49 protein-coding genes (2 of these 49 only partly in view) are annotated in these 57,671 nt (G+C 65.2%); 30 read left to right on the forward strand and 19 right to left on the reverse strand.

What is annotated here, in order from left to right; all coding sequences use genetic code 11:
• Positions 1 to 533, reverse strand: partial view of a gluconate 2-dehydrogenase subunit 3 family protein gene (locus BMX85_RS16605; protein ID WP_090320456.1) — the 5' portion only. The gene continues 181 nt to the left of window position 1, outside the view; only the first 533 of its 714 coding nucleotides appear in the window; it begins with the start codon at positions 531 to 533; its stop codon lies off the left edge, out of view.
• Positions 534 to 723: 190 nt separating this feature from the next.
• Between BMX85_RS16605 and BMX85_RS16610 the strand changes: the two genes are divergently transcribed.
• Entirely contained in the window at positions 724 to 1,860 is a 1,137-nt protein-coding gene (locus BMX85_RS16610) for a mechanosensitive ion channel family protein (RefSeq protein WP_090320459.1), read from the forward strand.
• A 23-nt stretch (positions 1,861 to 1,883) separates the two neighbouring features.
• Here BMX85_RS16610 and BMX85_RS30525 read toward each other — a convergent pair whose 3' ends face one another.
• Positions 1,884 to 2,606, reverse strand: a complete 723-nt coding sequence (locus BMX85_RS30525; protein ID WP_177196788.1) for a glycine-rich domain-containing protein — start codon at positions 2,604 to 2,606, stop codon at positions 1,884 to 1,886.
• A gap of 206 nt (positions 2,607 to 2,812) precedes the next feature.
• Here BMX85_RS30525 and modA point away from each other — a divergent pair, with 206 nt between their 5' ends.
• The 4 genes from modA to BMX85_RS16635 are packed head-to-tail and all read left to right on the forward strand — an operon-like array spanning position 2,813 to position 5,710.
• Entirely contained in the window at positions 2,813 to 3,526 is a 714-nt protein-coding gene (modA, locus tag BMX85_RS16620) for a molybdate ABC transporter substrate-binding protein (RefSeq protein ID WP_229210524.1), read from the forward strand.
• Positions 3,527 to 3,537: 11 nt separating this feature from the next.
• Positions 3,538 to 4,224, forward strand: coding sequence for a molybdate ABC transporter permease subunit (gene modB, locus BMX85_RS16625; RefSeq protein ID WP_090320468.1), 687 nt, complete (start codon positions 3,538 to 3,540; stop codon positions 4,222 to 4,224).
• Positions 4,225 to 4,226: 2 nt separating this feature from the next.
• Entirely contained in the window at positions 4,227 to 4,910 is a 684-nt protein-coding gene (locus BMX85_RS16630) for an ABC transporter ATP-binding protein (protein WP_090320471.1), read from the forward strand.
• Complete coding sequence (locus tag BMX85_RS16635; RefSeq protein ID WP_090320474.1) at positions 4,907 to 5,710, forward strand: TOBE domain-containing protein; 804 nt, start codon at positions 4,907 to 4,909, stop codon at positions 5,708 to 5,710. The genes BMX85_RS16630 and BMX85_RS16635 overlap by 4 nt, the downstream gene beginning before the upstream one ends.
• Positions 5,711 to 5,716: 6 nt before the next feature.
• Here the strand turns inward: BMX85_RS16635 and BMX85_RS16640 are convergent, their stop codons facing one another.
• Entirely contained in the window at positions 5,717 to 6,091 is a 375-nt protein-coding gene (locus tag BMX85_RS16640; RefSeq protein ID WP_090320477.1) for a KGG domain-containing protein, read from the reverse strand.
• Between the two features lie 328 nt (positions 6,092 to 6,419).
• Between BMX85_RS16640 and purU the strand changes: the two genes are divergently transcribed.
• Both purU and BMX85_RS16650 read left to right on the forward strand, forming a co-directional pair.
• Positions 6,420 to 7,298, forward strand: coding sequence for a formyltetrahydrofolate deformylase (gene purU / locus BMX85_RS16645; protein ID WP_090322064.1), 879 nt, complete (start codon positions 6,420 to 6,422; stop codon positions 7,296 to 7,298).
• 12 nt (positions 7,299 to 7,310) lie between these two features.
• Entirely contained in the window at positions 7,311 to 7,853 is a 543-nt protein-coding gene (locus BMX85_RS16650) for a YaeQ family protein (RefSeq protein WP_090320480.1), read from the forward strand.
• Positions 7,854 to 7,856: 3 nt separating this feature from the next.
• Here BMX85_RS16650 and BMX85_RS16655 read toward each other — a convergent pair whose 3' ends face one another.
• The gene (locus tag BMX85_RS16655) at positions 7,857 to 9,155 is read right to left on the reverse strand and encodes a Xaa-Pro dipeptidase (RefSeq protein ID WP_090320483.1); all 1,299 of its coding nucleotides are present in this window, start codon (positions 9,153 to 9,155) and stop codon (positions 7,857 to 7,859) included.
• A 29-nt stretch (positions 9,156 to 9,184) separates the two neighbouring features.
• Between BMX85_RS16655 and BMX85_RS16660 the strand changes: the two genes are divergently transcribed.
• Positions 9,185 to 10,204, forward strand: coding sequence for an Rpn family recombination-promoting nuclease/putative transposase (locus BMX85_RS16660; protein ID WP_229210525.1), 1,020 nt, complete (start codon positions 9,185 to 9,187; stop codon positions 10,202 to 10,204).
• Positions 10,205 to 10,219: 15 nt separating this feature from the next.
• On the opposite strand, the gene BMX85_RS16665 is transcribed toward BMX85_RS16660, so the two are convergent.
• Entirely contained in the window at positions 10,220 to 10,999 is a 780-nt protein-coding gene (locus BMX85_RS16665) for a head GIN domain-containing protein (RefSeq protein ID WP_090322075.1), read from the reverse strand.
• 239 nt (positions 11,000 to 11,238) lie between these two features.
• Between BMX85_RS16665 and BMX85_RS16670 the strand changes: the two genes are divergently transcribed.
• Both BMX85_RS16670 and BMX85_RS16675 read left to right on the forward strand, forming a co-directional pair.
• Positions 11,239 to 11,883 (forward strand): class I SAM-dependent rRNA methyltransferase, encoded by a 645-nt coding sequence (locus BMX85_RS16670; RefSeq protein ID WP_090320486.1) that lies wholly within the window; start codon positions 11,239 to 11,241, stop codon positions 11,881 to 11,883.
• A gap of 28 nt (positions 11,884 to 11,911) precedes the next feature.
• Entirely contained in the window at positions 11,912 to 13,033 is a 1,122-nt protein-coding gene (locus BMX85_RS16675) for a type IV pilus twitching motility protein PilT (protein WP_090320488.1), read from the forward strand.
• Here BMX85_RS16675 and BMX85_RS16680 read toward each other — a convergent pair.
• The 4 genes from BMX85_RS16680 to BMX85_RS16695 form a co-directional block, all read right to left on the reverse strand.
• Positions 13,030 to 14,325, reverse strand: a complete 1,296-nt coding sequence (locus tag BMX85_RS16680; protein WP_090320491.1) for a c-type cytochrome — start codon at positions 14,323 to 14,325, stop codon at positions 13,030 to 13,032. The genes BMX85_RS16675 and BMX85_RS16680 overlap by 4 nt on opposite strands.
• A gap of 17 nt (positions 14,326 to 14,342) precedes the next feature.
• On the reverse strand, positions 14,343 to 15,053 hold the full coding sequence (locus BMX85_RS16685) for a c-type cytochrome (RefSeq protein ID WP_090320494.1): 711 nt from the start codon (positions 15,051 to 15,053) through the stop codon (positions 14,343 to 14,345).
• Between the two features lie 71 nt (positions 15,054 to 15,124).
• Positions 15,125 to 15,814 carry a 3'-5' exonuclease gene (locus BMX85_RS16690; protein WP_373923766.1) on the reverse strand — a complete coding sequence of 230 codons (690 nt, stop codon included), beginning with the start codon at positions 15,812 to 15,814 and terminating at the stop codon, positions 15,125 to 15,127.
• Positions 15,815 to 15,816: 2 nt separating this feature from the next.
• Positions 15,817 to 16,281: a ProQ/FINO family protein gene (locus BMX85_RS16695; RefSeq protein WP_090320497.1), complete on the reverse strand. Its 465-nt coding sequence runs from the start codon at positions 16,279 to 16,281 to the stop codon at positions 15,817 to 15,819.
• Positions 16,282 to 16,754: 473 nt separating this feature from the next.
• On the opposite strand from BMX85_RS16695, the gene rpoD reads away from it, so the two are divergent.
• Positions 16,755 to 19,229 (forward strand): RNA polymerase sigma factor RpoD, encoded by a 2,475-nt coding sequence (gene rpoD, locus BMX85_RS16700; RefSeq protein WP_090320501.1) that lies wholly within the window; start codon positions 16,755 to 16,757, stop codon positions 19,227 to 19,229.
• A 97-nt stretch (positions 19,230 to 19,326) separates the two neighbouring features.
• Here rpoD and BMX85_RS16705 read toward each other — a convergent pair whose 3' ends face one another.
• The 3 genes from BMX85_RS16705 to ppc all read right to left on the reverse strand — a co-directional run bounded on the left by BMX85_RS16705 (position 19,327) and on the right by ppc (position 26,219).
• Positions 19,327 to 20,106 (reverse strand): 3-hydroxybutyrate dehydrogenase, encoded by a 780-nt coding sequence (locus BMX85_RS16705; RefSeq protein WP_090320505.1) that lies wholly within the window; start codon positions 20,104 to 20,106, stop codon positions 19,327 to 19,329.
• A 128-nt stretch (positions 20,107 to 20,234) separates the two neighbouring features.
• Positions 20,235 to 23,222 (reverse strand): sensor histidine kinase, encoded by a 2,988-nt coding sequence (locus BMX85_RS16710; RefSeq protein WP_090320509.1) that lies wholly within the window; start codon positions 23,220 to 23,222, stop codon positions 20,235 to 20,237.
• 114 nt (positions 23,223 to 23,336) lie between these two features.
• Positions 23,337 to 26,219 carry a phosphoenolpyruvate carboxylase gene (gene ppc, locus BMX85_RS16715; RefSeq protein WP_090320513.1) on the reverse strand — a complete coding sequence of 961 codons (2,883 nt, stop codon included), beginning with the start codon at positions 26,217 to 26,219 and terminating at the stop codon, positions 23,337 to 23,339.
• A 163-nt stretch (positions 26,220 to 26,382) separates the two neighbouring features.
• Here ppc and hemC point away from each other — a divergent pair, with 163 nt between their 5' ends.
• The 6 genes from hemC to ppa all read left to right on the forward strand — a co-directional run bounded on the left by hemC (position 26,383) and on the right by ppa (position 32,006).
• Positions 26,383 to 27,399: a hydroxymethylbilane synthase gene (gene hemC, locus BMX85_RS16720; protein WP_090320516.1), complete on the forward strand. Its 1,017-nt coding sequence runs from the start codon at positions 26,383 to 26,385 to the stop codon at positions 27,397 to 27,399.
• A 21-nt stretch (positions 27,400 to 27,420) separates the two neighbouring features.
• Positions 27,421 to 28,221, forward strand: a complete 801-nt coding sequence (locus BMX85_RS16725; RefSeq protein ID WP_090320519.1) for a uroporphyrinogen-III synthase — start codon at positions 27,421 to 27,423, stop codon at positions 28,219 to 28,221.
• Positions 28,218 to 29,387, forward strand: coding sequence for a uroporphyrinogen-III C-methyltransferase (locus tag BMX85_RS16730; protein WP_090320522.1), 1,170 nt, complete (start codon positions 28,218 to 28,220; stop codon positions 29,385 to 29,387). Before BMX85_RS16725 ends, BMX85_RS16730 begins: the two co-directional genes overlap by 4 nt.
• 2 nt (positions 29,388 to 29,389) lie before the next feature.
• The gene (locus tag BMX85_RS16735) at positions 29,390 to 30,586 is read left to right on the forward strand and encodes a heme biosynthesis protein HemY (RefSeq protein ID WP_090320526.1); all 1,197 of its coding nucleotides are present in this window, start codon (positions 29,390 to 29,392) and stop codon (positions 30,584 to 30,586) included.
• A 408-nt stretch (positions 30,587 to 30,994) separates the two neighbouring features.
• Positions 30,995 to 31,366 carry a translational machinery protein gene (locus tag BMX85_RS16740; RefSeq protein ID WP_090320529.1) on the forward strand — a complete coding sequence of 124 codons (372 nt, stop codon included), beginning with the start codon at positions 30,995 to 30,997 and terminating at the stop codon, positions 31,364 to 31,366.
• A 94-nt stretch (positions 31,367 to 31,460) separates the two neighbouring features.
• Positions 31,461 to 32,006 carry an inorganic diphosphatase gene (gene ppa, locus BMX85_RS16745; protein WP_090320532.1) on the forward strand — a complete coding sequence of 182 codons (546 nt, stop codon included), beginning with the start codon at positions 31,461 to 31,463 and terminating at the stop codon, positions 32,004 to 32,006.
• 108 nt (positions 32,007 to 32,114) lie between these two features.
• On the opposite strand, the gene BMX85_RS16750 is transcribed toward ppa, so the two are convergent.
• The gene (locus BMX85_RS16750; protein WP_090320535.1) at positions 32,115 to 32,714 is read right to left on the reverse strand and encodes a Crp/Fnr family transcriptional regulator; all 600 of its coding nucleotides are present in this window, start codon (positions 32,712 to 32,714) and stop codon (positions 32,115 to 32,117) included.
• Positions 32,715 to 33,075: 361 nt separating this feature from the next.
• Here BMX85_RS16750 and BMX85_RS16755 point away from each other — a divergent pair, with 361 nt between their 5' ends.
• A complete protein-coding gene (locus BMX85_RS16755; protein WP_090320538.1) occupies positions 33,076 to 33,561 on the forward strand; it encodes a Dps family protein in 486 nt (161 codons plus the stop codon).
• A gap of 60 nt (positions 33,562 to 33,621) precedes the next feature.
• Here BMX85_RS16755 and BMX85_RS16760 read toward each other — a convergent pair whose 3' ends face one another.
• Entirely contained in the window at positions 33,622 to 34,755 is a 1,134-nt protein-coding gene (locus BMX85_RS16760; protein ID WP_090320541.1) for a GNAT family N-acetyltransferase, read from the reverse strand.
• Between the two features lie 123 nt (positions 34,756 to 34,878).
• On the opposite strand from BMX85_RS16760, the gene BMX85_RS16765 reads away from it, so the two are divergent.
• The 7 genes from BMX85_RS16765 (at position 34,879) to BMX85_RS16795 (ending at position 48,086) form a co-directional block, all read left to right on the forward strand.
• Positions 34,879 to 36,933 (forward strand): NAD(+) synthase, encoded by a 2,055-nt coding sequence (locus tag BMX85_RS16765; RefSeq protein ID WP_090320544.1) that lies wholly within the window; start codon positions 34,879 to 34,881, stop codon positions 36,931 to 36,933.
• A gap of 154 nt (positions 36,934 to 37,087) precedes the next feature.
• On the forward strand, positions 37,088 to 37,426 hold the full coding sequence (locus tag BMX85_RS16770) for a P-II family nitrogen regulator (RefSeq protein ID WP_008447011.1): 339 nt from the start codon (positions 37,088 to 37,090) through the stop codon (positions 37,424 to 37,426).
• A 149-nt stretch (positions 37,427 to 37,575) separates the two neighbouring features.
• Positions 37,576 to 38,988, forward strand: coding sequence for an aryl-sulfate sulfotransferase (locus BMX85_RS16775; RefSeq protein ID WP_090320547.1), 1,413 nt, complete (start codon positions 37,576 to 37,578; stop codon positions 38,986 to 38,988).
• A gap of 127 nt (positions 38,989 to 39,115) precedes the next feature.
• The gene (locus BMX85_RS16780) at positions 39,116 to 41,503 is read left to right on the forward strand and encodes a TonB-dependent receptor (RefSeq protein WP_090320550.1); all 2,388 of its coding nucleotides are present in this window, start codon (positions 39,116 to 39,118) and stop codon (positions 41,501 to 41,503) included.
• A 12-nt stretch (positions 41,504 to 41,515) separates the two neighbouring features.
• Entirely contained in the window at positions 41,516 to 42,949 is a 1,434-nt protein-coding gene (locus BMX85_RS16785; RefSeq protein ID WP_090320553.1) for a sulfatase family protein, read from the forward strand.
• A gap of 372 nt (positions 42,950 to 43,321) precedes the next feature.
• Positions 43,322 to 44,875 carry a tryptophan halogenase family protein gene (locus tag BMX85_RS16790; RefSeq protein ID WP_090320555.1) on the forward strand — a complete coding sequence of 518 codons (1,554 nt, stop codon included), beginning with the start codon at positions 43,322 to 43,324 and terminating at the stop codon, positions 44,873 to 44,875.
• A gap of 151 nt (positions 44,876 to 45,026) precedes the next feature.
• Positions 45,027 to 48,086 (forward strand): TonB-dependent receptor, encoded by a 3,060-nt coding sequence (locus tag BMX85_RS16795; RefSeq protein ID WP_090320558.1) that lies wholly within the window; start codon positions 45,027 to 45,029, stop codon positions 48,084 to 48,086.
• Between the two features lie 175 nt (positions 48,087 to 48,261).
• On the opposite strand, the gene BMX85_RS16800 is transcribed toward BMX85_RS16795, so the two are convergent.
• The 3 genes from BMX85_RS16800 to trxB form a co-directional block, all read right to left on the reverse strand.
• Positions 48,262 to 48,891: a trimeric intracellular cation channel family protein gene (locus BMX85_RS16800; protein WP_090320561.1), complete on the reverse strand. Its 630-nt coding sequence runs from the start codon at positions 48,889 to 48,891 to the stop codon at positions 48,262 to 48,264.
• A gap of 84 nt (positions 48,892 to 48,975) precedes the next feature.
• Positions 48,976 to 49,647: a Smr/MutS family protein gene (locus BMX85_RS16805; RefSeq protein WP_090320564.1), complete on the reverse strand. Its 672-nt coding sequence runs from the start codon at positions 49,645 to 49,647 to the stop codon at positions 48,976 to 48,978.
• Positions 49,648 to 49,649: 2 nt separating this feature from the next.
• Positions 49,650 to 50,603, reverse strand: coding sequence for a thioredoxin-disulfide reductase (gene trxB, locus BMX85_RS16810; RefSeq protein ID WP_090320567.1), 954 nt, complete (start codon positions 50,601 to 50,603; stop codon positions 49,650 to 49,652).
• Between the two features lie 233 nt (positions 50,604 to 50,836).
• On the opposite strand from trxB, the gene BMX85_RS16815 reads away from it, so the two are divergent.
• The 4 genes from BMX85_RS16815 to BMX85_RS16830 all read left to right on the forward strand — a co-directional run bounded on the left by BMX85_RS16815 (position 50,837) and on the right by BMX85_RS16830 (position 56,089).
• Positions 50,837 to 53,218 (forward strand): DNA translocase FtsK, encoded by a 2,382-nt coding sequence (locus BMX85_RS16815; protein WP_090320570.1) that lies wholly within the window; start codon positions 50,837 to 50,839, stop codon positions 53,216 to 53,218.
• 18 nt (positions 53,219 to 53,236) lie between these two features.
• Entirely contained in the window at positions 53,237 to 53,869 is a 633-nt protein-coding gene (lolA, locus tag BMX85_RS16820; RefSeq protein ID WP_090320573.1) for an outer membrane lipoprotein chaperone LolA, read from the forward strand.
• A gap of 66 nt (positions 53,870 to 53,935) precedes the next feature.
• Positions 53,936 to 55,240: a replication-associated recombination protein A gene (locus tag BMX85_RS16825; RefSeq protein WP_090320576.1), complete on the forward strand. Its 1,305-nt coding sequence runs from the start codon at positions 53,936 to 53,938 to the stop codon at positions 55,238 to 55,240.
• Positions 55,241 to 55,249: 9 nt separating this feature from the next.
• On the forward strand, positions 55,250 to 56,089 hold the full coding sequence (locus tag BMX85_RS16830; protein ID WP_090320579.1) for an alpha/beta fold hydrolase: 840 nt from the start codon (positions 55,250 to 55,252) through the stop codon (positions 56,087 to 56,089).
• Positions 56,090 to 56,130: 41 nt separating this feature from the next.
• On the opposite strand, the gene BMX85_RS16835 is transcribed toward BMX85_RS16830, so the two are convergent.
• Together BMX85_RS16835 and BMX85_RS16840 are read right to left on the reverse strand one after the other, a co-directional pair.
• Complete coding sequence (locus BMX85_RS16835; RefSeq protein ID WP_090322081.1) at positions 56,131 to 56,547, reverse strand: hypothetical protein; 417 nt, start codon at positions 56,545 to 56,547, stop codon at positions 56,131 to 56,133.
• Between the two features lie 85 nt (positions 56,548 to 56,632).
• Positions 56,633 to 56,956 carry a DUF2917 domain-containing protein gene (locus tag BMX85_RS16840; RefSeq protein ID WP_090320582.1) on the reverse strand — a complete coding sequence of 108 codons (324 nt, stop codon included), beginning with the start codon at positions 56,954 to 56,956 and terminating at the stop codon, positions 56,633 to 56,635.
• 174 nt (positions 56,957 to 57,130) lie between these two features.
• Between BMX85_RS16840 and BMX85_RS16845 the strand changes: the two genes are divergently transcribed.
• Positions 57,131 to 57,671, forward strand: partial view of an aminotransferase-like domain-containing protein gene (locus tag BMX85_RS16845; RefSeq protein ID WP_090320585.1) — the start only. Its footprint extends 905 nt past the window's final position; the window shows 541 of its 1,446 coding nt (coding positions 1-541); it begins with the start codon at positions 57,131 to 57,133; its stop codon lies off the right edge, out of view.

Raw genomic sequence — 57,671 nt, forward strand, 5'->3', positions numbered from 1 at the left:
TGGCCGAAGAATTGCGAGGCCTTCAGCGACGGCTCGCCGAGGTCGGCGAAGCTGATGGTGTTCTTCTGCAGCCCGGTGAGCACGGCGTCGCGGTCGGCGGGCGCCAGTTGCTCGAACGGCTTGTGGTGCGTTTGCTGGCTGTATTGCTGGGCGAGCTTGATGCCGAGGCGGTACATCTGCTGCGGCGTGTGGTTGTGCTGGAAGCCCAGCGTGGGGGCGGCGTCGTCCTTGTGCGGACCGTCCATGTACACTTCGCCGCCGATGCCGGCGTGCAGCTGCTGGTCGATGAAGACCGGCACGTTGGTCTCGAGCGCGCCCGGACCCTTGCCGTCGGCGGGGATCAGGCGGTCGCAGGCGGCCATGACGAAGCGCCATTCGTCGGCGGTGAAGAACACCGGTAGGTACTGTTGCAACTCGATTTCCTCGAGGCCGGCGGCGCGCGCGCGGTAGACGGGGATGGAGGCGAGGGGGACGGCGGCGGCGCCGGCCAGCAGCAGCGTGCGGCGCGACAGGTTGATTTTTGTGGTGGGCATGGTTGGCTATCGGGGGATGGCTGGGATGAATACTTCACTAATGTACTACATTTTTGAATATTTCACATATGTAATTAGACGGAGGCTGTGCCTGTCCTCTTGGGTGGGAGGGGATGCTCCAGGGAAAAGTGCGCGCGTCGAGCGGCCGAAGCCGCTACCCTAGCGGCAAACCCTTCGTCAGGAGTCTGCTTTGGATATACGTCAATTCGGCATGCCGATCGCCGGCATCGGCCCGGAAAACTGGATCGTCGCGGCCATCGCCTGCGTGGTCACCTTCGCCGCCATCCACGGCGCGCTGATGCTGCTGCGCCGTCGCATGGCCAGGCTGGTCGACTCCGGCCAGGCGGACAAGCCGGCCGCCGAACTGCTCGGCGCCACCCTGGCGCGCACCAGCAACCTCGCCGTGGTGCTGATTTCGGTGCTGGTGGGCCTGTCGTTGCTGGACTTGCCGCCGCCGTGGCACCAGCGCGTGCAAATCCTCTGGTTCATCGTGCTCGGCCTGCAGGTGACCTTGTACATCGACCGCGCCGTCAGCATCGGCACGCGGCGCTACTTCCGCCAGCATTCGGCCGACGAGTCGGCGCCGGACACGGTGGCCAACACCCTGATCGGCTGGGCCGTCAAGACGGTGCTGTGGGCGATCTTCGCGCTGGCCGTGCTGTCCAACCTGGGCATCAACATCACCACCTTCGTCGCCAGTTTGGGCATCGGCGGTATCGCCGTGGCGCTGGCGGCGCAGAACATCCTCGGCGACCTGTTCGCGTCGCTGGCGATCGCCATCGACAAGCCGTTCGAGGTGGGCGACGCGATCGCCGTGGCCGGCGTGTCCGGCTCGGTCGAGCATGTCGGACTGAAAACCACGCGCATCCGCGCCGACAGCGGCGAGCAGATCGTCATCTCCAACGCCGACCTGCTCAAAAACGTCGTGCGCAATTACAAGCGCATGTCGACCCGCCGCGTGCAGCTGTCGTTCCGCATCAACCCGGCCACGCCGGCGGCGCTGGCCGCCGTGATTCCGGCCGCCATCCGCGAGATCGTCGAGGCGCAGGACGAGGTGCGCTTCGACCGCGTCCACCTGAAGGGATTGAGTCCGGAGGCGATCGAGTTCGAGCTGGTGTTCTTCATGCTGACGTCCGCCTACGGCACCTTCATGGATACGCAGCAGGCGGTGCTGTTGGCGGTGATGGAGAAGTTCGACCAGTTGGGCGTCGATACCGGCACCCCGGCGCACCATGTGATGCTCGAGCGCCAGCCGCGCGCCGTGGACGACGCGCCGCCGCGCAACGAGCTGGCCGAGTTCAAGGGACGCACGCACGGCAGCCGCTAGCCGGTCACGACACGCTTGCTTCGTCAGTCGCCGCCGCCGCCGCCGCACCCGCCGCCGCCGCACCCGCCACCACCGTCGCTTCCGCCATCGCCGCCGCCGCCACCGTCGCCATCGCCGGAACCCGAACCGCCGCCGTCACCGCCCCCCAGATCGGCGCCGCAGTAGACGGCGCCGCCGGCGCCGACGCCGCCCGCGTCGCCTTGGCGCCTGACGCCGCTGCAATCGGGGACGTAGTGGAACCCGCCGGGAATGCCGAGTTTGGTGTCCAGGGCGAACAGCAGAGGCAGCCGGGTGGGCTTGAGCGGGTTGATGTTTTCTTCATGGCAGGCGAAGTGCCAGGCGCGGCGGATGCCTTGGTTGCCCTGATTGCGTTCGCTCAGGACGACGGCCGGCGTGTGGTGCAGCATGTGGCCGAAGGCGCGGCGGCAGAATTGCTCATACTCCCGGGTGTACAGGATGAATTCGTGCCACATATCATCAACCACCTGCGACGGCATCGAGATGAATTTGCCGCCGCTCTTCAAATGCGCGAGGAAGAATTGGCGCAGGCCTTGCGCCACCAGTTGGCAGTCCTTCAGCGACAGTTCTGGATGGTGGGACCGCAGCGCTTCGAACAATCCGTTGGGTAGCAGGAAATCGCGGATGTGGGCTTCGCGCCGCGCACGCCGCGCGCCGATCCGGCGCGCCCAGAGGAAGCCGGAAAAACTGGCCAGCAATACGCAGGCGATGGAAACGACAAGATTCATGGCGCCGACCCGTTGAAAGAGACGGCCTATGATTGCATAAAAGACAAGTCCTTGCAATGCGTTCGGCGGCGCACCGGGCCGTTCCCTGCACAGCCCAAGCTGTCATCGGGCGCCTCGTTATATAATCAGGTATATTGCGGTGAATGAATAACATGATGATAAGGATATCCATGCGGGCTTTGAACATGACATTGGCGGCGGTCTTGATGAGCGCTTTCGCCACGGCGTCGGCCACCGACATCACGGTCTCGGCCGCCGCCAGCCTGACCAATGCCTTCAAGGAAATCGGCGCCGCCTACGAGAAGGAACACGCGGGCGACAAGGTGCACTTCAACTTCGCCGCCTCCGATCCGCTGGTCCAGCAGATCAGCAAGGGCGCGCCGGTCGACGTGTTCGCCTCGGCCGACCAGGAGGCGATGGACAAGGCCGAATCGCTGAAACTGCTGGCGCCCGGCACCCGCCGCGACTTCGCCACCAACAGCCTGGTGCTGATCGCGCCGGCGAACAGCAAGCTGGCGCTCAAAGGCATCGCCGACTTGCAGCAGGCCGCCGTCACCCGCGTGACGATGGGAAATCCGGCCAGCGTGCCGGTTGGGCGCTACGCCAGGCAAGCCTTGGAGCAGGCCAAACTGTGGGGGGCGGTCGAGCCGAAGGCCATTTTCGGCACCTCGGTGCGGCAAAGCCTCGATTACGTGGCCCGTGGCGAGGTCGACGCCGGGTTCGTCTACGCCACCGACGCGATCGTCCAGAAGGACAAGGTCCGCGTGATCGCCACCGTGCCGACCGCCACGCCGGTCAGCTATCCGATCGCCGCGATCGCCGCCGGGCCGCAACCGGCGGCCGGACGCCAGTTCGTCGATTACGTGCTGGCCCCGGCGGCGCAGGCCATCCTGGCGCGCCACGGCTTCGGCCGCCCATAGGGAACGCGCGGTTGGATAGTTTTTTTGCCGAACCGGCCTGGATCGCGCTGCGCCTGTCGCTGAAGGTGGCGCTGTGGGCCACGCTGATCGATCTGGTGTTGGGCATCGCGCTGGGCTACCTGCTGGCGCGCAAGCGCTTTCCCGGCCGCGAACTGCTGGACGCGCTGCTGACGTTGCCGATGGTGATGCCGCCGACGGTGCTCGGCTACTACCTGTTGGTGGTGATCGGACGCGAGGGCGTGCTGGGCGCGTGGTTGCAGCAAAGCTTCGGCATCAACCTGATCTTCACCTGGCAGGCGGCGGTGATGGCGGCGGCGGTGGTGGCGTTTCCGCTGGTGCTCAAGGGCGCGCGCGCGGCGTTCGAGGCGGTCGACGGCCAGCTGGAACAGGCCGCGCGGGTGCTGGGCGTCCCGCCGTTCGGCGTGTTTCTGCGCGTGACGTTGCCGCTGGCGTGGCGCGGCGTGCTGGGCGGCACGTTGCTGGCGTTCGCCCGCTCGATGGGCGAGTTCGGCGCGACCCTGATGGTCGCCGGCAGCATTCCCGGCAAGACGCAGACCTTGTCGATCGCCGTCTACGAAGCCGTGCAGGCGGGGCAGGACGACAGTGCGAATTTGCTGGTCATTATCACGTCGGTGGTGTGCGTCGCGGTGCTGATCGCGGCCAACAAACTGACGCCGAATCGCAATCTCCAGGGCTGACCATGCAAATCAAAGTCGACATCAACAAGACCCTGCGTTCCGGCGCGCGCGCCTTCGAACTGGACGCGCGCTTCGAATCGGCCAGCCGGCGCGTGGTGATCTACGGCCCGTCCGGCGCCGGCAAGAGCCAGCTGCTCAAAGCGCTGGCGGGCTTGATGACGCCCGATCGCGGCCAGATCGAACTGGCGGGGCGCCGGCTGTTCGACAGCGACGCCGGCATCGACCTGGCGCCGCAGCGGCGGCAAGTGGCGTATCTGTTCCAGGATTACGCCTTGTTCCCACACTTGAATGTGCGGCAGAATATCGGCTTCGGCCTGCAGCGCGGATGGCGCAATCCATTGTCGCGTGTCGATGGCGAGACCATCCGCTATTGGTTGCAGGCGTTTGAACTGGACCATGTCGCCCATCAGTTCCCGCACGAGTTGTCCGGCGGACAGCGCCAGCGCGTGGCGTTGGCGCGCGCGCTGGCGCCACGGCCGACGGCGCTATTGCTGGACGAGCCGTTCGCCGCGCTCGATCCGGGACTGCGCCAGCGCATGCGCGCCGAGCTCGACACCTTGCAGCGCAAGCTGGCGATTCCGATGATACTGATCACCCACGATCCCGAGGACGCGGCGGCTTTCGGCGACCACGTGCTGCGCATGGAACAGGGACGTGTCGCCGATGCGCAGGAACAACCAGCATGAAGCCGGCCATGGAATTGCAGGGCAACGTCTGGATGACCATCGGCGGCCAGAAGCTGGGCGGGCACGAACGCGTGGCGTTGCTGGCCGCGATAGCGTCGACCGGCTCGATCACCAGCGCGGCCAAGGCGGTGGGCATGAGCTACAAGGGCGCGTGGGACGCGATCGAGGCGATGAACAACCTGGCCGGCGAACCGCTGCTCGAGCGCGTCGCCGGCGGCAAGGGCGGGGGCGGCACGCGGTTGACGCCGCGTGGCGCGCAACTGGTGGAGAATTTCCGCAAGATCGACGACGAGCATCGCAAGTTCGTCGCGCATCTGAGCGGCCAGTCGCATGCGCTGGCCGATGATTTTTTGCTGATCCAAAGGATGAAAATGAAAACCAGCGCGCGCAACCAGTTCAGCGGCAAGGTGGTCGACTTGAAGGAGGGCGCCGTCAACGACGAGATCACGCTGGAGATCGTCGGCGGCCAGCGGATCGTCGCCACCATCACGCGCGACAGCAGCGACAGTTTAAGTCTGACCATCGGCGCCGAAGCGTTTGCGTTGATCAAGGCGTCGTCGGTGATCGTGGTGGCGGAGATGGGAACGGCGCGCTTGTCGGCCCGCAATCAACTGGCCGGCAAGGTCACGCGGCTGCAGGCCGGCGCCGTCAATACGGAAGTGAGCATCGAACTGCGCGGTGGCGGCGTGATCGCCGCCATCGTCACGCGCGAGAGTGGCGATGCGCTGGCGCTGGAAGTCGGCAGCGAGGTGAGCGCCGTCTTCAAGGCGTCGAGCGTCATCGTCGGCACGCCCGCTTAGTTCGCCTTAGGTGTCGCTCTTGCCGCCCTGGCGGCTACCCGTCTTGGCCGATTGCTCCGAACCCGCGCCGCTGCGCGCCGTCCCTGTCGCCGCATTCTTTTCCGCGTTGGCGCGGGCGGCGGACTGGCGGCTTTCGCCGCCCTTACGGCCGATCTGCGCCATATGCTCGCGATCCCGGCTGACCGTCTCGCCGCCTTTTTGGCCGGCGCGGCGCGCTTCCTCCGAATCGAATTCGTGTGCCGTGCCTTTTTGGTGGGCCGCCTGGCCGCCTTTGCTGGCGATGGCGCGCTGGGTGGCTTCGTCCATCGCCGCGAATCCCCGCTTTGCCGTGCCCTTCGGCTTCGGCTGGTCGTTTCCTGAGTTATTACTATTACTTGCCATAACTTCCTCCTGATATCCGGTGGTTCCGTCGGGTTGGTAGTAGGGGTGATAAGCAGCGACGCATTTCGCCGCTCTGTATGGTTAGAGTTGCAAGATTGGCGGAAGTTCCACTTGCCCCCCCGGGGACGGCATGGCGGCTTCGTCGTGTGCTTCGGTTAAAAGAACGCCGGGTTCGCGCCCGGCGGTTGTTCAGCACAGGGATAGACGCCACTCAGGTGGGAAGGTTCCAAAAATGCACGATCGTTCTAGTTTTACCGGATGGCGCCAGCCGTGCGACAATACCGGCCTTGTTATTGTTCCGTTGATATCGAAATCCACCGTGATGGCCATGACTAAACCCGCAAACCCCGAATACATCCTGAGTTTTTCCTGCCACGACCAGCGCGGCATCGTTCATCGCGTTTCGGGTTTTTTGGCCGATCACGGCTGTAACATCATCGATTCGGCGCAGTTCGGCGACAGCGAGTCGCGCCTGTTCTTCATGCGCGTGCATTTCGCGCTGGAAGACAGCGCCATCGGCGACGAGCTGCTGCGCGCCGATTTCGGCCTGCTGGCGGCCGAGATGCAACTGACCTTCGACATGCGCGACGCGCATTACAAGCCGCGCGTGATGCTGATGGTGTCGAAGATCGGCCATTGCCTGAACGACCTGCTGTTCCGCTACAAGAGCGGACTGCTGCCGGTGGAGATTCCGGCGATCGTCTCGAACCACATGGATTTCTACCAGTTGGCGGCGAGCTACAATATTCCGTTCCACCACCTGCCGCTGGCCACCGGCGCGCCGCCGGAAGCCAAGCTGGCGCAGGAAGCGAAGGTCATCGAGCTGATGGACACCCACAAGATCGACCTGGTGGTGCTGGCGCGCTATATGCAGATCCTGTCGCCGGGCCTGTGCACGGCGTTGAAGGGCAAGGCGATCAACATCCACCATTCCTTCCTGCCCAGCTTCAAGGGCGCCAAGCCGTACGCGCAGGCGCACCACCGCGGCGTCAAGCTGATCGGCGCGACCGCGCACTTCGTCACCGGCGACCTGGACGAAGGTCCGATCATCGAGCAGGATGTCGAGCGGGTCGACCATTCGATGGACGCCGAGACCTTGTCGGCGATCGGCCGCGACGTCGAGTGCGTGGTGCTGGCGCGCGCCGTGAAGTGGTTCGTCGAGCACCGCATTTTGCAAAACGGCGACAAGACTGTCGTCTTCAAATAAAGAGATTGACCGATGGCCCTCAAAGCAACAATTTACAAAGCCGACCTGCAGATCGCGGACATGGACCGCAATTTCTACGAGACCCAGTCGCTGACGCTGGCGCGCCACCCGTCCGAGACCGACGAGCGCATGATGGTGCGGCTGGTGGCGTTCGCGATCCACGCCAACGAGGCGCTGACCTTCACCAAGGGCTTGTTCGACGTCGAAGAGCCGGATATCTGGCAGAAGGACTTGACCGGGGCGATTCAGTTGTGGATCGAGGTCGGCCAGCCCGACGAGAAGGTGATCCTGAAGGCCAGCGGCCGCTCGGAGCACGTCTATGTGTACAGCTACGCGGCCACCAGCCATATCTGGTGGAAGTCGCTGGCGAACAAGGTCGAGCGCTGCAAGAACTTGACCGTGATTAATTTGAACGCCGACGCCACCGAGCAACTGGCCCGCATGGCGCAGCGCTCGATGCAGCTGCAATGCACGATCCAGGACGGCCAGATCTGGCTGACCGACGGCACCACCACGGTGGAAGTCGGCCGCGAGACCTTCAAGGGCGAGCGCTAGGCTTTAGCGCACCACCGCGCCGCCCTTCATCACCCACCGCACCCGCTCCAGCACCGTCACATCCTTGAGCGGTTCGCCGTCGACGGCGATCATGTCGGCAAACTTGCCCGCCTCGAGCGTTCCGATCCGGTCGCTCCAGCCCAGCAACTCGCTGGCGTTGACGGTGGCCGTGCGGAGCGCCTGCGCCGGCGTCATCCCCAGCTTGACCAGCACCGCGAATTCGCGCGCGTTCAAGCCGTGCGGATAGACCGCCGCGTCGGTGCCGAACGCCACCGGCACGCCGGCCTTGATCGCGCGGCCGATATTGATGCGCGCCTGCGGCAACACCACCCTGGCTTTTTCCAGCAGCGGCTTGGGCAGCTTGATCGCCTCGGCGTTCTCGATCAGCCAGTCGCCCAGGTACAGCGTGGGCACCAGCCAGGTCTTGTGTTCCTTCATCAGCTTGATGCCTTCGTCGTCGATGTACGAGCCGTGCTCGATCGAATCGACCCCCGCCAGCACCGCCAGCCGGATGCCTTCGCCGCCGTGCGCGTGGGCGGCCGCCTTGCGTCCGAGGCGGTGGGCGTCGCCGATGATGGCTTTCAGTTCTTCCAGCGTGTACTGCGAGGTGCGCGGATCGTCGCCGAACGAGAGCACGCCGCCGGTGGCGCAGATCTTGATGACGTCCGAGCCGTATTTGATGTTGCGGCGCGTGACCTTGAGCGCCTCCTCGACGCCGTCGGCCACGCCGAGGCCGGTGATGCCGTATTGCGGGGCGTGCACGGTGTCGTCGCAGTGGCCGCCGGTGATGCCCATCGCGGGGCCGGAGGCGGCGATGCGCGGGCCGGGCACGTCGCCGTCGTTGATGGCGTCGCGCAGGCCGATGTCGGTGTAGCCGTCGGCGCCGACGTCGCGCACGGTGGTGAAGCCGGCGTGGAGCGTGAGGCGGGCGTTCTTGGCGCCGGTCAAGGTCGAGCGCGGGATCGATTTGGCGACGATGGCGTAGCCGGCGTCCTGCGGGTCGGCGGTCAGGTGGGTGTGGCTGTCGATCAGGCCGGGCAGCAGGGTTTTGTCGCCCAGGTCGATGACCGTGGCGCCGGCCGGGATCGCCAGCTTGCTGCCGGCGGCGGTGATGCGCTCGCCGCTGACGAGGACCACGGCGTCGTCGATCACCGTGCCCTTGCGCACGTCGACCATGTGCGCGGCCTTGATCGCGGTGACGGCGGCCGGGGCCGCCGGGACGTCCGCCGCGGCGGCGGCGCTTAATAATACCGCGGGCAACGACGCCAGCGCGCGGCGGACGGATGAGGCGATGACGTTCAAGTATTTTCTCCCGGTGGTTGAGGTTTTGTTTGACGCGCGACAAAGCGGGCTCGCCGACAAGCGTACTCGTCAATGATGTCCAACGCTACACTTTGTCGATGAAAAGTCACAGCGATATGTTGTATAAACAGTTGTTCGCCCATCCCGAAGTCGTCCGGGATCTGCTGACGGGTTTTGTGTCGGCCGATTGGCGTGGAGCGCTGGATACCGGCGCGTTCGAGCGCGTCAACGCCAGCTATGCCAGCGAGAACGGCAAGGCCCGCCACGAGGACATTGTGTGGCGCGCGAAAATCGGTGGCGATTGGGTCTACGTCTACCTGCTGCTGGAGTTCCAGGCGCGCTCCGATCCATGGATGGCGTTGCGCATGCAGGCCTATGTCGGGCTGTTGTGCCAGGACCTGGTCGCGCAGCATCGGCTGACCCGCTATGGAAAGCTGCCGCCCGTGTTGCCCGTCGTGCTGTACCACGGCCGCAAGACTTGGAGCGCGAGTACCGATCTGGCCAAGCTGATGCTACCGCCACCGGCGGGACTGGAACGATTCCAGCCACGCCAGCATTACTTAGTGATCGATCAGCACCGGAACGTTGACGCCGACGGCCGGTCTAACGTGGTGGCGATTTTGTTCCGGCTTTTGCGTTCGAACAGCGACGGGCAACTGCGCGAAGCGCTGAATGTTTTCGCGGAGCGGATGAAATCGCCGGATATGTTGCGTGCCCGCGATAGCCTGGTGCGTTGGGTCCAGGCCGTATTGCGGGATGAGTTTTGCGAGACCGATATTCGTTTGGAGGAGGGCCCCGCCATGTTGTTCGACAAGCGATTCAAAAAGTACGAAGACCTGCTGGAGTTCGAGGCGATCCAACGTGGACGCGCCGATGGCCTGCGTCTGGCGTTGCAAGACGCGTTGGAAACCATGACGGCGGACTCCAAGGATGCCTTGCCCGCTGGCGTGGAGGAGAAAATTTCAGCGGCCGATGCGCAGCAATTGCGGAGGTGGTTGAAATTGCTGTGTGGCGGCGTCAAGCCGCAGCATCTGTTTGCCGGGCCTTGACGCTTTGTGCCGCCCTTACTGCGGCATAGCGCCCAGCCGTTTGATCGTGCCCGAGCCGCGAATGTTCTGGCTCACCTTCGGATCGCCGTAGTAGCCGATGTCGCCCGAGCCGGCCACGCTCAGGTTCAGCGTTTTGCTGGCCGACACCGTCGCCTCGCCCGAGCCGCCGATGCTCACCACCGCGTCGCGCGCCGCCAGTCGGCCCGCCCGTACCTCGCCCGAGCCGCCGATCGAAATCTGCAAGCGCTCCACGTTGCCGCCCACGTCCAGGCCGCCGCTGCCGCCCAGCGACACCGCCAGCGACTCGGCGCGCAGGTCGCGCACAGTGAGTTCGCCGGAGCCGCCGATGTCGAACTGCATGCGCTCGACGTGCAGCTGGTCGGCCGCCACCGCGCCGGAACCGGCCACCGACACCCGTTCCAGCGTGCGCGCCATGACCACGATCTTCATATTGCGCGTTTCCAGCGACAGGTTTTTCTTGGCCGGGCGAATCCGCAAGGTGCCGTTTTCCACCACCGTCTCGACCAGCGCCTGCAGGTTGTCGTCGGTTTCGACGATGACGCCCTCGATATTGCCCTGGCGGATCTCGACATTGCCGCTGACGCTGGTCGCGAAGGCGGTGAAGTGACCGACCTCGCGGTTCTGCTTGACGATCTTGCCGTTGCCCTGGACGCGGTCGCCCCCGACCCAGCTCAGGGGGCCGGCCAGCGCCGGGTTGCCAGGCGCGGCGACCGCCAGCATGCCGGCGGCGAGGATCAGGACGCGCAGTGTGCTGCGAACGGTGGTGGTGGTCATGCTGTTCTCCCGGTTGGTCATCTTGAGTAGCGATACTACGCAACCGGGACCGCCGGCGTAACCGCGCTGCGACAGAATGCATGCTGGGCGGGCTGGAATGCGATCCGCCGGGGCTTTGCGGGCGGCGGCACAAGGCCGTGGGCGGCGGCCAACGGCGGGTCCGGGTGGCGGCATGAGGTATCATTCGGCCTATCCCGCAAAACCCTCGCACCACCACCGCGACACCTATCTGGAATCACATGCTTATCATCACCATCAAACAGGGCAAGGAAAAGAGCTTGCTGGCCGGCGACCCCTGGATCTATCCCACCGCGATCGACAAGGTCGACGGCAAGCCGCAGGAAAAAATGAAGCCGGGCTCGACCGCGATCGTGCAAAGCTCCGCGCGCCAGTTCATCGGCCGCGCCGCCTATAACTCCAAGTCGCAGATCCGCGCCCGCATGTGGAGCTACAAGGAGGACGAGCCGGTCGACCACGCGATGATGAAGCGCCGCGTCAAGGCCGCCGTCGCCAAGCGCGCCGCCGCCATCCGCGCGGCCGGCCCCAACGCGCTGGTGCCGGTGATCCTGGGCGAGGACGACGGCCTGTCCGGCCTGCTGGTGCACGGCTGGGGCGGCGTCGACGGTTATTTGATCTGCCAGTTCCAGTCCGGCGGCGTCGACGCCTGGAAAGTGCCGATCGTCCAGGCGCTGCTGGCGGAGACCGGCTGTCCCAACGTCTACGAGCGTTGTGACGACCTGATCCGTAAGGGCGAGGGCTTGCCGTTGTTCTCCGGCGCGCTGGCAGGCGAGGAGCCGCCCGAACACGTACTGGTGCTTGAAGGCAATCAGCGTTACAGTATGGACTTATGCACCGGCTTCAAATATCCGAAGCTGAAGAGCTAGTTCCTATGCCCCGGAGAGCACTGTACAGATGGAAAATTACTTGTCGTCGCAAATACGCACGCTGACCTATATCGAGAACGAGGACCACCCGGTGTTCGGCACGCTGGTACAGCAGATCCTGCACCTGCTGAACTCCAAGCTCATTTTCAGCGACATCCTGATCCATCAAAACAGTCCGCTCCTGCTGCGCCAGCCCAAGGGGCTGGTGGCGGTGACCGATTCGCCGATCACCCGCGAGGAGCTGGAAGAATTCTTCGAGGTGGTCGAGCCGAACTGGTCCGAGCGTATCCAGGACCGCGCCTTCGACCGCGCGGTCGACCTGCACACGGCGCGCATCCGCGCCAACTGTTTCACCTTCCAGGGCAAGAAGCGGCTCGGCTGCGTGATCCGGCGCTTCCCCAAGGAGCCGATGCCGCTCAATCAGCTGGGACTGCGCCAGCACGAGCAGAACTTCGCCAAGCTGACCAGCGGTCTGGTGTTGATTATCGGCGACACCTGCCAGGGCAAGTCGACCACCATCGCCTCGATGCTCGACGAGATCAACAAGCACCGCTCCGGCCACATTATCACCATCGAAGACCCGGTCGAAACCCTGATCCCGCAGCGCCAGTGCGTCATCACGCAGCGCGAGGTGGGCTTCGACGGCGACGTCGAGAGTTTCTACCTGGGCGCGCTGGACGCGCTGCGCGAGCGGCCGGACGTCATCGTCATCGGCGAGATCCGCGACGCCCAGACGGCGCAGGAGGCGCTGGCGCTGGCCGAATCGGGGCCGCTGGTGCTGGCCTCGCTGCATGCGCGCTCGACGGAGTTGGGCTTGCAGAAGATGGTGCGCCTGCTGGGTAACTCCGAGGCGCAGTCGCAGGCGCTGGCGCACGCCTTGCGCGGCGTGCTGTGCCAGGCGTTGCTGCCGTCGCTGGAAGGGGAGCGCTACTATCTGGCCACCGAATGCCTGACGTCCAATCCGGAGGTGGTCGACATGATCGCCGGCGGCCAGCTGTCGGCGCTGCGCGGCTGGATGGCCGGCAAAACCAGCGAAGGCTGCCACACGATGAACGCTTCGCTGCGGGTGCTGCTGGCCGAAGGCAAGATCGGCGTCGACGACGCGCGCAACGCCACCACCGACCGCATCGGCTTCGCCGAGCACCATTAATCCAGCGGAATCGCCCGGTACCGGTTGACCTCGTTATTGTCGACCGGCGGCGCGTTGTTGCCCCACGCGCTGCGCAGGTAGGAGACCACCTGCGCCACCTCGGTGTCGTTCAACACATGGCCGAACGGCGGCATGCTGTACGGACGCGGATTGCCGGCCGTGCCGGGCGCGAAGCCGCCGTTGAGCACGATGCGGATCGGATTGACCGCCTGTTCCATCGTCAGCGCGCGGTTGCCCGCCAGCGGCGGATAGCCGGGCGGCATGCCGGCGCCGCCGGCGCCATGGCACTCGGCGCAGTGCTGCTCGTACAGCCTGGCGCCCGCCGTCAGGAAAGCCGTCGCCTGCGGCCCCTTGTCGCGTTCGAATTCCGACTTGACGCCTTGCGCCGGCAACGCCCGCAGATACACCGCCATCGCGTTGATATCGCCGTCGTCCAGATGCTGCAGGCTTTCCCGGACCACCTCCGCCATCGGCCCGAACACGGTCGCGCGCGGCGACACGCCGGTCTTCAGCAGGGCGGCGATGTGCTCTTGTTGCCAGTCGCCCAGGCCCGCTTCGGCATCGGCGTTCAGCGACGGCGCGTACCAGCCCAGCACCGGTATCAAACCGCCCGACAGGCTTTCGCCGCTTTTTCCGCTCACCGCGCCCAAGGCGTTGCGCGGGCTGTGGCAGGCGCTGCAGTGTCCCAGGCCCTGCACCAGATAGGCGCCCCGGTTCCAGTCCACCGACTGCCCGCTCTCGGGACGGAACACCGCCGGCTTGAAGTACAGCGCGCGCCATGCCGCCAGCATGAATTGCTGGTTGTACGGGAAGCGTAATTGATGCGGCCGGTTGGCTTGGCTCACCGCCGGCACCGACTGGAAGTAGGCGTGCAGCGCGTCCGAGTCGTCGCGCGTGATGCGGGTGTAATTGGTGTACGGGAAGGCGGGATACAACAGGCGGCCGTCCTTCGATTTGCCGTTATGCAGCGCGAGCCAGAAGTCGTCGGCGCTCCAGCCGCCGATGCCGGTGGCCTTGTCCGATGTGATGTTGGGCGAGATCACGCTGCCGAACGGCGTAGTGAGCGCGCGGCCGCCGGCGTATTGCTTGCCGCCGCGCGTGGTGTGGCAAGCCATGCAGTCGCCGGCCTTGGCCAGATAGGCGCCACGGGCGATTTTCCCGGCCGGCGACAGCTTGGCCGTGACGGTCGGCGGCGGGCCGGGATCGTCGCTGCCGGTACGGACCAGCATGAACAGCACGCCGGCCACGGCCAACCCGAGCAGGCCCGCCAGCGTATACAGGATTTTTTTCATCGTCGTCGTCCCCGCGCTCATTGGGCGCCCCCCGGCACGCTGCCGCACGGCTGCGGCAACGGCAGGGCGATGCTGGCGGCGGCGGCCGGCCGCGCGGCGGCGTCCGGCGGCTGCTTGCTGAGCCAGGCCGAGACGGCGGCGACGTCGGCCACGGTCAGCTTGCCGGCGATGTCGGCCATGCAGTCGGGCGCGGCGGCGCGGCGCACCTGGTTCTTCCACGCGCCGAACTGGGCGTTGACGTAGTCGCTGGGCAGGCCGACCAAGCCCGGGATGGCCGGCTCGACGCCGTACAGCGCCGCGCCGTGGCAACTGACGCAGGCGGGGATTTTTTTTGCCGGATCGCCATGCCGCACCAGCGCCTCGCCGCGCGCCAGGCTGGCGGCGCCGGCGTTGGCGCCGCTGCCGGCCTGGGCCGGAGGGTAGGGCGGATGCCGGGCGGCGAAGTAGTCGGCGATCTCGCGCAGGTAGGCGTCGGGCAGATGGTCGACCATATAGGTCATCATCGGATAATTGCGGCGCCCCTCGCGGAAATTGACCAGCTGGTTATACAGGTAGCCGGCCGGCTTGCCGGAGATGCGCGGGAAGAAGGCGTCGCCGCGCTCCTTGGCGGCGTGGCAGGCGATGCAGGCGGCCACGCGCTGCTCCAGCGTATCGGGTGGCGTCGCGGCGGCGGCGGGCAGGCTCAGCGCCAACAACGCGCCCAATCGCAAAGTGGAAAAAGTCGGCATACGGTTCCTGGTCCCTGATTATTTCAGACAGGATACCCGGGTGTTGCCAGAAATGACAGTGGACAGAAGGTCTAGGCGTCGGTCGGCGGCGGCTTGGGCGCGCGCGGCAGCTTCACCGGCCGCATCGGCGGCAGCTTGCCGCCGTTGGCGATCCAGTGCCGGTACACGCGCAGCGCCACCTGCGCGTCGTCGGCCGCGTACAGGATCTGCTTGTCGTTCAGGCGCGGCAGCGCCCAGTTGGTGGTCGAGATTTTCTTGGACTTTTGCAGCTTCTGGCCGAAGAACTTGGCCACCGCCGTCTTGGCGCCGAGGTCGTTGCGCTGGCCCGGCGTGCGCAGCGCCACCGACAGGTCGACCACGCCGGCGGCGCGGATCGCCAGCTTGGCGTGCAGCCGCTTGACGTCGTCGGACAGGCCGAAGCCGACCTTCAGCGGCGCCGGCTGCTCGAGGATCGCTTGCAGCAGCTCGAGCGTTGGCGCCGGCGTGTTGCCGCCGATCTGGAACAGATAGGCTTTGTCGTCGGTGGAAAATTGGATCAGATGGGGGCCGGTCGAGGTCTCGCCTTTGACGAAGGTCGGCTTCGACTCGGTGTCGAAGCCGATCGCGTCGGCCGCCAGCAGGGCGGCGCGCGCGGCGAGCGCATGGTCCGGCGTGGTCACCAGTTGCACATCGGCGATGCGCAGGCCGACATAGGGCGGCAGATCGGCCTCCGCCGCCGGTGCGTGCCGAGTGTTCGGCAACTGCGTGGGCAACTCAGCCAAGCTTAACCCTTGCGCGAGAATTTCGCGGTCAGCTGGTTCAGCTTGTCGGCGCGCACGCGGGCCGCTTCCTCGGCGGCGGCGGCGTCGCGCTCGGCCTTCTTGCGTTCGGCTTCTTTCTTGAAGCGCTCCTGCAGTACCTGGGTGGCGTGGGCGCGGTGGGTGTCGGTGACTTCGGCGCCGGGGGTGCCGTCGAGGTCATGGCGCACCTTGGCTTTTTCCATCACTTTCAGGTAACGCAAGGAGCCGGTGTGGATGCCGAGCGCCGAGCGCATGGTCTTGCGGTCCAGTTCGGGCATGACCGCCAGGATCTGCTTGTCGATACCGATCGACAACGGCAGAAAATCGCGGAACGCCGGGAATTGGGTTTGCAGCTGTTTCAACAGGGTGCGCGGGGTCAGGGCCGCGGTGGCCGGAGCGGATGCGGCTGGCTCGGTCGCCAAAGGCTGAGGGGTAAGGCTAGTGTTCATCGACTTCGTAGGTTAAGCAAGAGGCGCCAGCATATCATGCGCCCCCCGGGATTGCAGTGCCTTTTAGGCCAGCGTGCCGGTTTGCTCACACTCCGGCCAAAGGGAGATGGACGGCAGGTGCGGCGCCGGCCTAAAACGTGTATAATGCTTGACGCACCAATTGCAGGGCGGTGCGGTTCAGTTTGGTACAGGATGCGATAGGTCTGACAGGGGCGCGTGCCCTTGTTATATGGTTTCAGGATGTCGGATATGTGATTTATTCATTATCCTGATGTCTCGCTATACGGCATACTTTGCCCTCTCCTCATTCTTCACTGAAAAGAGAAACAAGCCCGTTGTTGGAAGCGGGCTTTTTTTATTCCGCAGATAGTCGTCAGCTAAATTACAACATTTCCATCCATGCGCACCGGTAACGGTCGGCGCGGGCTATGGTATTTTGTATTTTCTGGCGAATACGCATTGAGAGACTTTTAATGACAAAAACGCCGAAAACTTTAACGTTGTCCGTCAAGACCGCCCGCACCAGCTCCGCTCCGCTGGTGGTGCCAAAGACGACTCTATCCTATGTGATCGATAATGCGCAAGAGGCAGCGAGCAAAGTAACGGTAGTCAAGAAGAAAACGCGCCTGAGCGCCGCCGCCGAAGCGGCCCAGGCCGAGGCGCAGGTGGCAGTCGAGTCGCCGGTCAAGACCGTCAAGGTGGCGCGCAAGGGCGCGCCCGCCGGCGCCGACGAGCCGGTCGCCGACACGGTGGTGGTCAAGGCCGCGCCGAAGTCCAAGCTGGTCAAGGTCGCCAAGGCCGAGCCAGCGCCGGTGACCATCGTCACCGCCGGCCCGGCCGTCAGCCAGGTCACCGACGCCGCCACGCTGGCGTCGATCGACACCTCCGGCTATCTGCTGCCGAGCGTCAAGGTGCCGGGCCGCCGTGGCCGCAAGCCATCCGAATTCACGCCGGAAAACGACGAAGTGGCGGCGTTGAACGCCGTCGAGCGCGCCGAACTGAAGGCCGTGTCGAAGGCGCGCGAGCGCAAAGCCAAGGGCGGCGCCGCCGACATGCTGGGCATGGACCCGAAAAGCTCGGCCGAGGACCTGGAGCGCCGCCGCAACCAGATCAAGAATTTGATCAACATGGGCAAGGAGCGCGGCTTCCTGACCTACGCCGAGATCAACGACCAGTTGCCGGAAAACATCGTCGATCCGGAAGCGATCGAAGGCATCATCGCCACCTTCAACGACATGGGCATCGCCATCTACGAGCGCGCCCCGGACGCCGAATCGCTGCTGCTGACCGACAGCGTGGCCACCGTCACCTCCGACGACGAAGTGGAAGCGGCCGCCGCGACCGCGCTGTCGACGGTCGACTCCGACTTCGGCCGCACCACCGACCCGGTCCGCATGTACATGCGTGAAATGGGCGCCGTGGCGCTGCTGACGCGCGAAGGCGAGATCGAGATCGCCAAGCGTATCGAAGGCGGTTTGAAGGACATGATCCAGGCCATCTCCGCCTGCCCGACCACGATCGCCGAGATCGTCGCGCTGGCCCGCAAGATCGAAGCGGACGAGCTCAAGGTCGATGAAGTGGTGGACGGTTTCGTCGACCTGAACGAAGCGAACAACGCGCCGGCCGTGGCCGCCGCGCCGGCCGCGCCGTCGGACGACGACGAGGAAGAGGAAGAGGAAGTCGAGGAGGAAGACGGCGACGCCAATGGCGGCGCGGCCGGCTTCTCGACCGAGCAACTGGCGCAGTTGAAAAAAGCCGCGCTGGAAAAGTTCGACGTCATCTCGACCCAGTACGACAAGATGCGCAAGGCCGCCGGCGGTTACGGCTCGAAGGCCTACGTGTCGGCGCAGGAAGCGATTTCCGCCGAACTGCTGGGCATCCGCTTCACCGCCAAGGTCGTCGAAAAGCTGTGCGACACGCTGCGCGGCCAGATGGAAGAAGTGCGCCACATCGAGCGCGCGGTGCTGGAGCTGTGCGTGAACAAATGCGGCATGCCGCGCGCCCACTTCATCAAGGTGTTCCCGGGTAACGAGACGGACCTGGACTGGGTCGACGGCGAAGTCGATTCGGCCTATCCGTACAGCGCCATCCTCGGCCGCAACGTGCCGGCCGTCAAAGAGCTGCAAAAGAAGATGATCGACCTGCAAGCGCGCGTGGCGCTGCCGCTGGCCGACCTGCGCAAGATCAACAAGCAGATGGCCGCCGGTGAAAAACGCGCGCGCCAGGCTAAGCGTGAAATGACGGTCGCCAACTTGCGCCTGGTGATTTCGATCGCCAAGAAGTACATCAACCGTGGCCTGCAATTCCTCGATCTGATCCAGGAAGGCAACATCGGTCTGCTGAAGGCGGTCGACAAGTTCGAATACCGCCGCGGCTACAAGTTCTCGACGTATGCGACCTGGTGGATTCGCCAGGCCATCACCCGTTCGATCGCCGACATGGCCCGCACCATCCGCGTGCCGGTGCACATGATCGAAACGATCAACAAGATGAACCGCATCTCGCGCCAGATCATGCAGGAAACCGGCAGCGAGCCGGACCTGGCGACCCTGGCCGTCAAGATGGAAATGCCGGAAAACAAAGTGCGCGAAATCATGAAGATCGCCAAAGAGCCGATCTCGATGGAAACGCCGATGGGCGAGGACGGCGATTCGCAGCTGGGCGACTTCATCGAGGACAACACCACGTTGGCCCCGCTGGACGCCGCGCTGCACGCGTCGATGCGCAACGTCATCAAGGAAGTGCTGGACTCGCTGACCCCGCGCGAAGCGAAAGTGCTGCGCATGCGCTACGGCGTGGAAATGTCGAACGACCACACGCTGGAAGAAGTGGGCAAGCAGTTCGACGTGACGCGCGAGCGGATTCGCCAGATCGAGGCGAAGGCCATGAGCAAGCTGCGCCAGCCGTCGCGTTCGGACAAGCTGAAGACGTTCCTGACGCAGAACTAAGCGTCGAGCAAGCAAACAAAAGGGAGGCCGAGCGCCTCCCTTTTTTTTCGTCCGTCACCTGTCCCCGCATCGCGGCGGCCGCAGGCCAGTCCGAAGTTTATTGCATGAACCAGCCGTGGCTGACGACCAGCGATTGACCCGTGAGCGCGTTCGATGGGAAGCTGGCGAACAGCAGCGCGACTTCGGCCACGTCTTCGACCGTGGTGAATTTGCCGTCGACGGTGTCGGCCAGCATGACTTTTTTAATGACGTCGTCCTCGGAGATGCCCAGGCTCTTGGCTTGCTCGGGGATCTGCTTGTCCACCAGCGGGGTGCGCACGAAGCCGGGGCAGATGACGTTGGCGCGCACGCCGTGCTCGGCGCCTTCCTTCGAGACCGCCTTGGCCAGGCCGATCAGCCCGTGCTTGGCCGTGACGTAGGCGGACTTGAGCTTGGAGGCTTCCTTCGAGTGGACCGAACCCATGTAGATGACGCTGCCGCTGCCGGCCTTGTACATGTGCGGCAGGCAGGCCTTGGTGGTGAGGAAGGCGCCGTCGAGATGGATCGACAGCAGCTTTTTCCAGTCCTCGTAAGGGAAGTCCTCGACCGGGTGGATGATCTGGATGCCGGCGTTGCTGACCAGCACGTCGATCCCGCCCCAGGCGTCGACCACGGCGGCGATGCCGGCGTTCACTTGCGCCTCGTCGGTGACGTTCATGGCGACGGCCATCGCCTGGCCGCCGGCGGCCTTGAGCTCGTCGGCGGTGGCCTGGGCCGCTTCCAGGTTGAGGTCGGCGATGACGATCTTGCCGCCTTCGCGCGCGTAGATCAGGGCGATTTCCTTGCCGATGCCGCTGGCGGCGCCGGTGACGACGCAGACTTTGTCTTTCAGTTTCATGTGCTGGCTCCTTGGGTTGGGTTGGGTTGGCTGGGTTGGCTGGGTGGGTGGGTGCTGCGACATTACACGCCATGCGCGGCGCATGTCGCTGCTCCAACGTACAGTGCACCACCTGGCTGAAGGGAAGGTTAAGACTTCTCACTGGCCAGCGTCACCCGGACCTGCGCGCCGCCTTCGCTGCCGTTTGCGACTTCCAGCACCGCGCCGATGCGCGCGGCGCGCTCGCGCATGCCCACCAGGCCGTAGTGGCCGCGGCGCTTGCCCTGGTCGAGGATGTCGTGCGCGATGCCCTTGCCGTCGTCGCGCACCTGCAAGGTCAGCGCGTCGGCGCCAAAGTCCAGCTCCACCACGATTTCCCCGGCCCCGGCGTGGCGGAAGGCGTTGCCGATCGCCTCGCGTCCGATGGCGAACAGATCGCCCCGCAGCGCCGCTTCCAGCGGATAGGGCGCGCCGCGCACCACCAGGCGATAACGCGCCGGCAGCAGCTCGGCCAGGCCGTTGCCGAAGCACGCCAGCGCCTCGGCCAGCGTCTCGTCGGCGGCCGCCGCCGAGCGCAAGCCCATCACCTCGTCCCGCCCCTCGACCAGCGCCCGTTCGATGTAGCCGATGCCGCGCTCCATCGCCGCGCGCGCGGGCAGGGCCGGCGGTATCTGCTCCATCGCCGCCTGCATCATCAGCACCGTGCCCTGCGCCTGTTGCAGGAAGGTGTCGTGCAGCGCGCGGGCGATGCGTTCGCGCTCGCTCAGGCGCTCCAGTTGGCGCGCCTCGATCAGCCTGGCCACCTGCGCCAGCCGCCAGCGCCACGCCAGCACCACCAGCAGGATCAGCAGCACACCGCACAGCAGCTTGAACCAGCCGCTTTGCAGGAACGTCGGCGGCAGCGCGATGTCGAGCGCCGCGCCCCGGGAATTCCACACGCCGTCACGGTTGGCGGCGATCACGTGGAAGCGGTAATTCCCCGGCTGCAGGTTGGTGTAGAACGCTTCGCGCCGGCCGTCGGCGTTTTGCCAGTCCTGGTCGACGCCGTCGAGCCGGTAGCGGAAGGCGCCGCGCTCCGGCACCGACAACGCCAGCGCGGTAAAGGCGATGTGCAGGTTGTTCGCGCCCTGCGGCAGGCGCAGCGGCCGGTCGGCGGCGTAGCGCTTGCCGTTGCTGGAGACCGAAAGGATTTCGACCGGCGGCGGCAGCGGGTCGCGGCGGATGGCGCCGGGCGTGATCAGCATCGCGCCGCTGGTGGTCGACAGCCACAGCTTGCCGTCGCCGGCCTGCACCATCGACGGGAACGGGCCGCTGGGCTGGACGGTGCCGGTCAGGCCTTCTTCGCTGCCCAGCAGTTCGTACGCCACCCTGGCGCCGTCGCGCACGAAGGCCTCGAGCTGGTCGGCGCCGATGCGGAAGGCGCCGTCGTGGCCGTGCAGCCAAAGTTCCCCCTGGTCGGTGGCGACGATGCCGCTGATGCCGCGCAGCTCGTGGCCGTCCGCGGCCAGCAGCGGCACGAAGCGCTGGCCGTCGTAGCGGGCCACGCCCGATTCGCCCGCCACCCATAAATTGCCGTTGCGCTCATAGATGCACAGCACATTGCCGATGCGCAGGCCCTGTTCGGCGCCCAGCAGCGCCACCCTGGCGCCGTCGACGACGGCGATGCGGTTGCCCTGGTAGCCTATCCATAGCCGCTCGTGGGTGTCCGACAGCAGCGACATCACGCGCAGCTTGGGCAGCGCCGGGTACGGTTGTTCCCACCGGCCGTCGCGGTAGCGGAACAGGTCGTAGTTCAGATAGCTGGCCCACCAGTCGCCGTTGCGGCCGTGCGCCAGCGCGTACAGCGTGGGGCTGTCGCGCAGCGGCGCCGGCGGGGCGGGGATGAGCTTGCCCGCCTGCCAGATGCCCCGATAGCTGCCGAGCGCGGGGCCGCCAGCGCCGCTGCCGGCCACCGAGCTCCAGAAACCGGTGCCGAGGGCGGCATGCCGGCGGCCTTCGGCGTCCATCAGCCAGGCGTTGGCGGCGAAGTTGCTGAGCCAGACCTTGCCGTCGGCGCCGGCCGCCAGGCCCGGCGTGACGATCGGCTGGTCGCCCGGCAGCGGCACGGCGCGGTGGCGGCGGAATCGATCGAGGCCGGTCGCGGTGCCGAACCAGATATTGCCGTCGCGGTCTTCAAAAAAGGTTTGCGGACTCAGGCCGCTCAAGCCCTGGTCGCGCGTGAGGCGCTGGCGCGGATCGGGAAACACGTCCGGCAGCACGCGTTCGATGTGGGTATCGCTGGCCAGCCACATCGTGCCGGCGCGGTCGAACCACATGCCGCTGCCCGGCAGTTCCGGCTTCGGCGGCCTGGCGCCGGCGACCGGCGGCGTCTGCGCCAGGCGGTAGTTGGCGTCGCCGCCGTTCGACACCCATACTGTGCCGTCGGGCCCGGCGGCCAGCGACGCCAGCTCGATGTTGCCGGGACTGGCGACGCGGTAGCGCGCCTCGCCGGCGCGGCGGTAATAAACGCCGCTGGAGGTCGAGACCCACTGCGTGCCGGCGCGGTCGAACAGCACCTGCCAGATGGCCTGGGGCGGATTGAAGCCGCTGTCGGCGCCGATGCGCACCCAGCGGTCGCGGGCGCGGTCGAGCCAGGCCAGGCCGCGCGCGGTGGTGGCCCACAGCACGCCGTCCGGCGCGGTGGTGAAGCTGTGGGCGGCGCCCGGCGGGAAGCCGTTGTCGGCGCCGTAGTGCGCGGCCTTGCCGTCCTTGAAGACGCTGGCGCCGCCGAAGCGGTAGCCGACCCACAGGCCGCCGTCGGGCGCGGTGTGCAGCGGCAGCACGATGGTCGAGCGCAGCGCGTGGCCGCCGACCTGGTCGCGGCGCTCGAAATTGACGCCGTCGAAACGGTACAAGCCGGTGGGCGTGGACAGCCACAGCCAGCCGTCCGGGGTTTGCGTGATGGCCTGGACTTGCGCCGGCGCGCCTTGGGCGGCGCTCCAGGCGCGGTGCGCGTAGTCGCCGAGCAGGCGCGCGTGCTGCGCGGCCAGCGCCGGCGGGGTGGGCGCGATCAGTGCGATCAGCGCGATCAGCGCGCACAGCGCTCCCTGCATCAGCAAGCGGGCGCGCAGAAGTGTCCAACTCGTGATGATGTCCATGACAAGGAGCATAGCGGATTTCAACTTGAAATTTCAAACCACAAATTAAAAACGCAAAAAAAACGCCCCGGGGATCAGTCGGGGCGCTGGTCGTTCAATCGACGGTGAAACGGCTTAGCCGGTGTTGCGCAAGCCGGCCGCGACGCCGTTGATCGACAGGTGGATGCCGCGGTGGACCCGCTCGTCCGTCGCCTTGGCCGGATCGACCGTCAGCGCGCGGTGGCGCTTGATCAGCTCGACCTGCAAGTGGTTCAGCGGATCGAGGTAGGCGATGCGGTTCTGGATCGAGCGCGCCAGCAGCGGGTTGCCCGTCAGGCGCTCGGACGCGCCGGTGATGTCCTGCAGGATCGTCAAGGTGTTGGCGTGCTCCTCGGTGATGCGCTTGAAGATGCGGTCGCGCAATTCCTTGTCCTGCACCAGCTCGGCGTAGCGCGAGGCGATCGCCAGGTCGGTCTTGGCCAGCACCATGTCCATGTTCGACAGCAGGGTGGCGAAAAACGGCCAGGCTTGCGACATGTTGCGCAGCTGCGCCAGCCGCGTTTGCTGGTCGCCGTCGGCGATCCAGGCGCCGATGGCGCTGCCGAAGCCGTACCAGCCCGGCAGCAGCAGGCGGCACTGGCCCCACGAGAAGCCCCACGGAATCGCCCGCAAGTCCTCGATGCGCTTGGTCGACTTGCGCGAGGCCGGACGCGAACCGAGGTTCAGTTCGGCGATCTCGGCGATCGGCGTGGCGCTGAAGAAGTAGTCGGTGAAGCCCGGGGTTTCATAGACCAGGTTGCGGTAGGCCTTGTAGGCGCGGTCGGAAATCTCCGCCATGATCGCCTCGAACTGGCTCAGCTGCTCGAGGTGGGCGCTGTCTTCCGACTGCGGCATCAGGCTCGCCTCCAGGGTCGCGGCGACCAGCAGCTCGAGGTTGCGGCGGCCGATGTCCTTGTTGGAGAACTTGGAGGCGATGATCTCGCCCTGTTCGGTCAGGCGGATCTGGCCGTTGACGGTGCCGTGCGGCTGGGCCAGGATGGCCTCGTAGCTCGGACCGCCGCCGCGGCCGACCGTGCCGCCGCGGCCGTGGAACAGGCGCAGCTTGACGCCGGCTTTTTCGAACACCGTCACCAGGTGGGTTTCGGCCTTGTACAGTTCCCAGGTCGAGGTCAGGAAGCCGCCGTCCTTGTTGGAGTCCGAGTAGCCCAGCATGACTTCCTGGATCTGGCCCTGCTTGGCGATCAGGCCCTTGACCAGCGGCAGCGCCATCACCGCTTCCATGATGCCGGCGGCGCGTTGCAGGTCGGGGATGGTTTCGAACAGCGGGATGACCATCAGGTCCAGTTCCGCCTCGGTGCGGCCGTCGCCTTCGCCGGCGGCGATGCGCAGCAGGCCCATCTCCTTTTGCAGCAGCATCACTTCCAGCAGGTCCGACACGGTTTCGGTGTGCGAGATGATGTAGTTGCGGATCGCCCTGGCGCCGTAGCGGTCGCGGATCTGGCGCGCCGCGCGCAGCACGCCCAGCTCTGAATCGGTCTCGTCGGAGTAGTCGATGTACGGCGAGTACAGCAGGCGCGGCTGCGACAGCTCGCTCAGCAGCAGCGCCACCTTGGCGTCTTCGTCGAGCGACGCGTAGGCCGGCTCGCCGCCGGCCTTGGCGAACAGCTCGGCCAGCACGCGCTCGTGGATGTCGGACGACTGGCGCATGTCCAGCGACGCCAGGTGGAAGCCGAAGATGTCGGCGGCGCGCTTCAACGTCGACAGGCGCGGGCGCACCAGCACTTCGCCGTGGTTGGCGACCAGCGACTCGACCAGGGTTTGCAGGTCGGCCGAGAAGCCGGCGGCGCTGGCGTACGGCTCGGCGTGGCCGACTTCCTTGCGCAGGATGTTGGTCGCGCCCAGCGCGCGGGCGGTGCTGGCCAGGCGCGCGTAAATGCCGATCAGCGCGCGGCGGTACGGTTCGTCCGCGCGGTGGTCGGAGGTGTCCGGCGACTGGTCGGCCAGCGCCTGCAGCGCGGGGGTGCAGCCGACCATCAAGGTCGAGATCGACAGCTCGGCGCCCAGGGTGTGCGCCTCTTCCAGGTAGAAGTCGAGGATGGTGGTGGCCTGGCGCACCAGCGCGTGCTGCATGGTGCCGCCGTTGACATTGGGGTTGCCGTCGCGGTCGCCGCCGATCCAGCTGCCCATCTGCACGTACGGCGCGTTGATCGGCTTGACCTGCGCTTCCTGGTCGTCGGCGGGGGCGCTGCCGTAGTGGTGCGCGATGTCGCTCTCGATGTCGTCGTACAAGCCCGGCAGTTCGCGCAGGAAGGTGGTGCGGTAGTACGACAGCGCGTTTTCGATCTCGTCGGCCACGGTCAGCTTGGTGTAGCGCAGCATGCGGGTCTGCCACAGGGTGGCGATGCGCGCGCGCAGCAGGTGCATGTTGGCGGACTTTTCCTTCGGCGTCAGCGGCAGGTCGCGTTCGGCCAGCAGGCGGGCGATGTCGTGCTCGGCGTCGAGGATGGATTTGCGCTGCACTTCGGTCGGGTGGGCCGTCAGCACCGGGGCGATCAGGGCCTGGTCGAAGAACTCGCCGACGGTCTGTTCGCTGACGCCGGCTTCCTTCAGTTTGCACAGCGCGAAGCTGACGCTGCCCTTCTGGGCGTTGGAGCCGGCCAGCAGGTGGGCGCGGCGGCGGCGGATGTGGTGCTGGTCCTCGGCGATGTTGGCCAGGTGCGAGAAGTACGAGAATGCCCGCACCACCGAGATGGTCTGTTCGCGCGTGAGGATCTTGAGCATGCCGTCCAGTTCCTTGGCGGCGCCGGCGTCGGCCTCGCGGCGGAAGCGCACCGCCGTTTGGCGGATGGTTTCGACCACGGCGAACACTTCCTCGCCTTCCTGGTCGCGCAGCACGTCGCCCAGCAGGCGGCCGAGCAGGCGGATATCCTCTTTAAGGGGCGCGTCCTTGTCTACTTCGGGAGCCGCGCCTGATTGTTCAGCGATGTTGTCGTCGATTGCACTAGATTGTTTTGCCATGTGATAAGCCGCAAAGATGTGAAATGTCGGTGCAAAGGCTGGTAGCCCGGTTCTGCATGAAGGTGAGCATGATAAAATTTGTGATCTTAAACATGCGCGATTTACTGGCCAGCGCCGGTGAGCGTCAGCTACAGCGAAAGAACTGGTTTTGAAAACATCCGAAGTGGTCCAAACTCCCCCGTCCAGATTGGTGATCGCATCGCGGGAGAGCCGCCTGGCCATGTGGCAGGCCGAGCACGTCCGTGAACGCTTGACATTATTATATCCGCAGTGCGATGTCAAAATTGTCGGAATGACGACGAAAGGCGATCAAATTCTGGATCGCACCTTGTCCAAGGTCGGCGGCAAGGGCCTGTTCGTCAAGGAACTGGAGGTGGCGATGGCCGAGGGCCGCGCCGACCTGGCGGTCCATTCGCTCAAGGACGTGCCGATGGAGCTGCCGGAGGGCTTCGCGCTGGCCGCCGTGATGCTGCGCGAAGACCCGCGCGACGCCTTCGTCTGCAACGACTACGCCACCCTGGCGGACCTGCCGCCGGGCGCCATCGTCGGCACCAGCAGCCTGCGCCGCCAGGCGCTGATCGCGGCGCGCTATCCGCACCTGGTCATCAAACCGCTGCGCGGCAACCTCGACACGCGCCTGTCCAAGCTCGATCGCGGCGACTACAGCGCCATCATCCTGGCCGCCGCCGGCCTCAAGCGCCTGGGACTGCCGCAGCGCATCCGCGCCGTGCTGGCGCCCGAGGACAGCCTGCCGGCCGCCGGGCAGGGCGCGATGGCGATCGAGATCGCCGAGCGCGACGACGGCATGGATTTGAAGGCCTTGCTGGCGCCGCTCAACGACCTGGCCACCGAGCAGGCCGTCAGGGCCGAGCGCAAGGTGTCGAGGGTGTTCGGCGGCAGCTGCCAGATTCCGCTGGCGGCCTACGCCACCGTGGAGGACGGCCGGATGCACCTGCGCGCCATGGTCGGCACGCCGGACGGCAGCCGCGTCGCCAGCGCCGAGGTGCGCGGCGCGGCCGCCGATCCGGAGGCGCTGGGCCTGCAAGTGTCCGAGCTGCTGCGCGCGCAGGACGCGGTCGGCATCCTGGCCGCCTGCCTGAGCGACGCCGCCCAGGCCGAGGAGGAGGCGCGCTCGCGCGAGCTGAACGCCGACGGCTCGACCGGCGCCCAGCCGGTTTGATGGCCGGCGGAAGACCATCGCATGACCGGTAGCGTCGTCATCACCCGGCCCCTGGCGCAAGCGCGGCCGCTGGCGGCCCGCGTGGCCGCGCTGGGGCGCGAAGTCGAGGTGCTGCCTTTGCTGGAGATCGCGCCGCTGCCGGACCCATCGGCGCTGCGGGCCGCGCTGGCGCGGCTGTGCGGCCCCGTGCCGGCCTACGCGATGGTCGCGTTCGTGTCGCCCAACGCCATCGACGCCGCCTTCGCCCATATTCAACAGTGGCCGGCCGGCGTGACGGCGGCCGTGGTGGGCGAGGGCAGCCGGCTGGCGCTGGCCGCGCACGGCGTCACCGCGGACCGGTTCGATATCGTCAGCCCGGCCGACAACGGCCACAGCGATTCCGAACATTTGCTGCAAACGCTGGATTTGGCCGCGCTGAAAGACCGTCCGGTGCTGATCGTGCGCGGCGAGAGCGGACGCGAGCTGATGGGCGACGGCCTGCGCGCGGCCGGCGCCCGGGTCGACGTGGTGGCGGCCTACCGCCGCTCGGTGCCGCAGCTGACGCCGGCGCTGGAAGCCACCCTGCGCCGCTTGCTGGCGCGACCAAACGACTGGATCGTCACCAGTTCCGAGGCGTTGCGCGGCCTGTGCGGCCTGCTGGCCGAGCTGGATGCAAAAAGCCCGGGCGGCACGCCGTCATGTGTTGTGTCGATGCAACAACAGCATTTGATCGTCCCGCATGCCCGAATTGCCGAAACTGCAAGCAATTTGGGCTTTTCCCGTCTGACGCTCACCGGATCAGGCGACGAACGCCTGCTGGCCGCGTTACAATCACGCCTATGAACGATTTGCCTACATTACCCGACCCTGTCGCCCCGACCGGCACCGCCTACGGCGCCGCCGCCGAGTCCCCGTCCGCGCCGCTGAAATCGCCGCCGGAGCCCCGCTTGCTCGACACGCTGCAACAGCCGCGCATCCTGCTGGGCGGGGTGGTGGTGCTGGCCGTGTTGCTGGCCGCCCAGACCTGGTCGACCCACAACAAGATGGGCAAGCTGCGTCAGGAAATGGCGCTGCGCCTGCAAAAAGGCGACTCGGTCAACGCCGAAACCGGCACCATGGCGCGCGCCGTGCAGGAAACCAGCCGCGAATTGCAGATCAAGGTTGGCCTGCTGGAAAGCAAACAACTGGAGGCGCAGAGCCAGCAACTGGCGCTCGAGCAGCTGTACCAGGATCTGTCGAAGAACCGCGACGAGTGGGCGCTGACCGAGATCGAACAGGTCTTGTCGACCGCCAGCCAGCAGCTGCAACTGGCCGGCAACGTGCCGGGCGCGCTGATCGCGCTGCAAAACGCCGACCGCAGCCTGTCGCGGTCGGACAAGCCGCAGTTCATCACGATCCGCCGCGCCATCGCCAAGGACACCGAAAAGCTCAAGGCCCTGCCGAGCGTCGACTCGGTCGGCGTCGCGCTGCGCCTGGACAACGTCATCGCCCAGATCGACCACTTGCCGATGCTGTCGGACGAGAAGCCGACCTTGCCGGCGGCGCCGGAAAAGAAGGTCAAGCTCAAACCGCTGCTCGACAAGAACGGTAAGCCGGTGCCCGTGGTCGAACCGAGCGAGCCGAGTCCATGGCTGCTGGCGCTGCAAAACACCTGGACCGGCTGGAGCACGGAAATGTGGACCGACGTGCGCCAATTGATCCGCGTGCGCAGCGTGGAAACGCCGGACGCGCTGATGCTGTCGCCGACGCAGGCCTACTTCCTGCGCGAGAACCTCAAATTGCGGCTGCTGAACGCCCGCATGGCGCTGCTGTCGCGCAATGAAACGGCGTTCCGCGCCGACCTGATCGCCGCCCAGGAAGCGCTGGTCAAGTATTTCGACACGCGCGCCAAGAACACCCAGACCGTGCAGGCGCTGCTGCGCCAGGTGCAGACCAGCAATCTGGCGATCGAGATGCCGACCCTGTCGGACAGCCTGAACGCCGTGCGTAACTACAAAGCGAAGCAATAACCATGCGATTATTTCTCTGGTTGGTCGCATTGATGGCCGCGGCCATCGGCATCGCCGTGACGGCGCGTTTCAATCCGGGCAACGTGGTGCTGTTCTACCCGCCGCACCGGATCGACATGTCGCTCAACTTCTTCTGCGTGCTGGCGGCGGCGCTGTTCGTGTTCCTGTACGCGGTCATCCGCGCCTTGCGCGCCACGCTCAAGATGCCGGCCAAGGTGGCGCTCTATCGCCAGCAAAAGCGCGAGCGCGATGGCAACAAAGGCTTGCGCGAGGCGTTGAAGGCCTTGTTCGAAGGGCGCTTCGGCCATGCCGAAAAGGCCGCGATCCGGGCCTCGGAACTGCCGGAGAACGCCGGCGTGGCCGCGCTGATCGGCGCGCGCGCCGCGCACCGCATGCGCCAGGGCGCCCGCCGCGACCAGTGGCTGGCCAAGCTGAACGACGACAACGTCATGAAAACCGCGCGCCTGATGACGATGACCGAATTGCTGGTCGACGACCATCAGCCGGAAGCGGCGCTCGACGCCGTGCGCGAGCTCAACGCCAGCGGCACGCGCCACATCCACGCGCTGCAATGGTCGTTGAAGGCCCAGCAGCAGGCCAAGAACTGGCCGGAAGTGCTGCGCCTGGTGCGCTCGCTCGACAAGCACCGCGCGCTGCATCCGGCGCTGTCGGCGCGGCTGCGCGAGCTCGCTTACGCGGACATGCTGTCGGACCACACCAACGACGCCGAATCGCTGCAGCGGGTGTGGGCGACGGTGCCGAACGCGGACCGCGTCAAGCCCTACGTCGCCTGCCTGGCGGCGACCGCCTTCAACGCGCGCGGCCTGCACGACGAGGCGCGCAGGGTGGCCGAGGAATCGCTGGCCGCCGACTGGGACGAGCGCGTGATCCGCGCCTACCGCGAAGCGGCGGCGCCGGCCGGCTCGGCGGCGTTGCTGGCGCAGATCGAGGCGTGCGAAAAATGGCTGCACACGCGCCCGACGGACGCCGAACTGGCGCTCACGCTCGGTTCCCTGTGCCTGAAGCAGAAACTGTGGGGCAAGGCGCAGCGCTATCTGGAGCAGGCGCTGTCGGACGCGTCCGATCCGCGCATGGTGCGCGAATCGCACCTGAAGCTGGCGCAGATGCACGAGGCGCTGCAGCAGCAGGAAGAGGCGGCCAACCACTACCGCCAGTGCGCGCTAGCAACCATCCTGTGAATAACCCCGGGGTCAAGTCTGTCATTTAGACACGAGCGGGACCGTAGCATCAAGATACGGTCGAGCCGAATAACCCCGGGGTCAAGTCTGTCATTTAGACACGAGCGGGACCGTAGCATCAAGATACGAATAACCCCGGGGTCAAGTCTGTCATTTAGACACGAGCGGGACCGTAGCATCAAGATACGGTCGAGCCGGTGTCCGAATGACAGACTTGACCCCGCGGGTTGGAATGACAGACTTGACCCCGCGGGTTGTTGGTTCGGAGGGGGGCGTTTTTCATTTGGGACTGGGTACGCTTGCGTACAGATGGTGGCGGCATAAGAGCGCACGATGCTTGCACTGGCCGATGAGCGATCTTTCTTTTCATCGGCCCTCCGCAGCATTCCCCACCTCAAGGAAAATCCCATGTCGTTTCAACACGCAGTCGTCTGGCTTGACCAGACCGAAGCCCACGTTATCCATTTCACCCGTGACGACGCCGAGACCGAAGTGATCAAGACCACGTCGCAGCACAAGAAGGCTGGCGTCGTGAGCAACAATCGCGCCGAGGAAGACACCACCTACATGGACGAGGTCATCGCCGCGCTGACCGAAGCCAAGCAAATCCTGGTGGTCGGCCCCGGCCAGGAAAAGCTGGCGCTGATGCGCCACATGACCAAGGCCCACGCCGACACCGCCGACAAGGTCGTCAGCGTCGAAACGGTCGACCATCCGAACGACGGCGAGCTGTTGACCTATGCGCGCAAGTATTTCGTCAAGTCCGATCTGACCCATTAAAATTTCCGCACGGTAGTGCTGCAATGCACAAGCGCTCTGGACTTCGTTATAATTACGCAGTTAAACATTTGCCAGCACAACAACGAGGAAACCCATGAGCTTGAATAAAGTGCCTTCCGGCCGCGATTTGCCAAACGACTTCAACGTGATCATCGAAATCCCGATGAACGCCGATCCGATCAAGTACGAAGTCGACAAGGAATCGGGCGCGATCTTCGTCGATCGCTTCATGGGCACCGCGATGCACTACCCATGCAACTACGGCTACGTGCCGAACACCCTGTCCGACGACGGCGACCCGGTCGACGTGCTGGTCATCACCCCGTTCCCGCTGATTCCGGGCGTGGTGGTGCGCTGCCGTCCTATCGGCGTGCTGAAGATGACCGACGAATCCGGTGAAGACGCCAAAGTGCTGGCCGTGCCGGTCGACAAGGTACTGTCGATCTACAGCCACTGGCAGAAGCCGGAAGACCTTAACGAACTGCGCCTGCGCCAGATCCAGCACTTCTTCGAGCACTACAAAGATCTGGAAAAAGGCAAATGGGTCAAGATCGACGGCTGGTACGGTCCGGAAGAAGCCAAACAGGAAATCCTGAACGGCGTCGCTTCGTACAACAAGGAAGCGGCAAGCAATTCCTGATGCACCGCCGGCCGAACCACCGGCCGGCAGCAAAAAGCCCCGTGCGGGCTTGCGGCGACCTCGGTCGTTGCAAGCCCGCGCGGGGCTTTTTTATTTGTCCGGGCGGGTTTATTCGCGCGTGGCGCCCTCGGCCGCTTCGGCGGCCTCGGCCTCGCGCCGCAAGCGCGACATGTATTGCGGCGTGATGCCCAGGTAGGAGGCGATCGCGCGTTGCGAGATGCGCGCCTCCAGCCCCGGATATTCCTCGCGGAACGCGGCCAGGCGCTCTTGCGCCGACGTCTCGCCGTTGCTGTAGGCGCGTTGCGCCAGGCTCTGCAAGCCATGCATCGCGGCCTGCAGATGATAATGTTGCAATACTTCATGCTGGGCGCGCAGCGCGCACGACTGCGCCCAGTCCAGCGTGAAGCCGTGGATGGTGGTTTCGGCGACCAGGAACTGCACGGCCGCTTGGCCGCTCTCGCCGGTGATCAGATCGGTCAGCGTGGTGGCGGACTCGCCCTCGCGGAAAAACCGCAAGGTCATCTCGACGCCGTCCCGATTGAAAAAGCCGCTGCGCGCGACGCCGCTGGCGAGCCAGTGCACCTGGGTGGCGGGCACGCCGGCATGCTGCAGGAACTCACCTTTGCGCGCGTGGAACGGCTCGGCGATCGTCGCCAGCAGGTTCGTCACGTTGGTGTAGGACTCTTCACTGACATTGATACGCTTCATTGTGGCGGACTTGAAGCGGTTCCGTTGTTTTATAAAATCTGCATTCATGCTGTGTGTGCCACATTCCTCATAAAACCATACAACGGGGCATAGAGTATAGGCTTGATTGAAAATGCTGTGAAGCAAACTGGTTTCATCAATCCGGACAAAATTGTATCAACCCGATTTTACCCCGTTGATCAAATGCGGGTATCGGCGGCCTCCGTTGACGCCCGCGCCGGTCCGATCCGTCAGGCAAAGACGCCGCCGACATCGCCGCGCCGGCGGGGCGGCGTTGACCCGGTTTGCCGAGCGGTACGTTCCCACGCGCAGGCCTGGTTACGATTACAATAAAGGTCCAAGCTAATAGAAGGAGTTACACATGGACGCAAAAGCCTCCAAGATCGATATCGGCCTCTCCGACGAAAGTCGCGCGAACATTGCCGCCGGCCTGTCGGGCCTGCTGGCGGACAGCTACACGCTGTACCTGATGACCCATAACTTCCATTGGAACGTCAAAGGTCCGATGTTCAACAGCCTGCACCAGATGTTCATGGCGCAGTACACCGAGCAGTGGACCGCGCTGGACCTGATCGCCGAACGTATCCGCGCGCTGGGCTATCCGGCGCCGGGCACGTACACCGAGTTCGTCAAGCTGGCGACCATCAAGGAAGTCGAAGGCGTGCCGAAGGCGATGGAGATGGTTCAGCACCTGGTCAAGGCGCAGGAAGCGACCGCGCGCACCGCCCGCAAACTGCTGCCGCTGGTGGAAGGCGCCGACGACCAGCCGACCGCCGACCTGCTGGCCACGCGCCTGGACACGCACGAAAAAACCGCGTGGATGCTGCGTAGCCTGCTGGAAGAGTAATCGTCACATGCGGCGCGGAGCATCATCGCGCGCCGCGCGTGGCCGCGTGGTTGACCCAAATCACGCGCCGGCGGGCTTGAACGGCACGTGCTCCCCGAGCTCGTCGATGTATTGGTTCATGGCCGCCGTTTCCTGCGCCAGGAAATCGGCGATGGCGTCGGCGAAGCGCTCGTCGGCGATCCAATGCGCCGACCAGGTCGGCGTCGGCACCAGCCCGCGCGACATCTTGTGCTCGCCCTGCGCGCCCCCCTCGAAGCGCGCGATGCCGTGCCGGATGCAGTATTCAATCGATTGCACGTAACACGTCTCGAAGTGCAGCCCGGAGACGAATTCCTGCGTCCCCCAATAGCGGCCGTACATGATGTTGCCGCCCACCAGATTCAACGCCACCGCCACCGGCGCTTCGCCGCGCTTGGCCAGCACGATCATCAGGCTGTCCGGCGCCTGATCCAGCAAGCGCTCGAAAAACTTCAAGGTCAGATAAGGCTTGGAAAAGTGCGCGTGGTAGGTCGACACATAGCAGCTATAGAAAAACCGCAGCACCTCCGGCGTGATGGCGCGGCCGGCCAGATGCGTAAAGGTGATCCCCGCATCGTGCACGCGGCGCCGGTCCTGGCGGATCTTCTTGCGCTTTTCCATCTTGAAGCTGGCGAGGAAGGCGTCGAAGTCGGCGTATCCGGGATTCTCCCAATGGAACTGCACGCCTTCGCGCAGCATGAAGCCGGCCGCTTCCAGCGCTTGCCGGTCCTGCTCGTCGGGGAACAGGATGTGCAGCGACGACGTCTGCAACTGCCGCGCCACCTGCAAGGCCGCGCGCGCCAGCAGGGCGCGGTCTTCCGGCGTGCGCGCCAAGAGCCGGCTGCCCGTCACCGGCGTGAACGGCACCGCCGACAGCAGCTTCGGATAGTAGGGAATGCCGTTGCGGTGGAAGGCGTCGGCCCAGGCGTGATCGAACACGTACTCGCCGCGGCTGTGATCCTTCAAATATAGCGGCATGGCCGCCGCCAGCGCACCGTCGCGGTGCATCACCAGGTAGCGCGGCGTCCAGCCGGTTTGTGTGGAAGCGCAGCGGGTGTCGTGCAGCGCGTGCAGGAAGGTGTAGGCCAGCGTCGGATTGTCGCCGGCGATGGCTTGCCACTGCGCCTGGTCGACGTTTTCCAACGAGTCGATGATCGAAAACTCTGCTTCTGACACGCTTTGCTCCAGCTCTGATGTTGGCGCCAGTCTAGCCTATCTGGCGCTGATCCGTTGGCGGCGGCGCGTGCATGGCCGTGCGATAATTGGCTTTTGTTTGGTTGCGCACGCGAAAGACTTTACATGAGCTCGAATTTCCTTAATTTGTACACGCATGATTTCGCCCGGGTCGCCATCGCGGCGCCGGTTTGCCGCATCGCCGATCCGGCCTACAACGCCGGGCAGACCATCGCGCTGGCCGCGCAGGCGGCGGCGCAGGGCGCGGCGCTGGTCGCGTTTCCCGAGCTGGGCCTGTCGGCCTACACCTGCGACGATCTGTTCCACCAGCGCGCCTTGCTCGACGGCTGCCTGGACGCGCTCGACACGATCGTCGCCGCGTCCGCGCAGTGGAAGATGGCGCTGGTGGTCGGCGCGCCGCTGCGGGTCGAGCACCAGCTGTACAACTGCGCGGTGGTCGTCGCCAACGGCCAGATCCAGGGCGTGGTGCCCAAGAGCTACCTGCCGAACTACGGCGAGTTCTACGAGGCGCGCCAGTTCAGCAGCGGCGACTACGCGGTCGCCACCGAGATCGATCTGCTGGGCGAACGCGTGCAGTTCGGTTCGGGTTTGCTGTTTGAAGTGGCCGACCTGCCGCTGTTCAAATTCCACGTCGAGATCTGCGAGGACTTGTGGGTGCCGGTGGCGCCGTCGTCGTTCGCGGCGCTGGCCGGCGCCACCGTGCTGGTCAACCTGTCGGCGTCGAACGCGCTGGTCGGCAAGGCCAATTACCGCAACCAGCTGGTCGGCCAGCAGTCCGCGCGCTGCATCGCCGCCTACCTGTATACCTCGGCCGGCGGCGGCGAATCGAGCACCGACCTGGCCTGGGACGGGCAGGGCGTCATCTACGAGAACGGCGAGCTGCTGGCCGAGCCGAAGCGCTTCGTCGACGAGCCGACCCTGACCTTCGCCGACATCGACCTGGAACGCCTGTCGCGCGAACGCATGCGCATGAACACGTTCGCGCAATCGGTGCAGCGCCACGCCGCCGAGGTCAACAAATTCCGCACGGTGTTTTTCGAGCTGGAAATCGGCCGCGAAGAGCCGCTGGCGCTCAAGCGCTGCGTCGAGCGCTTCCCGTACGTGCCGGCCGACGCCCGCCGCCGCGACGAGCGCTGCAACGAGGTCTATAACATCCAGGTGCAGGCGCTGGCGCAGCGCCTGACGTCGAGCGGCATCACGAAAGTGGTGATCGGCGTCTCCGGCGGCCTCGATTCGACGCACGCGCTGCTGGTGTGCGCGCGCGTGATGGACAAGCTCAAGCTGCCGCGCACCAATATCCTGGCGTACACGATGCCCGGCTTCGCCACCAGCGGGCGCACGTTGAAGCAGGCGCACGCGCTGATGAAGCTGGTCGGCTGCTCGGCCCAGGAAATCGACATCCGTCCAAGCTGCGTGCAGATGCTCAAGGACTTGAACCATCCATATTCGGAAGGGCAGGCGCAGTACGACATCACGTTCGAGAACGTGCAGGCCGGCGAGCGCACCAACCACCTGTTCCGCCTGGCGAACCACCACAACGCGATCGTCGTCGGCACCGGCGACCTGAGCGAGCTGGCGCTGGGCTGGTGCACCTATGGCGTCGGCGATCACATGTCGCACTACAACGTCAACGCCAGCGTGCCGAAGACCTTGATCTCGCACCTGGTGCGCTGGGTGGCCGAATCGGGCGTGATCGGCCGCAACGACGCCCAGGTGCTGCTGGACATCCTGGGCACCGAAATCAGTCCGGAACTGGTGCCGGGCACCGCCGAAGGCCAGCCCGAGCAGCGCACCGAAAGCACGATCGGCCCGTACGAGCTGCAGGATTTCAATCTGTACTACGTGCTGCGGTTCGGCTTCCGGCCGTCGAAGGTGGCGTTCCTGTCGCTCAACGCGTGGCAGGACCGGGAGCAGGGCCGCTGGCCGGATGGCGACCATGTCACGCGCAACCAGTACGACCTGGCGGCGATCAAGAAAAACCTGGGCATCTTCCTGGACCGCTTCTTCCGCACCAGCCAGTTCAAGCGCAGCTGCGTGCCGAACGCGCCCAAGGTCGGCAGCGGCGGCTCGCTGTCGCCACGGGGCGACTGGCGCGCGCCGAGCGACGCCCAAAGCGTGGTCTGGATGGACGAATTACGCTCCATTCCGGTGCAGGAATAGATAAAAATCAGTGAAAAACCGGGCAAACAGCGGGTTTTCGGCCGGTTTTTCAGTCGGGTGTGGACAGTCGCAAGTTGTCGATTACAATATACTCAATCGCTTGCGGTTCGCCGGCTACAGATTTTTGTATTTAGATTGCCCATAAGGAGAAGTCATGAAACAGATTACCGCTGTGATCAAGCCGTTCAAATTGGACGAGGTGCGCGAAGCACTGGCTGAAGTCAACGTCACCGGCCTGACGGTCACCGAAGTCAAAGGTTTCGGCCGCCAGAAGGGCCATACCGAGCTGTATCGCGGCGCCGAATACGTCGTCGACTTCCTGCCGAAGGTGAAAGTGGAAGTGGTCGTCGATGACGGCGTGGCCGAGCAAGTGGTCGACGCCATCATCAAGGCCGCGCGCACCGGCAAGATCGGCGACGGCAAGATCTTCGTGCAGAACGTCGAGCAGGTCATCCGTATCCGCACCGGCGAAACCGGCGCGGACGCAGTGTAAGCTTCTCCACGCAACACATTCCAATGCCGGCTTAGCCGGCATTTTTTTTATCCCATATTTTCTGTATATCGTTGCTTGGTTATATTAGTTCGGGTTTTGTGGGTGGATTAGTAATATAGCCGCACTGTCCACTCCCGAGCTGCCGCACCATGATCAACACCGGTCCCTTCGCCCTCGCGCTATCGCTGCTGGTTTCCGCCGCCGACGTGGCCGCCGCGCCCAGCGTCTATCCGACCGGCGTGACGCGCTACGACACCAGCACCGCCTACAACAGCTACGTGATCTTCAGCGGCCAGGACAAAAAAACCCATTTGATCGACATGAACGGCAATGAGGTGCACAGCTGGAACGCCGAGGGCTTTCCGCCGGTGCTGCTCGATCCGGCGCTGACCGGCGGCAAACGCGGCCACGTGCTGGTGCAGTTGGCCAGCACCGCCGGCACCTCCAACGAGGGCAACGGCCTGCGCAACCAGGCGATCGGCGAACTGGATTGGGACAGCAACGTCGTCTGGCAGTGGGGCGCGGCCGGCGACGCGCAGGGCGTGTACGGCCAGGTCGAGGGCAAGGCGTCGGCGCAAGTGCCCGGCGGCAGCGCCAAGCAGCATCACGATTGGCGCCGTCTGCCCAACGGCAATACGCTGGTGCTGGCCAACCTGGTGCATCCGGTGGCCGGCTTCGCCGCGCCGCAGGTGCTCGACGACGTGATCTATGAAGTCGGCGCCAACGGCGATATCGCCTGGAAGTGGATCGCCTCCGAGCATCTGGGCGAATTCGGCTTCTCCCCCGCATCGCTCGGGCTGGTCAAGTCGGGCCAGTCGCCGCGCGGCAAGGGCGCGCCGTTCGATTACCTGCATATCAATAACATGTCCGTGCTGGGACCGAACCGCTGGTTCGACGCCGGCGACCAGCGTTTCCATCCCGATAACGTCCTGATCGACTCGCGCGAGGCCAATTTCATCGTCATCATCGACAAGCGCAGCGGCAAGGTGGTGTGGACGCTGGGCCCCGACTATCCGGCCCAGGCGCGCGGTCCGCGCGTGCTGCCGCGCGCCGTCGACCAGATCGTCGGCCCGCACGACGCCCACCTGATCGAGCCGGGCCTGCCGGGCGCGGGCAATCTGCTGGTGTTCGACAACCAGGGCGAGGCCGGCTATCCGCGCGTCGGCGTCGGCGTCCAGCCGCGCTCGCGCGTGCTGGAGATCGATCCGGTATCGAAACGCATCGTCTGGGAATACACCGGCGCCGATTCCAACGGCCCGGACTGGAGCTTCTACAGCTCGTTCATCAGCAGCGCGCGCCGTCTGCCGAACGGCAATACGCTGATCGACGAAGGCATGAACGGCCGCATCTTCCAGGTCACCAACAAGGGCGATATCGCCTGGGAATACGTCAGCCCGTACTTCGCGCCGACGCCGGTCGCCGGCGCCGGCAGGCCGGTGCTGAGCAATTGGTTGTACCGCGCCCAACCGGTGCCGTACGGCTGGGTGCCGGAAGGCACTCCGCGCTCCGAAAAAGCGGTCACGCCGCCGGAGCCAGGCAAGTTCCGCGTAGTCACGAACTAAGCGCGGACACGCCACGGCCCGGCCACCCGCGCCGCGCCCTTCCACATACCTATAACAGACGCGCCGGGCCACCCGCCGGCGCGGCGGGCCGGCCTGAGCCTGGCCCGCTTCAATCATGGAAACCGCTATGCAACAGAAAAAACTCGCCGCCGCCGTCGCCGCGGCTTATGGATTGGTGTTCGCCCATGCCGCGCCGGCACAGGCTCAATTGCCCGCCGTGGCCGCCGTGGCCGGGACGCCCGCGGCGGTGGGGGAGAGCGGCAGCGCCGGCGCGAGCGGCGATGCCGGCCCGTCCGCCGCCGCCACGCCGGCCGCCGCCGCCGCCGCGGTGGACGCCTCGCAGGAGGTGGTCGCCCGCGTCACCGTCTCCACCCGCCGCCGCAACGAAACCTCGCAAAGCGTGCCGACCACCATGAGCGTGCTGGACGCGAACAGCCTGGAAAGCAACCGTGTCTACCGCGTGCAGGATTTGCAGCAGCTGCTGCCGAGCACCACCGTCAACTACGTCCACGCCCGCCAGATGAGCTTTGCCGTGCGCGGCCTGGGCAACAACCCGGCCAGCGACGGCCTGGAGGGCAGCGTCGGCGTCTACCTGGACAACGTCTACCTGGCCCGCCCCGGCATGGCCGCCTTCGATACGCTCGACATCCAGCAGCTGGAGCTGTTGCGCGGCCCGCAGGGCACCTTGTTCGGCAAGAACACCACCGCCGGCGTGCTCAACATCACCAGCAAACAGCCGACCTTCCGCGCCGAAAACAGCGCGCAGCTGTCCATCGGCGAGCAGGGCTATGCGCAAGGCAAGGCGGTGATCTCGGGCGCGTTTTCGGACACGGCCGCCGGCCGCATCTCGCTGTACAAGACGCACGAGGACGGCTACATCACCAACCTCCACAATGGCGACAAGGTGCAGGGCGGCGACCGCCAGGGCGTGCGCGCGCAGCTGCTGCTGGAACCGGACAACCGGCTCAGCGCGCGCCTGATCGCCGACTACAATGTCGAGGATTCCAACAACGGCACCTTGATCTTCTACAGCGCCGGCCCCAGCGGCCGCTTCCTGACGCAGGCCGCCGCCGTCGGCGCGCATCCGGTCACCGATCCGGCGCGGCGCCAGGTCAACCTCGACGCCGGCTCGCACGTGGCGGTGCACCAGGGCGGCGTCTCGGGCGAGGTCAACTGGAAGCTCGACAACGACTACAAATTCACCTCGATCAGCGCCTACCGCTTCTGGAACTTCACGCCGCGCAACGACGACGGCCTCGACGTGCCGGTGGTGCTCAACGTCGGCGCCTCCACCCGCCACCGCCAGTTCACCCAGGAGTTCCGGCTGGCCACGCCGCTGGGCCGCGACGTCGAATCGGTGCTTGGCGCCTACTACTATTATCAGAATCTGGACAACACCAGCTTCACCGTCAACGGGCCGCTGGCCGACCGCTTCAACGCCACGCCGGCCGGCGCCTGGAGCAACGTCAGCAGCTACGGCTACGGCCATCTGCGGGTCAACAGCTACGCCTTGTTCGGCCAGTCGATCTGGCATATCGATCCCAAGTGGGACCTGACCGCCGGCCTGCGCGCCACCTACGAGGACAAGCTGGCGCGCGTCACGCGCGACGTGCCGATCGGCGCGCCGGTCGGCGGCGCGGCGCTGGCCGCACGCAACGCCCGCTACGGCGCCTACAATTCGGGCGACGTCCGCTTGAACAACCTGAGCCCGTCGGCGCTGCTGACGCTGGCGTACAAGCTCGATACCGACGTGCTGGCCTTCGGCAGCGTCTCGCACGGCGAAAAATCCGGCGGCATCAACCTGTCGGTGCCGGGCGCGGCCGGCGCATCCTCGCTCAAGGTCGACAACGAGAAGGCCAACAACCTGGAGCTGGGCATCAAGAGCAACCTGCTGGGACGCCGCGCGCAGGTCAACGCCAGCCTGTTCTGGAACGAGGTGCACGGCTACCAGAACAACGCTTACGACCCCGTCAGCGCGACGTCCTACCTGACCAACGCCGGCGACGTGCGCAGCCGCGGGCTGGAACTCGACACCAGCCTGGTCGTGGCGCGCGGCTTCACCGTGGGCGCCAACGGCTCGTTCAACGACGTCACGTACACCAAGTACAAAAACGCGCCATGCCCGGCCGAGCGCCTCGGCCCGTCGTGCGATTTGTCGGGCCGGGCGGCGCTGGTCAACGCGCCGCGCTGGATCGGCAACCTCAGCGCGCAATACGCGCACGCGCTGGCCGCCAGCATCGAAGCCTATGGCAACGTCAACTACGCCTATCGCGGCGCCACCTACGGCACCTTGGACGCGTCCGAGTATTCGCGCATTCCAGCCTACAGCCTGACCAACCTGTCGGCCGGGATTAAACTGAAGCGCGGCGCGACCCGCTGGGACATTTCCGTGTGGGCCAAGAACGTGTTCGACAAGCAGTACTACACCAGCATGTGGAACACCAGCCCCAACGCCTATAACACCGTGATCGGCACGCCGCGCCAGGTGGGCCTGACCGCCCGCGCGGATTTTTAATGGAGACCAGCAATGACCGATAAAATCGACACCACCGACAACACCCGCCGCCGCATCCTGAAAACCTTGCCGGCGCTGGCGCTGGCGGGCTATGTGCCGGGCGCGCTGGCGGCGGGCAAGCAGCAGCCGAACATCATTTTCATCCTGGCCGACGACCTCGGCCACGCCGACCTGGGCGCCTACGGCCAAAAAGACATCAAGACGCCGCACCTCGACCGCCTGGCCGCGCAGGGGCTGCGCTTCACGCAGGCGTACGCCAACTCGGCGGTGTGCTCGGCCACGCGTTTCGCGCTGATCACCGGCCGCTACCAGTACCGCCTGCGCGGCGGCCTGGAGGAGCCGATCGCCGGCGCCTCCGACACCATCGGCCTGCCGCGCACGCATCCGACCTTGCCGTCGCTGCTGCGCAAAAACGGCTACGGCACCGCGCTGATCGGCAAGTGGCACCTGGGCTCGCTGCCGAACTTCGGGCCGATCAAGAGCGGCTACGACAGCTTCTTCGGCAACTACGGCGGCGCCATCGATTACTTCACGCACAAGCCCGGCGTCGGCCCCAACGTCAAGGAGGACCTGTACGAGAACGAGGTGCCGGTGCAGCAGATCGGCTACTACACCGATCTGCTGGGCGCGCGCGCGGTCGATTTCGTCAACCGGCAAAAGGCGGGCAAGCCGTTCCTGCTGTCGCTGCATTACACGGCGCCGCACTGGCCGTGGGAAGGTCCGGGCGACGAGGCGATTTCGCGCGACATCGGCAACATCTTCCACTATGACGGCGGCGACCTGGCCACCTACGGCCGCATGGTCGAATCGCTCGACGCGTCGATCGGCCGCGTGCTCAAGGCGCTGGAGGACCAGGGCCTGGCCGACAACACCATCGTCATCTTCACCAGCGACAACGGCGGCGAACGGTTCTCCAACACCTGGCCGCTGTCCGGGCAAAAAACCGAGCTGCTGGAGGGCGGCATCCGCGTGCCGGCCATCGTGCGCTGGCCCGGCAAGATCGCGGCGGGGCAGGTGACCGACCAGGTCGCCGTCAGCATGGACTGGCTGCCGACCCTGCTGGCGGCGGCCGGCGGCGCGCCCGATCCGGCCTATCCGCCGGACGGCCAGAACCTGCTGCCGACGTTGCTGGGCCAGGCCAAGCCGCGCGAGCGCACGGTGCTGTGGCGCTACAAGGCCAACGCCCAGCGCGCCATCCGTTCGGGCAACTGGAAGTATCTGAAAATCGGCGGCAACGAGTTTTTGTTCGACGTCGTCAAGGACCAGCGCGAGCGCGCCAATCTGGCCAAGCGCCACCCCGACGTGTTCGCGCAATTGAAGGCCCAGTGGGAAGCGTGGGACCGGGAGATGTTGCCGATTACCCCCGATGTGCGCACCCATGGCGTCAGCGGCAACGTGCAGGCGGATCGCTACGGCGTCCAGCCGATAGGGCGAATTCCCGACTGATATTCAGTTAACGTCCAAAACTAAAACTCATTAATCCCCGCTTTGGCGGGGATTTTCTTTTGTTGTTTCTGTTTAGCTTGTGCGGTTAAACAGCGACAACCGACGCAGAATTATTTGTTCGTTGCTCGCATTAATGTTAATTTGTGATGGACAAGCAGCAATTGCGAGTTATAAAAAAACAATGCGGGAGACAAACATTTGACAACGTCATCGATGCCGGCCGGCGCCTCGGCCGCGCCCCACCTCGTAAAGCCGCGCGTGGCATATGCCTGCGCCGCCTTTGCTTGGCCGAAAGATGAAAACGTTGTCATAGTGAGTCGGTTGTAAAAAAAACCTCGGCAAACGAGCATAAAAATACTGACAGGAGACGAGATGGGCAGCACTGACACGCATGGCGGGGCGATCCGCAGGATCGTCATCGTGGGCGGCGGCACGGCCGGCTGGATGGCGGCGGCGCCGCTGGCCCAGCGCCTGGCGCGCCACCCCACCGAGCCGTGCGAGGTGACCCTGGTGGAATCACCCGAGATCGGCACCATCGGCGTCGGCGAGGCGACCCTGCCGACGATCCGCGCCTACAACGAGGCGCTGGGGCTGGACGGCGCCGACTTTGTCGCCAAGACCCAGGCCAGCTTCAAGCTCGGCATTGAATTCAAGGACTGGGGCCACGTCGGCAATCGCTTCTTCCACGCCTTCGGCGACTTCGGCCCGGTGCTGGCCGGCGTCGGCGCGCACCAGCACTGGTTGCGCCTGGCGCAGGCGTTCAACAGCATGCCGGATATCGAGAACTGGTCGGTGCCTTCGGTGATGGCGCGCCACGGCAAGTTCAGCCCGCCGAAGGACGACCAGCCCGGCGTGACCGACGCCTATTCCTACGGCTTCCATTTCGATGCCAGCCTGTACGCCAAGTATCTGCGCGACTACGCCGTGGCGCGCGGCGCCCGCCGCCTCGAAGGCATGATCGTCGAGGTCGAGCAGCATCCGCAAAGCGGCTTCGTCACCGCCGTGAAACTGCAGGACGGCCGCCGCATCGAAGGCGACCTGTTCATCGATTGCTCGGGCTTCCGCGGCCTGCTGATCGAAGGCGCGCTGAAAGCGGGCTACGAGGATTGGAGCGCCTATCTGCCCTGCAACAGCGCGCAAGCCGTGCCATGCGCGTCGGTCGCGCAGTTGACGCCCTACACCCGCTCCACCGCCAAGCAAGCGGGCTGGCTGTGGCGCATCCCGCTGCAGCACCGCACCGGCAACGGCCACGTCTACAGCGACGGGTTCACCAGCGACGAGCAGGCGCGCCGCGTGCTGCTCGACGGCCTCGACGGCGCCGCGCTCGACGAGCCGCGCCAGCTGCGCTTCACCACCGGGCGGCGCCGCAAGTCGTGGGTCAAGAACGTGGTCGCGATCGGCCTGTCGGCGGGCTTCGTCGAGCCGCTCGAGTCGACCAGCATCAACCTGATCGAAATGGCGGTCGGCAAGCTGCTCGAACTGTTCCCGGACCGCGATTGCGCCCCGGCGCTGGCCGACGAGTTCAACCGCTTCATGGGCATCCGCTACGAATCGGTGCGCGACTTCATCATCCTGCACTACAAATTGACCAAGCGCGACGATTCGGAATTCTGGCGCTACTGCGCCGACATGGCGATTCCGGACGCGCTGCGCCACCAGATCGAGTTGTTCCGGGAGACCGGGCGCGTGGCCATCGTCGATCGCGGCGGCTTCGCCGAGCCGTCGTTCGTGGCGATGATGATGGGCCTGGGCGTGATGCCGAAACGCTACGACCCGCTGGCCGACCGCGTCGACCTGCGTGCGGTGCACGGCCACTTCGCCGGCCTGCGCGACCTGATCGCCCAGACGGTGGCGCGCATGCCCGATCACGGCGCCTATGTCGCCGGCCAGGCGAAGTCGGGCGCGGCATCGCGGGTGGCAGCCTGACATGTGCGCATACATGTTTTATTTCATCACAAACTTTATGGAGGCGTAACTTTCCAAATAGCACTTATCAAGAGACCTGTATCAGTAAGACGCGACACTGGAGCGTTATGACTTGTAACTATAAAAACCACCTATACCCAGGGGAGACGAAGTGAGTACATTAAAGAAAACCGCGATCGCCGCGGCGGTCGCGCAGGTTGTCCTGCTGCACAGCGGCGCGGCATGGGCGCAAACGGCCGATAGCACCAGCGCCGAGCCGGCAAAGAACCCCAACGTCGTTGTCGTGAGCGGCCAGCGCGCCGCGCTGCAATCGGCGCAAAAACTCAAGCAGGATGCCGACGAGGTCGTCGACTCGATCGTCGCCGAAGACATCGGCAAGCTGCCGGACCGTTCGGTCACCGAGGTGCTGCAGCGTATCGCCGGCGTCACCATCGACCGCAACATGGCGGGCGACCCGAACCGCCAGTCGGTCGAGGGCTCCGGCGTGTCCGTGCGCGGCCTGACCTACGTGCGTTCGGAAGTCAACGGCCGCGACGCGTTTTCCGCCGGTGGCGGCCGCTCGCTCGGCTTCTCCGACGTGTCCCCCGAGCTGATGGCCGGCGTCGATGTCTACAAGAATCCGTCCGCCGAACAGGTCGAAGGCGCCATCGCCGGCCTGGTTAATCTGCGCACCGCCATGCCGTTCGACTACAAGGGCTTCAAGGGGACGGCCGGCTTCTCGGAATCGTATTCCACCCTGCGCGAGGGCAAACCGTCGCCGACCAGCACCCTCCTGCTGTCGAACCGCTGGAACACGCCGTTCGGCGAAGTCGGCGCGCTGGTCAATTTCGCCAAGGCGGAGAGTCCGAGCCGTTCGGACGGCGTCGGCGTCGACCCATACTTCCCGCACGTGAACTCCACCGATCCGGCCCTGTACGACCGCTCCAAGACGCAATGGATACCGATGGGCGTCGGCTATCGCTCGCAGGACTTCGAACGCACCCGCCGCGGCGACTACGCGGCCCTGCAGTGGAAGCCGAACAAGGACTTGACGGCCGCGCTGACCTACTTCAAGACCCGCTACAAGGAAGACCTCGACGAGCACGTCGTGGCCTCGTCCGAGGACAAGTGGTACCAGCAGGTCGCCAGCGCCGACTCGGTGTTCGACAAAAACGGCGCCTTCCAGAGCGGCACGATCTCGAACCCGACCTACAAGGGTTCGCCGTTCAACAGCTCGCAGCGCATCAACACGCGTGAATCGGCCACCCGCGACACCTCGCTCAACGTCCAGTGGCGCATCACGCCGGACCTGTCGTGGACCAACGACTTCCAGCATGTGCATTCGACCACCGAAGGCTTCGACGCCGACGTGTCGACCGGCTTCATCCTGCCGGACCAGACCATGAACATGACCGGCAAGGTGCCGCAGATCGGCCTCGGTTCGGCCGCCTACATGGCCGACCCGAAAAACTACTACTGGGCCTACACCCAGGAAGCGCTGGACCGCGCCACGGCCACCCAGAAAGCGTGGAAATCGGACGTCAAATATTCGTTCGACCACCCGGTGCTGCGCGACATCCGCTTCGGCGTGCGCCTGGCCAACCGCGAAGGCGAGAACCACAAGGCGCAGAAGTTCTACAACTGGTCGGCGATCACCTTCCCGTGGATGGAAGGCTGGCAGATCAACGGCGTCGCCCGCCTGAACGATCCGCGCTTCGCCGGCGGCTCGTCGCTGCAGACGATGGACAACTTCTTCGGCGGCAAATTCAACATCCCGCCGATGCTGTTCGCCGACGAGGCCACCGTGCGCGGCTTCCCCGACCAATGGAGCAAGATCCACTCGTATCACGACGTGCTGTGCGCGGAAAAAGGCTCGACCTGCGATCCGTGGAAGGCGGCGACCTTCAACGACCCGGCCGCCAACAACACGCAGACCGAGAAGACCCGTGCCGCCTACACGCAGCTGCGCTTCGGCTGGGATGACCTGAAGTACCCGATCGACGGCAACGTCGGCATCCGCTACGTGAAGACGACCGGCGCCGGCAGCGGTTACGTCTCGTTCACGCGGCCTAGCCTGCCCACCGGCGGCAGCGGGGTCACCCCGACCGGCCAGGGCAACCTGATCGACATCGCCTCGTTCGCGGAGCAGCAGACGGTCAACAATTCGTACGACAACTGGCTGCCTAGCCTGAACCTGCGCATGAAGGCCACCGACCAGCTGCAATTCCGCTTCGCGGTGGCCAAGTCGCTGTCGCGTCCGGACTTCAACCAGCTGCAGGTGCAGACCACGCTCAACGCCCAGCACAGCCAGACGGTCACCCGCGACGCGGCGGGCAACACCACCGCCATCCGCTTCGACGGCACCAACCTGAGCGGCACCAGCGACGGCAATCCGCTGCTCAAGCCGACCACGTCGACCAACGTCGACCTGACCGCCGAGTGGTACTTCGCCAAGGCCGGTTCGCTGACGTTCTCGGCCTTCAACAAGGACCTCAAGGACATCATCACCACCAAGAACTACAGCTACAACGCGGTCGACGTGAACGGCACGCCGCGCACCTTCGTGGTGACCGGTCCGGTCAACGGCGCCAACGGCTTCGCCCGCGGTTTCGAACTGGCCCATCAGCAGTACTACGACTTCGTACCGGACTGGCTGCGCGGCATCGGCAGTCAGGCGAGCTGGACCTACGTGTCGAGCGAGCGCAAGCTGAAAGACCCGGTGTTTAACGCATGGTGCTCGGGCAACGACGCCTCGACCAACTTCAACCTGTTCATCAACGGCTGCGATACCGATGGACGCGCGTTCGGCAAGACCCCGTTGCAGGGCCTGTCGCGCCACACCGTCAACCTGGCGCTGATGTACGAGGCGCACGGCCTGTCGATGCGGGTGGCCTACAACTGGCGCTCGCGCTACCTGCTGGGCGTGACCCAGTGGGGCAGCCGCGGCACCAACGGCCTGAACACGAATCCGGCCGCCCCGGCGGACAAGTACCTGATCCCGACGACCGTCAACGACCAGGCCTTCGGTCTGCCGTTGTACCAGGCCGGCTACGGCCAGGTGGACGCCTCGATCTTCTACGACTTCACGGACAAGTTCCGCGTCGGGATCCTGGGCACCAACCTGACCAACACCTACACGCGTCAGATCATGGAGCAGCACGCGGGCGACTTCACCCGCCAGGTGTTCATGAGCGGCCCGCGCTACACGGTGCAGGCCACCTACGCGTTCTGATCGGGTCGTAATCCTCGATCCGCCGGCGGGGATGTTCTCCCGCCGGCGATCTTTTCCCGCCCGGGCCCGTCCCGCGCGGGATTTTTTTTGTCTTGGCTGGGGCAATCCGCACCGCCATGCGGGGTTGGGGGACTACCGCCACCCCTCTGCATAGGTACTCATCGCGCCGGCCGGGTCAGTGGCGTCCGATCCGCAGGTCGAACTTCCACGTCACCAGGCGCAAGGTGGTGATGAAGGTGGCGCTGGTCCACAGCGCGTAGTCGTCGGAGACGCCGGTGTACTGCAGGCCGATATACATCCAGCAGCCGAAGAAGGCGCAGATGGCGTAGGGTTTGCCGTCGCGGAACACCATCGGCACCTCGTTGCAGACGATGTCGCGCAGCACGCCGCCGAAGATGCCGGTGATCACGCCCATCATCGAGGCGATGAACAGCGGCATGCCGGCCGCCTGCGCCTGCGACACGCCGGCCACGGCGAACAGGCCCAGGCCGATGGCGTCGGCGATGACGATCAGGCGTTCGGACAGGATTTGGCGCAAGGTGCGCATCAGCGGCACGGCGATCAGCGCCAGCACGAAGATCAGGATCGCGTATTCCTGGTGCATGACCCAGAACAGCGGCCGGCGGTCGAGCAGGATGTCGCGCAGGGTGCCGCCGCCGAAGGCGGTGATGAAGGCGACGGTGAACACGCCGACCAGGTCCATGCGCTTGCGGCGCGCCTCGACGAAGCCGGAGAAGGCGCCGACCAGGATCGCCACGATTTCGATGATGATGATCAGGGAATCGTGGACGGGGACGGGCTTCATGTGGGCATGCGGACGGAGTGGGAATGTCCGTAGGTTAACATGCCGCAACAATTTGGTGTGGGCCAGATGCGCCCGGCGAGCTCGTTACAGACGTTCCGGCCGCAACGCGGCGCGCAACAGCACGATCAACGCGCCTTCGCCGCCCTCGGAAGGACGCGCCTGGCAGAAGGCGACCACTTCCTCCTTCTGCACCAGCCAGCTGTGCACCATCGACTTGAGCACCGGCTCCTGGCTCTTCGAACCGAAGCCGCGCCCGTGGATCACGCACACGCAGCGGTGGTTGCGCATCGCCGACTTGCGCAGGAAATCGCCGATGGCGTCGCGCGCGGCGTCGCGCCGCAGGCCGTGCAGGTCCAGCTCGTCCTGCACCGGCCAGTGGCCCTTGCGCATCTTCTTGACGATGTCCGGTCCCACGCCCGGCGCCGCGTAATTGAGCGCCGGGTCTTCTTCCAGGTAATGATCGACTTCGAACAGGTCCGACAGCGACTCGCGCAGCACGGCCGCGTCGTCCTCGGCCTGCGTCAGCTTGCGCGCCGGCGCGGCGGCAGCGCCGGCCGACTTCGGCAGCGCCGGCACGTAGCGGTCCGACACCGGCATGCGCTTGACGCCGCCCACGCTGGACTGGAAGATATTCGCTTCCACCGCCTGCGTTTTTTCCCGCTTGACGCGCTCGGCCTCGGCGGCCGCGCGCTGGTCCGCCTGTTCCTTGAGCTGCCTGGCCAGGGATTTCAGGTCGGCGAAGTCTTTCAGGCCCACAGTTACTCCTGCGCTTCCAGGTAGCGCTGGGCGTCCAGGGCGGCCATGCAACCGGTGCCGGCGCTGGTGATCGCCTGGCGGTAGATGTGGTCCTGGACGTCGCCGGCGGCGAACACGCCCGGCGCGCTGGTGGCGGTGAACATGCCCTCGGTGCCGGCCTTGGTCTTGATGTAGCCGTTGTGCATCTCGAGCTGGCCTTCGAAGATGCCGGTGTTCGGCTTGTGGCCGATCGCCACGAACAGGCCGTGCACGGTGACGTCGGTGACGGCGCCGGTGTCGGTCGACTGGATCTTCAAGCCGGTCACGCCGCTGTCGTTGCCGACCACTTCCTGCAAGGTGTGGTTGTACTTGATCTCGATCTTGCCTTCGGCGACCTTGGCGTTCAGGCGGTCGATCAGGATCGGCTCGGCGCGGAACTTGTTGCGGCGATGGATCAAGGTGACCTTGGTGGCGATGTTCGACAGGTACAGCGCTTCCTCGACGGCGGTGTTGCCGCCGCCGATGACGGCCACTTCCTGGTTGCGGTAGAAGAAACCGTCGCAGGTGGCGCAGGCGGACACGCCTTTACCCATGAAAGCCTGTTCCGACGGCAGGCCCAGATACTGGGCCGAGGCGCCGGTGGCGATGATCAGCGTGTCGCAGGTGAATTCGTTGCTGTCGCCCTTGAGGCGGATCGGACGCGCGGCCAGGTCGACGGTGTGGATGTGGTCGAACACGATCTCGGTGTTGAACTTTTCCGCGTGTTGCAGCAGCCGCTGCATCAGGTCCGGGCCTTGCACGCCCATCGGGTCGCCGGGCCAGTTTTCCACGTCCGTGGTGGTCATCAACTGGCCGCCTTGCTCCATGCCGGTGACCAGCATCGGGTTCAGGTTGGCGCGGGCGGCGTAGACGGCGGCGCTGTAGCCGGCGGGGCCGGAGCCGAGGATCAGTACGCGGGCATGTTTAGCAGTGGTCATGGAGGGCTTCTTAATATGTTGGATTAATCCGAATTTGGGGGCGTTTAGAGTGGAGGCAAGGGCGGCCGGGCGGCTTGGCACACGCGGCAACCATTGCATTCACGCAGGCAATACAAGATTATAGTGCAAGCAGGCGAAGAGGATGAATCGTCGGGCCGCTTGCAAGCCTGATGACGTAAAATACGCCTATATGAATATTTCCTCCTCGCTAACGTTGCAACACCTTAATACCTATGAGCAGTAAAAAAGTTCAGGAGCGAGCGCCAAAAGCTGGAACTTCCTCCTCGCCGGGCTACACCCGCACCCCGACCATGCGCCAACCGCTGCCGAACCGGCTAGTGCGGCTGCTGTCGGAGGCGCGCTGGCTCGCGTTGGCCGTGCTGGGCCTGTATTTCGTGTTGATACTGGCCAGCTACAACAAAATGGACCCGGGCTGGTCCCACGAGACGCTGGTTCCCAAAGTGACCAACCTCGGCGGACGCGCCGGCGCCTGGCTGTCGGACCTGTTGCTGTATATCTTCGGCATGTCCGCCTGGTGGTGGGCGTTTTGCCTGCTGCGCCTGGTGTGGAACGGCTACCGCCAGCTGACGCAAAAATACGTGATGTCGAAGGAAGCCGACCCCGAGCACGCGCAGGAGGGGCTGATACGCGCTATCGGCTTCCTGCTGCTGTTCGCCGGCAGCGTCGGGCTCGAATATCTGCGCATGTACTCGCTGCACGCGGAATTGCCGCGCGCGCCGGGCGGCGTCTTGGGCGAGTTGATCGGCCATTCTGCCCATGTGGCGTTCGGCTTCACCGGCGCGACCTTGCTGCTGCTGCTGTTGTTCGGCCTGGGCTTCAGCCTGTTCTTCCACGTGTCGTGGCTGGCCGTGGCCGAGCGCATCGGTTATACGATCGAGACCGGCATCGACTGGTTCATCCAGCGCTACCAGTACCGCGAAGACCGCCGCCAGGGCGAAGTGGCGGCCGTCAAGCGCGAGGAAGTGGTCGTCATCGAGCGCGCCAAACATGTGGAAAAACACGTGGTGTCGGCGCCGGTCAAGATCGAGCCGCAAGTCGTCGCCGTGGTCAAGTCCGAGCGCGTCGAGAAGGAACGCCAGGCGGTGCTGTTCCAGGATTTGAGCGGCGACAGCCAGCTGCCGGCCTTGTCGTTGCTGGACGAGGCCGCGGAGGTGCTGGAAACCGTGCCGATCGAGACGCTGGAATTCACCAGCCGCCTGATCGAGAAAAAGCTGTCGGACTTCGGCGTCGAAGCCAAGGTCGTGGCGGCCTATCCGGGACCGGTGGTCACCCGTTACGAGATCGAACCTGCCACCGGCGTCAAGGGCAGCCAGATCGTCGGCCTGGCGCGCGACCTGGCGCGTTCGCTGTCGCTGACGTCGATCCGCGTGGTCGAAACCATCCCCGGCAAGAACTACATGGCGCTCGAGCTGCCGAACGCCAAGCGCCAGATCGTGCGCCTGTCCGAGATCGTCGGCTCCAAGGTCTACAACGACAATCCGTCGCCGCTGACGGTGGCGCTGGGCAAGGACATCGCCGGCAAGCCGGTGGTGGCCGACCTGGCCAAGATGCCGCACTTGCTGGTGGCCGGTACCACCGGTTCCGGTAAGTCGGTGGGTATCAACGCCACCATCCTGTCGCTGCTGTACAAGTCCGATCCGGCCGACGTGCGCATGATCCTGATCGATCCGAAGATGCTGGAGATGTCGGTGTACGAAGGCATTCCGCACCTGCTGGCGCCGGTGGTGACCGACATGCGCCAGGCCGGCCACGCGCTGAACTGGGCGGTCAACGAGATGGAACGCCGCTACAAGCTGATGTCCAAGCTGGGCGTGCGTAACCTGGCCGGCTACAACGCCAAGATCGCCGAAGCCAAGAAGCGCGAGGAACTGATCCCGAATCCGTTCAGCATCACGCCCGATTCGCCGGAGCCGCTGGAAAAACTGCCGACCATCGTCATCATCATCGACGAACTGGCCGACCTGATGATGGTCGTCGGCAAAAAGGTCGAGGAATTGATCGCGCGTATCGCGCAAAAAGCCCGTGCCGCCGGTTTGCACTTGATTCTGGCGACGCAGCGTCCATCTGTGGACGTGATTACCGGCCTGATCAAGGCCAACATCCCGACCCGCATCGCGTTCCAGGTGTCGTCGAAGATCGACTCGCGCACGATTCTGGACCAGATGGGCGCCGAGGCGCTGCTGGGCATGGGCGACATGCTGTACATGCCGCCGGGGACCGGTTTGCCGGTGCGTGTCCACGGCGCCTTTGTTTCCGATGACGAGGTGCACCGCGTGGTCAAGCACCTCAAGACCACGGGCGAACCGAACTATATCGACGGCATCCTCGAAGGCGGCACCCTGGAAGGCGAGGGCGGCGCCGACGGCGCGGCGGCCGGCGAGGGCGGCGGCGAAGCCGATCCGATGTACGACCAGGCGGTGCAGGTGGTGTTGAAAAACCGCCGCGCCTCGATTTCGCTGGTGCAACGCCATTTGCGCATCGGTTATAACCGCGCGGCGCGTTTGCTGGAACAGATGGAAAATAGCGGTGTCGTGTCGCCGATGCAATCGAACGGCAACCGCGAAATCCTGGCGCCCGCCGCCAGTGCTGAATAACCAAGGAATAGATAACGTATGAAGTATTTGAAAAACATAGTGGCGCTGGCGGCGGGTTTGCTGCTGGCCGGCGCGGCAAGCGCCACGGCGCTGGACCAGTTCAAGACCTTTGTCGCCTCGACCAAGGCGGCCAAGGGCGAATTCACGCAGCGCCAGGTCAAGAACACCAGCGGCGAGGCCGCCAAGCCGACGCCGCCGTCGAGCGGCACCTTCCTGTTCGCCCGTCCCGGCAAGTTCATCTGGACCTACGTGAAGCCCTACGACCAGGTGCTGCAGGCCGACGGCGAAAAGCTCTACATCTTCGACAAGGACTTGAACCAGGTCACCGTCAAGCAGCTGGGCAACGCGCTGGGCTCGTCGCCGGCGGCGATCCTGTTCGGCAGCAACGACCTGGAAAAGAACTTCACGCTGTCGGAGGCGGGCACCAAGGATGGCATGGAGTGGCTCAAGGCCGTGCCGAAAGCCAAGGACACCAGCTTCGAGCAAATCACCATTGGCCTGCGCGACGGCTTGCCGCAAGCGATGGAGCTGAAGGACTCGTTCGGTCAGACCTCGCTGCTGACGTTCAGCAAATTCGAGAAAAATCCCGCGCTGACTGCGACGAGCTTTAAATTCGTCATGCCGAAGGGCGCGGACGTGTTCAATAATTAAAGATTAAAGTATGCAGTGCTAACGCCGCAGCTGCGACGCTGCGGCGTTTTTCCATTCTGAGACACTATGGCTGACCTATTTGCAACAGAACCGCGCCAGCCGCTCGCCGAAGCACTGCGGCCCAAGACGCTCGATGACGTGATCGGCCAGCACCACCTGCTGGGGCCGGGCAAGCCGCTGCGCCTGGCGTTCGAGTCCGGCCAGCCGCATTCGATGATTTTGTGGGGCCCGCCCGGTGTCGGCAAGACCACCCTGGCGCGGCTGACCGCCAACGCCTTCGAGTGCGAGTTCATCGCCTTGTCGGCCGTGTTCTCGGGCGTGAAGGACATCCGCGCCGCGATGGAGCAGGCGCAGCAGAACCTGACGATGGGCAAGCACACCATCCTGTTCGTCGACGAGATCCACCGTTTCAACAAGTCGCAGCAGGACGCGCTGTTGCCGTACGCGGAGTCCGGCCTGGTCACCCTGATCGGCGCGACGACGGAAAATCCATCGTTCGAGGTCAACTCGGCGCTGCTGTCGCGGGCGCAGGTGTACGTGCTGCAATCGTTCAACGAGGACGAGTTGAAGCAGCTGGTCGCCAAGGCGCGCGCCAAGGTGCTGGCGCATCTGGAGTTCGACGACGCCGCCATCGACACCTTGATCGGCTACGCCGACGGCGACGGCCGCCGCCTGCTCAATCTGCTGGAGCAGACCAGCACGGCCGCCAACGCGGCCAAGACCAACAAGGTCACCAGCGAATTCATCCAGAACGCGCTGACCCTGAACGCGCGCCGCTTCGACAAGGGCGGCGACAATTTCTACGACCAGATCTCGGCGCTGCACAAGTCGGTGCGCGGCTCCAATCCGGACGCGGCGCTGTACTGGCTGTGCCGCATGCTCGACGGCGGCGCCGACGCCAAATACCTGTCGCGCCGCATCGTGCGCATGGCCTGGGAGGACATCGGCCTGGCCGATCCGCGCGCCATGCAGCTGGCCAACGACGCCGCCGCCACCTTCGAGCGGCTCGGCTCGCCGGAAGGGGAATTGGCGCTGGGCCAGGCGGTGATCTACCTGGCCATCGCCGCCAAGAGCAACGCCGGCTACAACGCTTTCAACCAGGCGATGGCGTTCGTGAAAAAGGACAAATCACGCGAAGTGCCGGTACACCTGCGCAACGCGCCGACCAAGCTGATGAAGGAACTGGGCTACGGTCACGAGTACCGCTACGCCCATGACGAACCGCACGCCTACGCGGCCGGGGAAACCTATTTTCCGGACGATATGCGCGAGCCGGGCTGGTATCAGCCGGTGCCGCGCGGCATGGAAAGCAAGATCGCCGACAAGATGGCCTTCCTGCGCAAGCTCGATGAAGACGCCGGTAAACACTAAAGGAACAGCATGCAGCAAGTGATCGTGGTCGACGACATCGATGTGTATATCGAAGGCGGGGTGGAGGGTTCCGAGACGATCGTCATGATCCACGGCTGGCCGGACACGTACCGGCTGTGGGACGCGCAGGTCGAGGAACTGAAGAGCCGCTATCGCTGCGTGCGCTTCACCTTGCCCGGTTTCGACCTCGGCAAGCTGCGCCGCGCGTACTCGCTCGACGCGACGATGCGCATCCTGTTGCACATCGTCGCCGCCGTCAACCAGAAGCAAAAGGTGACGTTGATGCTGCACGACTGGGGCTGTGTATTCGGTTACGAGTTTTACATGCGTAACAAGGGGCTGGTGTCGGCCATCATCGGCGTCGATATCGGCGACGCCAATTCGGACGCCACCGACCGCTCGCGCTCGTTCGGGCAAAAGCTGATGGTCAGCGGCTATCAGAACATCCTGTCGCTGGCGTGGGCCATCGGCGGACCCATCGGCAACATGATCACGCGCGGCATGGTCAACGCGATGAAGGTGCCGGCGCCGAAACAGTACATCAGCTCGGCGATGAACTTCCCGTATTACATTCTGACGGCGGGCGCGGCGGGGTCGTACCGCTCGCTGGTGCCATTCTTCCCCAAGGTGCCGATGCTGTTCATCTACGGCATGCGCAAGCCGTTCATGTTCCATTCGACGCAGTGGCGCGACAAGCTGGCGGCGAAGGACGGCTGCAAGGTGGTGGCGATGAACACCGATCACTGGCCGATGGTGCGCGATCCCGATGGATTCAACCAGGTTGTGCTGGAATGGCTGGAAAAGCCGTCCGCAAAAGAAGAAGCCGCCGGCGAAGACGCGGCGGCTTAAGTTCCCTTGCGATTACGTTGCGATGACGTTGCGATCAACTATTAACGCAGTTTGATCGGCTTGTAGTACGGTGCGAACGGTGGCGCTGGCAACTGCACGCCGGCATAGGCGTCGCGGAAGCATGCGGCTTTGCGGTTCTCGACGTCGGTGGTGCTCTTCGTAACTTTGCCGGACGCGTCCAGGGTCAGCACGATCACGACCGGATACTTGGACAGGTCATGGCAATTGCCTTTCTCGTCCAGCTTCTTGGCGTTGTTGAAGTTCAGCGACACCTCTTCATACTTGGTCGCCTTGTCGTTGGGGAACTGCTTGTTGAACTTGTCCATTTCGGTGGCGAAGTTCGGGTTGGCCGGTGGCGGCGCTTCATCGGCCGGCGGACCGCCGCCCAGCGTCGAACAACCTGCGGCCAGAACGATCAATGCGCTCATCGCGCCCATCTTCAGATATTGATTTTTCAAATTATTCTCCTCGGGGCTGTATTGTTGACGCATTGTACATATTCCGAGGGGCGCACGGCGCACGATTAGTTGCGTAGGTGAAATCCTACAGATGCAGACCGGAAAGGACTGTGGCAACCTTGTGTTGCAAGCCCCGCCAGCCCGCCGGCACCGCCGTGTCCGCCGGCAGGCGCACGCGCACCACGCCCGTGCCGACCGCCTCGATCAGGATCAGGCCGTCGTTCGGCACCTCGAACGTCAGTCCCCGGCGCAGCATGAAATCGGTGTGCTCGCCATACGCGGTGATCCAGGCCGTGCCGTCCAGGCATTCGATCCGCCGGCCGGCCGCGTGGGCGATGCGCAGCGGGTAGTCCTGGGTCAGACGGTATTCGGCCAGGCCTTGCTGGACGGTGACCAGTTGCGGTTTCATGGTGGCTCCTGCGGGTGAATGATGCAACCAGAATACGCAGCGGAGGGTGGCCATAACAGATGCAGCGAATCGAAATTGTTACCATCACAGTGGCGGTTTCGTTAAACTGTTATGGTCAAAATGATTGCCCGCTGTACCTGTCGGCGAAGGGTGGGGCTGGGCCACAATAGCGCAATGCATATCAATTTGTACGAGCAGCTAGCCAACGATCTGGGCGGTTTGATCGCCAGCCGCGTCTTCGCGCCCGGCGACCGGTTGCCGTCGATCCGCCACCTGGCGCAGCAAAAGCGCCTGTCGGTCAGCACCGTGATGCAGGCGCTGCGGCTGATGGAGGATCGCGGCCTGATCGAAGCCCGGCCGCAGGCGGGCTACTACGTGCGCCACCGCAGCCGTACGATGGCGGTGATGAGCGACGCCGTGCAGCTGCAGGAGCCGGCCTATGTCGGCATCAACAACCTGCTGATGCGGGTGCTGAAGGCCAACGAGGAGCCGGACATTGTGCAGCTGGGCTCGGCTTGGCCGCTCGACGAGCTGCTGCCCATGAAGCGCATGCAAAAGATCGTGGCGGCGGTGGCGCGGCGCGATGCCGCCATGCTCAGCTCGGTCAGCTGCTACGAAACCAATCATCCGGAATTCGCCCGCCAGATCCTGCGGCGCGCGCTCGACTGGGGCCGGCTCGACCCGGCCGAGATCGTCGTCACCACCTCGTGCACCG

This window comes from Duganella sp. CF517, assembly GCF_900110275.1.
Classification (GTDB): Bacteria; Pseudomonadota; Gammaproteobacteria; order Burkholderiales; family Burkholderiaceae_D; genus Rugamonas.

Bases quoted from the DNA above. Each gene is read 5' to 3' on its own strand.
- BMX85_RS30525 (WP_177196788.1), bottom strand. From the start codon at position 2,606: ATGAATCTTGTCGTTTCCATCGCCTGCGTATTGCTGGCCAGTTTTTCC.
- BMX85_RS16790 (WP_090320555.1), top strand. From the start codon at position 43,322: ATGGGCAGCACTGACACGCATGGCGGGGCGATCCGCAGGATCGTCATC.
- purU (WP_090322064.1), top strand. From the start codon at position 6,420: ATGACTAAACCCGCAAACCCCGAATACATCCTGAGTTTTTCCTGCCAC.
- BMX85_RS16680 (WP_090320491.1), bottom strand. From the start codon at position 14,325: ATGAAAAAAATCCTGTATACGCTGGCGGGCCTGCTCGGGTTGGCCGTG.
- rpoD (WP_090320501.1), top strand. From the start codon at position 16,755: ATGACAAAAACGCCGAAAACTTTAACGTTGTCCGTCAAGACCGCCCGC.
- BMX85_RS16840 (WP_090320582.1), bottom strand. From the start codon at position 56,956: ATGAAACCGCAACTGGTCACCGTCCAGCAAGGCCTGGCCGAATACCGT.
- BMX85_RS16635 (WP_090320474.1), top strand. From the start codon at position 4,907: ATGAAGCCGGCCATGGAATTGCAGGGCAACGTCTGGATGACCATCGGC.
- BMX85_RS16780 (WP_090320550.1), top strand. From the start codon at position 39,116: ATGCAACAGAAAAAACTCGCCGCCGCCGTCGCCGCGGCTTATGGATTG.
- BMX85_RS16740 (WP_090320529.1), top strand. From the start codon at position 30,995: ATGTCGTTTCAACACGCAGTCGTCTGGCTTGACCAGACCGAAGCCCAC.
- BMX85_RS16675 (WP_090320488.1), top strand. From the start codon at position 11,912: ATGGAAAATTACTTGTCGTCGCAAATACGCACGCTGACCTATATCGAG.
- BMX85_RS16750 (WP_090320535.1), bottom strand. From the start codon at position 32,714: ATGAAGCGTATCAATGTCAGTGAAGAGTCCTACACCAACGTGACGAAC.
- BMX85_RS16710 (WP_090320509.1), bottom strand. From the start codon at position 23,222: ATGGACATCATCACGAGTTGGACACTTCTGCGCGCCCGCTTGCTGATG.
- BMX85_RS16705 (WP_090320505.1), bottom strand. From the start codon at position 20,106: ATGAAACTGAAAGACAAAGTCTGCGTCGTCACCGGCGCCGCCAGCGGC.
- BMX85_RS16730 (WP_090320522.1), top strand. From the start codon at position 28,218: ATGAACGATTTGCCTACATTACCCGACCCTGTCGCCCCGACCGGCACC.
- BMX85_RS16755 (WP_090320538.1), top strand. From the start codon at position 33,076: ATGGACGCAAAAGCCTCCAAGATCGATATCGGCCTCTCCGACGAAAGT.
- BMX85_RS16825 (WP_090320576.1), top strand. From the start codon at position 53,936: ATGGCTGACCTATTTGCAACAGAACCGCGCCAGCCGCTCGCCGAAGCA.
- BMX85_RS16765 (WP_090320544.1), top strand. From the start codon at position 34,879: ATGAGCTCGAATTTCCTTAATTTGTACACGCATGATTTCGCCCGGGTC.
- BMX85_RS16785 (WP_090320553.1), top strand. From the start codon at position 41,516: ATGACCGATAAAATCGACACCACCGACAACACCCGCCGCCGCATCCTG.
- BMX85_RS16830 (WP_090320579.1), top strand. From the start codon at position 55,250: ATGCAGCAAGTGATCGTGGTCGACGACATCGATGTGTATATCGAAGGC.
- BMX85_RS16640 (WP_090320477.1), bottom strand. From the start codon at position 6,091: ATGGCAAGTAATAGTAATAACTCAGGAAACGACCAGCCGAAGCCGAAG.
- BMX85_RS16815 (WP_090320570.1), top strand. From the start codon at position 50,837: ATGAGCAGTAAAAAAGTTCAGGAGCGAGCGCCAAAAGCTGGAACTTCC.
- ppa (WP_090320532.1), top strand. From the start codon at position 31,461: ATGAGCTTGAATAAAGTGCCTTCCGGCCGCGATTTGCCAAACGACTTC.
- BMX85_RS16650 (WP_090320480.1), top strand. From the start codon at position 7,311: ATGGCCCTCAAAGCAACAATTTACAAAGCCGACCTGCAGATCGCGGAC.
- trxB (WP_090320567.1), bottom strand. From the start codon at position 50,603: ATGACCACTGCTAAACATGCCCGCGTACTGATCCTCGGCTCCGGCCCC.
- BMX85_RS16670 (WP_090320486.1), top strand. From the start codon at position 11,239: ATGCTTATCATCACCATCAAACAGGGCAAGGAAAAGAGCTTGCTGGCC.
- BMX85_RS16800 (WP_090320561.1), bottom strand. From the start codon at position 48,891: ATGAAGCCCGTCCCCGTCCACGATTCCCTGATCATCATCATCGAAATC.
- ppc (WP_090320513.1), bottom strand. From the start codon at position 26,219: ATGGCAAAACAATCTAGTGCAATCGACGACAACATCGCTGAACAATCA.
- BMX85_RS16735 (WP_090320526.1), top strand. From the start codon at position 29,390: ATGCGATTATTTCTCTGGTTGGTCGCATTGATGGCCGCGGCCATCGGC.
- BMX85_RS16695 (WP_090320497.1), bottom strand. From the start codon at position 16,281: ATGAACACTAGCCTTACCCCTCAGCCTTTGGCGACCGAGCCAGCCGCA.
- BMX85_RS16685 (WP_090320494.1), bottom strand. From the start codon at position 15,053: ATGCCGACTTTTTCCACTTTGCGATTGGGCGCGTTGTTGGCGCTGAGC.
- BMX85_RS16630 (WP_090320471.1), top strand. From the start codon at position 4,227: ATGCAAATCAAAGTCGACATCAACAAGACCCTGCGTTCCGGCGCGCGC.
- BMX85_RS16775 (WP_090320547.1), top strand. From the start codon at position 37,576: ATGATCAACACCGGTCCCTTCGCCCTCGCGCTATCGCTGCTGGTTTCC.
- BMX85_RS16665 (WP_090322075.1), bottom strand. From the start codon at position 10,999: ATGACCACCACCACCGTTCGCAGCACACTGCGCGTCCTGATCCTCGCC.
- modA (WP_229210524.1), top strand. From the start codon at position 2,813: ATGAGCGCTTTCGCCACGGCGTCGGCCACCGACATCACGGTCTCGGCC.
- BMX85_RS16770 (WP_008447011.1), top strand. From the start codon at position 37,088: ATGAAACAGATTACCGCTGTGATCAAGCCGTTCAAATTGGACGAGGTG.
- BMX85_RS16725 (WP_090320519.1), top strand. From the start codon at position 27,421: ATGACCGGTAGCGTCGTCATCACCCGGCCCCTGGCGCAAGCGCGGCCG.
- lolA (WP_090320573.1), top strand. From the start codon at position 53,237: ATGAAGTATTTGAAAAACATAGTGGCGCTGGCGGCGGGTTTGCTGCTG.